Source organism: Erwinia psidii (assembly GCF_003846135.1).
Classification (GTDB): Bacteria; Pseudomonadota; Gammaproteobacteria; order Enterobacterales; family Enterobacteriaceae; genus Erwinia; species Erwinia psidii.
In genome coordinates, this window is sequence record NZ_RHHM01000005.1 from 230686 (window position 1) to 275008 (window position 44323).

43 protein-coding genes and 1 pseudogene (1 of these 44 cut by a window edge) are annotated in these 44323 nt (G+C 52.6%); 22 read left to right on the forward strand and 22 right to left on the reverse strand.

The window, feature by feature from the left end; all coding sequences use genetic code 11:
• Positions 1-140, forward strand: the 3' portion of a protein-coding gene (locus EB241_RS08500) for an FMN-dependent NADH-azoreductase (protein ID WP_124232756.1). 466 nt of this gene lie to the left of the window's left edge; the window shows 140 of its 606 coding nt (coding positions 467-606); the start codon falls outside the window, past its left edge; it ends in the stop codon at positions 138-140.
• 140 nt (positions 141-280) lie between these two features.
• Here the strand turns inward: EB241_RS08500 and EB241_RS08505 are convergent.
• From EB241_RS08505 to EB241_RS08515, 3 genes and pseudogenes are all read right to left on the reverse strand, one after another.
• Positions 281-418, reverse strand: a pseudogene (locus tag EB241_RS08505) (recombinase family protein); the annotation flags it as partial.
• 159 nt (positions 419-577) lie between these two features.
• The gene (locus EB241_RS08510; protein WP_124232757.1) at positions 578-1024 is read right to left on the reverse strand and encodes a DUF441 domain-containing protein; all 447 of its coding nucleotides are present in this window, start codon (positions 1022-1024) and stop codon (positions 578-580) included.
• A gap of 48 nt (positions 1025-1072) precedes the next feature.
• Positions 1073-1723 (reverse strand): hypothetical protein, encoded by a 651-nt coding sequence (locus EB241_RS08515; RefSeq protein WP_124232758.1) that lies wholly within the window; start codon positions 1721-1723, stop codon positions 1073-1075.
• Between the two features lie 245 nt (positions 1724-1968).
• Here EB241_RS08515 and hpxO point away from each other — a divergent pair, with 245 nt between their 5' ends.
• Positions 1969-3126: an FAD-dependent urate hydroxylase HpxO gene (hpxO, locus tag EB241_RS08520; protein WP_124232759.1), complete on the forward strand. Its 1158-nt coding sequence runs from the start codon at positions 1969-1971 to the stop codon at positions 3124-3126.
• Between the two features lie 220 nt (positions 3127-3346).
• On the opposite strand, the gene guaD is transcribed toward hpxO, so the two are convergent.
• Entirely contained in the window at positions 3347-4660 is a 1314-nt protein-coding gene (gene guaD, locus EB241_RS08525) for a guanine deaminase (RefSeq protein ID WP_124232760.1), read from the reverse strand.
• A gap of 370 nt (positions 4661-5030) precedes the next feature.
• Here guaD and ydfG point away from each other — a divergent pair, with 370 nt between their 5' ends.
• The gene (gene ydfG, locus EB241_RS08530; protein WP_124232761.1) at positions 5031-5777 is read left to right on the forward strand and encodes a bifunctional NADP-dependent 3-hydroxy acid dehydrogenase/3-hydroxypropionate dehydrogenase YdfG; all 747 of its coding nucleotides are present in this window, start codon (positions 5031-5033) and stop codon (positions 5775-5777) included.
• A 66-nt stretch (positions 5778-5843) separates the two neighbouring features.
• Here ydfG and EB241_RS08535 read toward each other — a convergent pair whose 3' ends face one another.
• From EB241_RS08535 to EB241_RS08540, 3 genes are all read right to left on the reverse strand, one after another.
• Positions 5844-6560 (reverse strand): SMP-30/gluconolactonase/LRE family protein, encoded by a 717-nt coding sequence (locus EB241_RS08535; RefSeq protein WP_199737335.1) that lies wholly within the window; start codon positions 6558-6560, stop codon positions 5844-5846.
• Positions 6561-6688: 128 nt separating this feature from the next.
• Positions 6689-6871, reverse strand: coding sequence for a hypothetical protein (locus EB241_RS21090; RefSeq protein WP_199737336.1), 183 nt, complete (start codon positions 6869-6871; stop codon positions 6689-6691).
• Positions 6872-6884: 13 nt separating this feature from the next.
• The gene (locus EB241_RS08540) at positions 6885-7457 is read right to left on the reverse strand and encodes a cupin domain-containing protein (protein WP_124232762.1); all 573 of its coding nucleotides are present in this window, start codon (positions 7455-7457) and stop codon (positions 6885-6887) included.
• 212 nt (positions 7458-7669) lie between these two features.
• On the opposite strand from EB241_RS08540, the gene EB241_RS08545 reads away from it, so the two are divergent.
• Positions 7670-7999 (forward strand): hypothetical protein, encoded by a 330-nt coding sequence (locus tag EB241_RS08545; protein ID WP_124232763.1) that lies wholly within the window; start codon positions 7670-7672, stop codon positions 7997-7999.
• Here EB241_RS08545 and EB241_RS08550 read toward each other — a convergent pair.
• Together EB241_RS08550 and EB241_RS08560 are read right to left on the reverse strand one after the other, a co-directional pair.
• Positions 7977-8795 carry a DUF4225 domain-containing protein gene (locus EB241_RS08550; protein ID WP_124232764.1) on the reverse strand — a complete coding sequence of 273 codons (819 nt, stop codon included), beginning with the start codon at positions 8793-8795 and terminating at the stop codon, positions 7977-7979. The two genes, EB241_RS08545 and EB241_RS08550, sit on opposite strands and share 23 nt — an antisense overlap.
• 258 nt (positions 8796-9053) lie before the next feature.
• Positions 9054-9380: a YnfA family protein gene (locus tag EB241_RS08560; protein WP_124232800.1), complete on the reverse strand. Its 327-nt coding sequence runs from the start codon at positions 9378-9380 to the stop codon at positions 9054-9056.
• 130 nt (positions 9381-9510) lie between these two features.
• On the opposite strand from EB241_RS08560, the gene EB241_RS08565 reads away from it, so the two are divergent.
• From EB241_RS08565 to osmV, 6 genes are all read left to right on the forward strand, one after another.
• On the forward strand, positions 9511-9858 hold the full coding sequence (locus tag EB241_RS08565; protein WP_124232801.1) for a DUF1283 family protein: 348 nt from the start codon (positions 9511-9513) through the stop codon (positions 9856-9858).
• Positions 9859-9906: 48 nt separating this feature from the next.
• Complete coding sequence (locus EB241_RS08570; protein WP_124232765.1) at positions 9907-10200, forward strand: DUF1161 domain-containing protein; 294 nt, start codon at positions 9907-9909, stop codon at positions 10198-10200.
• 787 nt (positions 10201-10987) lie between these two features.
• On the forward strand, positions 10988-11686 hold the full coding sequence (locus EB241_RS08575) for an ABC transporter permease (protein WP_407644264.1): 699 nt from the start codon (positions 10988-10990) through the stop codon (positions 11684-11686).
• A gap of 81 nt (positions 11687-11767) precedes the next feature.
• The gene (locus EB241_RS08580; protein ID WP_233592572.1) at positions 11768-12631 is read left to right on the forward strand and encodes a glycine betaine ABC transporter substrate-binding protein; all 864 of its coding nucleotides are present in this window, start codon (positions 11768-11770) and stop codon (positions 12629-12631) included.
• A 9-nt stretch (positions 12632-12640) separates the two neighbouring features.
• On the forward strand, positions 12641-13288 hold the full coding sequence (osmW, locus tag EB241_RS08585; RefSeq protein ID WP_124232768.1) for an osmoprotectant ABC transporter permease OsmW: 648 nt from the start codon (positions 12641-12643) through the stop codon (positions 13286-13288).
• Positions 13288-14427: an osmoprotectant ABC transporter ATP-binding protein OsmV gene (gene osmV, locus EB241_RS08590; RefSeq protein ID WP_124232769.1), complete on the forward strand. Its 1140-nt coding sequence runs from the start codon at positions 13288-13290 to the stop codon at positions 14425-14427. Before osmW ends, osmV begins: the two co-directional genes overlap by 1 nt.
• 48 nt (positions 14428-14475) lie before the next feature.
• On the opposite strand, the gene bioD is transcribed toward osmV, so the two are convergent.
• The 3 genes from bioD to msrA all read right to left on the reverse strand — a co-directional run bounded on the left by bioD (position 14476) and on the right by msrA (position 17482).
• Positions 14476-15147 (reverse strand): dethiobiotin synthase, encoded by a 672-nt coding sequence (gene bioD, locus EB241_RS08595; RefSeq protein ID WP_124232802.1) that lies wholly within the window; start codon positions 15145-15147, stop codon positions 14476-14478.
• A 213-nt stretch (positions 15148-15360) separates the two neighbouring features.
• Positions 15361-16578, reverse strand: a complete 1218-nt coding sequence (mlc, locus tag EB241_RS08600; RefSeq protein ID WP_124232770.1) for a sugar metabolism global transcriptional regulator Mlc — start codon at positions 16576-16578, stop codon at positions 15361-15363.
• Positions 16579-16954: 376 nt separating this feature from the next.
• Entirely contained in the window at positions 16955-17482 is a 528-nt protein-coding gene (gene msrA, locus EB241_RS08605; RefSeq protein ID WP_124232771.1) for a peptide-methionine (S)-S-oxide reductase MsrA, read from the reverse strand.
• A gap of 1622 nt (positions 17483-19104) precedes the next feature.
• Here msrA and EB241_RS08610 point away from each other — a divergent pair.
• Together EB241_RS08610 and tus are read left to right on the forward strand one after the other, a co-directional pair.
• The gene (locus tag EB241_RS08610) at positions 19105-19506 is read left to right on the forward strand and encodes an H-NS family histone-like protein (protein ID WP_124232772.1); all 402 of its coding nucleotides are present in this window, start codon (positions 19105-19107) and stop codon (positions 19504-19506) included.
• A gap of 152 nt (positions 19507-19658) precedes the next feature.
• A complete protein-coding gene (gene tus / locus EB241_RS08615; RefSeq protein WP_124232773.1) occupies positions 19659-20582 on the forward strand; it encodes a DNA replication terminus site-binding protein in 924 nt (307 codons plus the stop codon).
• Between the two features lie 78 nt (positions 20583-20660).
• Here tus and fumC read toward each other — a convergent pair whose 3' ends face one another.
• Positions 20661-22058 carry a class II fumarate hydratase gene (gene fumC / locus EB241_RS08620; RefSeq protein ID WP_124232803.1) on the reverse strand — a complete coding sequence of 466 codons (1398 nt, stop codon included), beginning with the start codon at positions 22056-22058 and terminating at the stop codon, positions 20661-20663.
• 201 nt (positions 22059-22259) lie between these two features.
• Here fumC and manA point away from each other — a divergent pair, with 201 nt between their 5' ends.
• Together manA and EB241_RS08630 are read left to right on the forward strand one after the other, a co-directional pair.
• Positions 22260-23444, forward strand: a complete 1185-nt coding sequence (gene manA / locus EB241_RS08625; RefSeq protein WP_124232774.1) for a mannose-6-phosphate isomerase — start codon at positions 22260-22262, stop codon at positions 23442-23444.
• A 170-nt stretch (positions 23445-23614) separates the two neighbouring features.
• Positions 23615-25117, forward strand: a complete 1503-nt coding sequence (locus EB241_RS08630; RefSeq protein ID WP_124232775.1) for a YdgA family protein — start codon at positions 23615-23617, stop codon at positions 25115-25117.
• Between the two features lie 61 nt (positions 25118-25178).
• Here the strand turns inward: EB241_RS08630 and EB241_RS08635 are convergent, their stop codons facing one another.
• Positions 25179-25808, reverse strand: a complete 630-nt coding sequence (locus EB241_RS08635) for an HAD hydrolase-like protein (protein ID WP_124232776.1) — start codon at positions 25806-25808, stop codon at positions 25179-25181.
• 344 nt (positions 25809-26152) lie between these two features.
• Here EB241_RS08635 and EB241_RS08640 point away from each other — a divergent pair, with 344 nt between their 5' ends.
• A complete protein-coding gene (locus EB241_RS08640; RefSeq protein WP_233592567.1) occupies positions 26153-26890 on the forward strand; it encodes a metallophosphoesterase family protein in 738 nt (245 codons plus the stop codon).
• Positions 26891-27263: 373 nt separating this feature from the next.
• The gene (add, locus tag EB241_RS08645) at positions 27264-28262 is read left to right on the forward strand and encodes an adenosine deaminase (protein WP_124232777.1); all 999 of its coding nucleotides are present in this window, start codon (positions 27264-27266) and stop codon (positions 28260-28262) included.
• A gap of 55 nt (positions 28263-28317) precedes the next feature.
• Here the strand turns inward: add and EB241_RS08650 are convergent, their stop codons facing one another.
• The 5 genes from EB241_RS08650 to EB241_RS08670 form a co-directional block, all read right to left on the reverse strand.
• On the reverse strand, positions 28318-29361 hold the full coding sequence (locus EB241_RS08650) for an oxidoreductase (protein ID WP_124232778.1): 1044 nt from the start codon (positions 29359-29361) through the stop codon (positions 28318-28320).
• Between the two features lie 84 nt (positions 29362-29445).
• Positions 29446-30363: an arabinose operon transcriptional regulator AraC gene (gene araC, locus EB241_RS08655; RefSeq protein WP_124232779.1), complete on the reverse strand. Its 918-nt coding sequence runs from the start codon at positions 30361-30363 to the stop codon at positions 29446-29448.
• A gap of 9 nt (positions 30364-30372) precedes the next feature.
• Complete coding sequence (gene araH, locus EB241_RS08660; RefSeq protein WP_199737337.1) at positions 30373-31362, reverse strand: L-arabinose ABC transporter permease AraH; 990 nt, start codon at positions 31360-31362, stop codon at positions 30373-30375.
• A 17-nt stretch (positions 31363-31379) separates the two neighbouring features.
• Positions 31380-32903: an L-arabinose ABC transporter ATP-binding protein AraG gene (gene araG, locus EB241_RS08665; RefSeq protein WP_124232780.1), complete on the reverse strand. Its 1524-nt coding sequence runs from the start codon at positions 32901-32903 to the stop codon at positions 31380-31382.
• A gap of 50 nt (positions 32904-32953) precedes the next feature.
• Entirely contained in the window at positions 32954-33937 is a 984-nt protein-coding gene (locus EB241_RS08670; protein WP_124232781.1) for an arabinose ABC transporter substrate-binding protein, read from the reverse strand.
• Positions 33938-34301: 364 nt separating this feature from the next.
• Between EB241_RS08670 and EB241_RS08675 the strand changes: the two genes are divergently transcribed.
• Together EB241_RS08675 and araA are read left to right on the forward strand one after the other, a co-directional pair.
• Positions 34302-35999 carry a ribulokinase gene (locus EB241_RS08675; RefSeq protein ID WP_124232806.1) on the forward strand — a complete coding sequence of 566 codons (1698 nt, stop codon included), beginning with the start codon at positions 34302-34304 and terminating at the stop codon, positions 35997-35999.
• Positions 35996-37492 (forward strand): L-arabinose isomerase, encoded by a 1497-nt coding sequence (araA, locus tag EB241_RS08680; protein WP_124232782.1) that lies wholly within the window; start codon positions 35996-35998, stop codon positions 37490-37492. Before EB241_RS08675 ends, araA begins: the two co-directional genes overlap by 4 nt.
• 124 nt (positions 37493-37616) lie before the next feature.
• On the opposite strand, the gene ytfQ is transcribed toward araA, so the two are convergent.
• Together ytfQ and EB241_RS08690 are read right to left on the reverse strand one after the other, a co-directional pair.
• Positions 37617-38573 carry a galactofuranose ABC transporter, galactofuranose-binding protein YtfQ gene (gene ytfQ / locus EB241_RS08685; protein WP_124232807.1) on the reverse strand — a complete coding sequence of 319 codons (957 nt, stop codon included), beginning with the start codon at positions 38571-38573 and terminating at the stop codon, positions 37617-37619.
• A 448-nt stretch (positions 38574-39021) separates the two neighbouring features.
• Entirely contained in the window at positions 39022-39435 is a 414-nt protein-coding gene (locus tag EB241_RS08690) for a cupin domain-containing protein (protein WP_124232783.1), read from the reverse strand.
• Between the two features lie 208 nt (positions 39436-39643).
• Between EB241_RS08690 and EB241_RS08695 the strand changes: the two genes are divergently transcribed.
• Positions 39644-40084: a DUF2569 domain-containing protein gene (locus EB241_RS08695; RefSeq protein ID WP_124232784.1), complete on the forward strand. Its 441-nt coding sequence runs from the start codon at positions 39644-39646 to the stop codon at positions 40082-40084.
• Positions 40085-40147: 63 nt separating this feature from the next.
• Here EB241_RS08695 and EB241_RS08700 read toward each other — a convergent pair whose 3' ends face one another.
• A complete protein-coding gene (locus EB241_RS08700; RefSeq protein WP_124232785.1) occupies positions 40148-41068 on the reverse strand; it encodes an omptin family outer membrane protease in 921 nt (306 codons plus the stop codon).
• 219 nt (positions 41069-41287) lie between these two features.
• On the opposite strand from EB241_RS08700, the gene rsxA reads away from it, so the two are divergent.
• From rsxA to rsxC, 3 genes are all read left to right on the forward strand, one after another.
• A complete protein-coding gene (gene rsxA / locus EB241_RS08705; protein ID WP_034914646.1) occupies positions 41288-41869 on the forward strand; it encodes an electron transport complex subunit RsxA in 582 nt (193 codons plus the stop codon).
• Positions 41869-42444, forward strand: a complete 576-nt coding sequence (gene rsxB / locus EB241_RS08710; RefSeq protein ID WP_124232786.1) for an electron transport complex subunit RsxB — start codon at positions 41869-41871, stop codon at positions 42442-42444. The genes rsxA and rsxB overlap by 1 nt, the downstream gene beginning before the upstream one ends.
• Positions 42437-44323 (forward strand): electron transport complex subunit RsxC (rsxC, locus tag EB241_RS08715; RefSeq protein WP_124232787.1); only part of this gene is annotated, 1887 nt, incomplete at its 3' end. The genes rsxB and rsxC, both read left to right, overlap by 8 nt.

A 44323-nucleotide genomic window follows, 5' to 3' on the forward strand; every position in this document is an offset into this window, starting at 1 on the left:
ATCTCAGGCTTTTCCTCGGCTTCCTGGGCATGTCAGATGTGACATTTGTTTTCGCTGAAGGTATTGCTTACGGACCTGAAGTGGCTGGCAAAGCAACTGATGAAGCGAAAGCGCTGCTCAGGCAGATCGCCACGGCGTAACGGCAGGCCAGCTTCAGCTGGCACGCTGAGCGCATCATGAAAATTGAACCCGCTGAACCGAACCTGCCCCTGAAATTACACTGATGTATGGCGGGCAGGTCGGTAAAGTTCAGCTGGAAAACTCAAGGTTTCGCAGCCGGGAGTCGGTCGCATTCGAACTCCGCTATCGCCGAAATTACCTGGATAGTCATCTTTCCTGCCGGACTGGTGAGGTCAACGCCTGCCAGCGCGAGACAGTGAACACGAATATCTGATGTTGCCAGCTGCTCAACTGTCTTTTCCTGAGGCGACGCTCACAGGCAGGGCTAAATAAAGGTGAGATCCGCAATCGCTACGCTCAGTAACGAGCCGTCGGTGTAAAAAACAGGTCTGGGGTAGATTTCCAGACGGCCCCTGGTCAGCATAATTTCATCTGGCAAGAGCGGAAAAATAATCTGCTAGATCTTACCGATAAATAATGAGACTAACCCGGCTGCAATCAGTGGACCGACCGGAACACCGCGAAACAGCGAGACGCCAATAATGGTACCAATCAGCAGGCCGCCCACCACAGAAGGTTGTGAACTCATCAGCGCCACGCCGCGTCCCCCAACCCAGGAAACAAAAATGCCGATGGCAATGGCAAGCAGTGATTTCCAGTGCAAAAAAGAGTGCATCAGCGTGTTAGTGGGAATACTGCCACTGGCAATGGGTGCCATCACGCCGACAGTCAGAATAATAATGCCCACGGTAACGCCCTGCTTTTCTATCCAGGGAAAGAAGGTGTTCAGCGGTGTCATCCTTAACACAATCAACACCAGCAAAGCGATGGCGACCGTCAGGTTGTGACTGAAATAGCTGAGCGCTGTGAGCAACAGCAATATCACGAGGGTAACATCAAACATAATTTTTCCGGCATGGCAGGGAACGGATTGAGCCAGGAGCTTATTCCTTCACTCTGTTTTTTTCAACGCGCTGGCAGCAATTGCCGCCAGCAGGCTCGCCCTTGGGACGGTCAGCACAGGTACTTCTGCGTCAACCTGCCGGGCCGCTTCCGTCATCGAACTTTGTGCCAGAACAATACAGCCCGGAGAAGTGTGCATGTACTGCCGGGCATAAGCAGCAATTTTCCGATGATATCCGGCAATGTCCTGCTGCATAAAAAAATCCCATGCCTTGGGTATAAGGGCAACGGAAAGACGATCGTCGGCAACAAACGTGCTGAACAGTTCCCGGGTTGAGGCCAATGTGGCAGGCGCTGAGCACAGTACCACAATATTACCCTCATAACGCGAGGCCGCTTCAGCCAGCACAGCATCAACCCGCAGCACCGGTTTACTGAACAGACATGCGTCCTTCGCCACCACACCCAGCGTGGTGCAGGTGATCAGCACCGCATCCGCCTGCCCGCACAACTCCTGCACGATACGGCGTACTGCGTCGGCAATCATACCCGTTACTTTCCCGACGGCGATGGCGCTGGCCAGCAGTTCACTTTCCACCCGATGTATCAGACGGGTCTGACTGTCAGCAAGTGCAGACAGGGCTTCTTCAAATACCGCGATATTACTTTCTGCCCCATGCAGACAGGCAATAGTGGCCATCCCGAGTGCTCCATGAATACTGAGGGAAACACTCTGGCAAATTTTGCGACCTTTGCCAACCTCAGCGCATTGCAAGGCAGGAAGAATGTTTCACATCCATATCACCAAAATGGTGCATCCCTCTTTGATTGTGCGGTCAGATGATAAAACGAAATTTTCATCACCGCGGTTTTCCACGCCTGTGCGCCTTGCGAGAAATGGTACAAAAATTGCTTTATTCCATCGATGCCCCACAGGAGAAGCGGATGAAAGCAATAGTAATTGGAGCCGGGATCGGTGGAATGTCTGTCGCGATCGCCCTGAAGCGTTTCGGCATCGACACCGAGGTATTTGAGGCGGTGAAAGAAATTAAACCGGTAGGCGCGGCCATCTCTATCTGGCCAAACGGCGTAAAATGCCTCAATTTTCTTGGTATGAAAGAACCACTTCGCGCGCTGGGCGGAATGATGCGCACCATGGCCTATTACGACTTTCAGCAGGGAACGCCCCTTACCTGCTTTAGCCTCGACCCACTGGTGGCAGCATGCGGGGAGCGTCCGTACCCGGTTGCCCGTGCCGAGTTACAGGCTATGCTGCTGGATGCCTATGGTCGTCAACAGGTGCAGTTTGGTAAACGCGTTACCCGTGTCGAACAGGATGATCACGGAGTGACCGCGTGGTTTGAAGACGGCAGCGAGATACATGGCGATCTGCTGATTGCATGCGACGGTACCCATTCGGTGGTGCGGGAATATGTGCTGGGCCGACGCGTGGAACGTCGCTATGCCGGTTATGTTAACTGGAATGGTCTGGTGCATAACGATCCCTCCCTCGCCCCGACAGATCAGTGGACGACATTTGTCGGGGAAGGCAAACGTGTTTCCCTGATGCCCGTTGCCAACGACCGGTTCTATTTCTTTTTTGATGTACCATTGCCTGCCGGACTGGCGGAAGATCGCAGCACGCTGCGTGACGATCTGAAACGCTACTTTCATCACTGGGCAACGCCGGTGCAGAAGCTGATTGACTGTATCGATCCACAAACCACCAACCGGGTGGAAATTCACGATATTGACCCTTTTCCTCAGCTGGTGAAAGGACGAGTGGCTCTGCTGGGGGATGCCGCGCACAGCACCACACCGGATATTGGCCAGGGAGGATGCGCGGCAATGGAGGACGCCGTAGTGCTGGCGAACATGTTGCAAACCAACGCTTTGGGGATTGAAGATGCGCTGTTGCGCTATCAGGACAAACGGGCCGAACGGGTGAAGGAGCTGGTTTTAAAAGCGCGTAAACGCTGTGACGTCACCCACGCCAAAGAGATGGCGGTAACCAGACAATGGTACGAAGAACTTAAAAGCGAGACGGGCGAACGTATCATCAGTGGAATGTGCGAAACCATCCAGGCAGGTCCACTGGCCTGAGCAACCTGAACCCGCGATGCACCGAGCTGGTGTCAACGGCCAGGGGAGATGCTGTCGGACGCTGACTGGTCGTGGCAGGTTGGCGATGCTTTCGATGCTCTCCCGGTTCTGTTTTAACTCTTTTGCGGAGTTAGTGCCTGTCCTGCCTGTTTAATGCCAGCGCGGTATTCCGCGCTGGCAATACTTATACAGGTTACTGCAAACAGACCTGAACTGCTGGCTATTCGGCTGTCCAGGCGCACTGTCCGTTGATCCAGGTACAGGCAATATTACGGTCATCACCCAGCGTCATCAGTACAAAAAGTTTCTCCCAGATATCAGCACTGTTAGCGAAGCGCAGCTTCTGCAGCGCCGAGACAGCCGGGTCAAGCACCACGAAATCGGCCTCTTTGCCCGGCATAAAGTTGCCAATACAGTGATGGAGATCGAGCGCATGTGCCCCCCCCAGCGTGGCATGATAGAAAGCTTCACAGGCGGCCAGTCTGTACTGTTTTAACTGGCCTACCTTGTAAGCCTCACCAAGCGTTTGCAGCATATTAAAGGTGGTTCCTGCTCCGACATCGGTGCCGATCCCCAGTTTTACGCCCTTTTTCCAACAGGTTTGCAAATCGAACAGGCCGCTGCCAAGAAACAGATTCGATGTCGGACAAAACGCGACGGCTGATTTGGTGTCGTGCAGACAATCCCACTCCTGATCTTCCAGATGCAGACAATGTGCGAACACGCTGCGCCGCCCGGTTAGCTGGTGCTGATGATAGACATCAAGGTAGCCGTCATTAGCGGGAAACAGCGCCTTAACCCACTCGATCTCCTGCACATTTTCGCTCAGATGCGTGTGCATCCAGGTATCGGGGTATGTTTCTTTCAGCTCGCGCACTTTTTCCAGTAGCGCGGGTGAAGAGGTCGGTGCAAAACGCGGTGTCAGGGCATAGCCAAGGCGGCCACGGTTGTGCCAGCGGTTAATCAGTTCACGGGTTTGCTGCCAGCTCTGCTGCGGGGTTTCAATCAGCTCATCCGGCGCATTGCGGTCCATCATCACCTTCCCCGCAATCAGCCGCATCCCCAGTGCCTCTGCCGCCGTAAACAGTGCGTCAACCGACTGCGGATGTACTGTGCCAAACACCAGTGCGGTGGTGGTGCCATTGCTCAGTAACTGATGCAGAAAGAAAGCGGACATTTTTGCCGCATGCTCCGCGCAGTGATACTGGCTCTCCACCGGAAAGGTATATTGTTCCAGCCACTGCAACAATTGCTCGCCATAAGCACCTATCATTTCCGTCTGTGGGTAATGGATATGCGTATCAACAAATCCGGGCACAATCACTTTGCCGCGATAGTCAGCAAGCGGAATGGCAGGGTCAAGCTGATGTTTTCCCTCCTGCCAGCTCTGCAATGAAACGATCTCCCCGCCGTTGAGCAGTAAAAGACCATCTGCAATGTAGCGGGAATAATGTGGTAGCCATGCAGGATCGGAGACAGTCTGGGTAATATCAAAAAAACTGCCGCGAACAGCCTGAGTGACGGAAAGTGACATAGCGATTCCTTGTGAGCGCCGGGCCGGCTGCAGTATGGTGCGGGTGACCATTAAAAAACAAAGCAATTGTTATGCCAGCGAACTGTCTGGAATTTAGTTGTTTTTTATCATGACGTTAATTTATTCTGGACCAGATGGCTGTTTATTCCTGTCTGAGGGTTGCAGAGAACAGCAAACGATTGCTGCCGGTCATTATCAGCCAGCCTCCTTCGCATAAGGCTGTCATAGCACCATTATCGGGCAAAATTGCAATACAATGCACTGCTGTTGTGCTCGCGCTTCTCTGAAGAAACGCAATATCCGTCTGACTTATCATGCTGACGGCAAAGTGATATGGTGAAAAGCCGGGAATGTGTTGAGGAACAATGAGATGATTGTTTTTGTTACAGGTGCCACCGCCGGCTTCGGTAGGAGCATTACGCGCCGTTTTGTTACTCAGGGTCACAAAGTTATCGCCACAGGTCGCCGCAGGGAACGTTTACAGGCGCTGAAGGACGAGTTGGGCAACAATGTTTTTACACTTGAACTCGATGTCAGAGACCGTGCCGGCATTGCCAGCGCGTTGGACAGCCTGCCAGCCAGCTGGCGCGATATTGATGTGCTGGTCAACAACGCCGGGCTGGCTCTCGGCATGGCTCCCGCTCATCTGGCAGATGTGGAAGACTGGGAGTTGATGATTGATACCAATAATAAGGGACTGGTCTATATGACCCGCGCCGTGTTACCCGCGATGGTTGAACGTAATAACGGACATATTATCAATATTGGCTCTACGGCGGGCAACTGGCCCTACGCTGGCGGCAACGTTTATGGCGCAACCAAGGCTTTCGTTCGCCAGTTCAGCCTTAATCTGCGTACCGATCTTCACGGAACGGCACTGCGGGTGACCGATATTGAGCCAGGACTGGTCGGTGGCACCGAATTCTCCAACGTGCGCTTTAAGGGGGATGATGCTAAAGCAAACAATGTCTATGTCGGCGTTGAACCTTTAACCGCAGAGGACGTCACGGAAGCCGTGTTCTGGGTGGCTACGCTGCCAAAACATGTGAACATCAATACGCTTGAGATGATGCCAGTGAGCCAGACGCTGGCGGGTCTGAAGGTACATAAAACCTGACCTGCCAGCGGAGTTCTCCTGTTTCTCCTCAAAACAACGGCACCAGAATGCTGATGCCGCTTTTCTTTACCGGCTGGCGGCAAAGTTTTGTAATGTCGAGGCGTTATTAACCAGCACCGGCATACGCATCACCAGATGGGCAGCGGTAACGTAAAGCCATTGATGGTTGCTCTTATCCGTACACAGCGCCAGATTTCCGGTGACTGTTGACGGTATCAGGATTTTACCTGGCGGCGTACCTTCCGCAGAATAGATCCGCACCCCTTCTTTATAGCTGCTCCAGACGTTGCCCTTCTCGTCCACTTTAATACCGTCCGGGATGCCGGCTGTAATTTCCGCGAAAGTCTGCCCATCCTGCAGGGTATTGTTACTCACGCGATAAGCGATGATCCGCTTTGCAAGCGCGGGATTACTGAAATCATGAGCCTGTTCAGAATCAGCAACATAGAAGCATTTACCGTCCGGTGAAAAAGCAAGCCCGTTTGGTGAGTGAACTTCCGGCTCGTTCATCCGTTTCAGGATTTTTGAGGTCGGATCATAGCGATAAATATATTCGCCACCCTGTTCGGGCGTACCGCCATAGCTTTCTTTTTTATTCAGCACGCCAAAGGTAGGATCGCTAAACCAGATTGCGCCATCTGGCGCAACCACTTCGTCATTCGGGCTGTTAAGCCGCTTACCTTGCCACGAATCGGCCAGTACCACCCAGTGTCCGTCGTGCTCCTGACGCAAAATAGCGCGTTTGCCGTGTGACGCTGCAATAATTCGGCCTTCGGCATCCACCGCATGGACGTTCTGATAATCGGAGGGAGAAAGCCATACCTTCAGGCCCTGCTTCCCGACCAGCTCATGACTTTATTTTGCTTATCGTCACTGAATATGAGCGAGCCATCTGACATGCAGGCTGGTCCTTATGACCATACCGCTTTATTGGTGATCTGTTCAGCATGACTGTGGCTGTCCACCAGACCGGAAAACGCAGGCTGTTCCACAACAAAACGAACGCCCGCCACCTCCGTTTCGGCATGTGCCGCCCCTGACAAAATCATTCCCAGCAGCAGGCCGGTGACAGGCTTATTTGTACTAAAAAACATGATTTATTCCTCTTCAGCTGGCGCAAACGCCTTTTATTCTGGTGATATTGGCACCGGGTTTCAGTTTGATAACCAGCTGAACATTCGGCTCATTTCCCACCGTTCGTGTTACATGACCAATACGTGGATCGTTGGGGCGCGCCCGCGAGGTACTGTCGGCGTTGAACTGTATTTCACCAGGCCCCTGAACCAGGGTGCTTCCGTCCGTCGTTTCAACTGACCATTTTCCTGACAGGGTGATCACCCACTGAGGCCCCGGAGCATGATGCCAGTTACCAACGTATCCCGGTGGCAGTACGGCCCAGGCCGTGCTTTCCACTTCATCGGGGGAGATACCAATCCACTGTGGGGCCGAGGGTGGCGCATAACTTTTGTACTCCAGCCCTTCCATCCGGCAACGGCCAATATGCGTTGCCCCCTGCTCATCAGCCCAGACGGTGGCATATTTCACCTCAGGCTGTTTTTTTCCATTGCTGACTGTCTGAGTGGCACTGTTTGCCGGTACGGGCTCCAGGTTACTACCGGAAAATGACAGAGTGGATACGCCATAAAGCGCCATAAAAATTAGTAATTTGCTGTTACTCATGCAGTTTCTCGTCATTGGCTAATTCGCGATATAAGCGTAGTTGGGGTTTGAGGTCCAATCGTGTAAAAAACCACGTTAAGGAAATAACCTTTTGTTTTATTTATAAAAAAATCAACCATCTGATGGTTATGATGATCCAGCTTTACCCAGGATTTTTGTGTATACTTGCTGCTGAGAGGTATCTACATTTTAAGGATGGAAGGTAGAACGTTATGAAAGTAAGTGATGTTGCGCTACTTAAGTCAGGGTTTAGTCATGCAGATCTACAAAAACTGAAAAACAATATTGCTAATTATGGCGGATCGCTGGATTCCGTGATTCATGATCTTGCCAACCGCTTCAACGCCTCAAAGTGGATTACTATCGCTGCTTTTACCATACTTACTCTCACACTAATGCTGGCATCTATAGATACCAGCATCACGCTTGCGGCAACGCTTGCGATTTTATTATCTTTTATATGGTATTTAACGCCAGCGAAGCTGGCATACAAGTCATGGCGCTATCGCAGATTAACGACTAATTCTGAACCACGTCAGTAACAGACATAAGGTCAAATATAACCTTAGCTTTAACACCATAACCGACAATTTTCATTGCGAGCTTTGGACGGCTCATGGTGCTGACTTTCCGGTAATCATCGGCGGGCAGATATCGAAATAAACGCCATGTTCCAGGGCGTCTGAACAAACCGAATATGCTATATGCATTCGCAACAAGCGAGACTGATTTATAGATCCCCAGCCCGCTTTTACGGCTGAACCCCATGAATTCAGTTGTGGACATAGCTGCATCAGCAACCAAACCTTCCGAGGTTTTGTTATCCATTGCGTAGTGCGCAATTTCTTTGCTTATGCCGTTCGCACCATCAGTAACCAAAACTGCACCAGCCAGAACACCCAAGGGCGTCACAGAACCTATTAGAGTCAGACCAACAGCTATTTCAACGCCGGACAAAACCACATTTACAGCAGAAATCACATACCCCACAATTTTGTTATTTTCCCGGACGAACTCCACTTTGGCATAAAGTTTCGCCACTTTCGTGCGCAGCATTCGACCCTGCTCTTCATGATTTTCGGTCTCTGCCCTGAGGTTTTTTACGCAGGCCATGCATTCTTCATCAGACTTTGCGCGTCGTGCGGTTGCAAACTGCTGCTCAATAACCTCTTTTATTTCCTGAACAAAATTCATACGTGTGAAACCATCTCTGAGATGAAAAGCAGACTGCGTATTAGCTGTATTGATAAGCTTTCTGGCCTCAAGATTAACCATTGTTTCAGCCCAGGCTTTATTTCTCCCGTCTGAGCGCATCATATCGAGTAATGCCGCGTCCATTCTGTTCTTCCTGTATATTATTTCACCGATGATACCCCGTTATTATCAGCTGTAAACTGTCTTTTCAGACGGAAATATGTTGGTCTCGATATGCCTGTTTTCCCCGATACAGCCTTAAATGAAGCACCCTGTTTAATCAGAGTCAGAGCTGAAGCTGTCGCCAGAGGGGGCTTCCTTCCGAACCGAACAATTTCAGGAATGCTGCGGACGTTTATTCGTCGTTTTGGCTCTGATGTTTGCCAGAGTGATCAGGGAGCGTCAGGCCCGTCCCCATCCTGAGATAATGATCAACATGCCGCACAATGCCACCGCGGCGCCCAGCCAGTCATAGAGACTGAGACGAACACCATCCACCAGACGTAACCACAACAGTGCCGTTAAGACATACACGCCGCCATACGCGGCATAAACGCGTCCGCTGGCCTCAGGATGGAGTGTCAGCAGCCAGACAAACAGTGCCAGGCTGAGTGTGCCAGGCAGCAACAGCAGTACCGAGCCGCCTTTTTTAAGCCACAACCACGGCAAAAAACAGCCAGTAATTTCCGCCAGCGCGGTGATAAAAAACAGCAGGGTCGTCTTTAACAAAATTTCTATTTCTCCCGGACGTAAACGAAATCCCGACGCCTGGTAGGTGCCGGAACGGCCTGATGATATAATCATTCCCTTAATCTCATACAAGCTGACCGTTTGGGGATCAACTCTTAAGGAATCGATGATGAAAATGACGATGAAAACCTGGCAGAAAGTTGTTCTGCCTCTGATGCTGTTTGTTGCGGTGCCTGTGTTCCAACAACATGTTCAGGCGAAAACAGATACGCTGATCATTCAAAATGGCAACCCTGCCCTGAGCAACGAACAGGCCCGTCAGCAGAGGCAGCAATGGGAACAAACGCAGCGCCTGCGTAGCAAAGAAAATTTACGTGATGAAAAAAATTTTGATAAAAGCGACCGGGCTATTGACAACCGCGATACCTGTGAGCAAAGCCTGAATGTTAACGCCTACTGGGAACCCAACACCCTGCGCTGCCTCGATCGCCGTACGGGCCATCCTGTCGCTCCGTAACAGAATAATGCTGCTATAGTTACTGCTGAATTCATGCAAAAGGAAATGATGATGAAACATATCACGTGGATGTTCAGCGCACTAATTATTGCTTCCCCGCTGGTGGTACAGGCCTCCTGCGAAACGGTAAAAGCAGATATCAATCAGAAAATTATCAACAATGGTGTGTCTGCCGGCAGCTTCTCACTGGAGATTGTGCCGAATGATCGGGTCGATCGGGCGGATGGTCAGGTGGTGGGACACTGTGATAATGATAGGCAGAAAATTGTTTATAAGCGCAACCCGAATGAGGACGATGCCCCCGCAGGCACGGGGTCTTCGCAAGATGCGCCGTCATCCTGACGTTTCGAGGCACCTGCACTCAGGCCAACGGGATGAGATGTTAGATTGCGGCCAAACGCGTCGCGTGATCTGCTGAGATCCCCTCCTTTATCATGGGCTGCCCTGGCAGCCTGCTTTACTTTGCAGCACCCGATCACGGGTTCTGACGCTCAATGGAAAGACAATTCACCTCAAACAATATTCTCCCCCTCTGACGCCTCTTTTAATGGCCTCATATGTCCTTATGTCACCTGTTCTGCCAGCGTAAGGGATAATGGCCGGGCATATTGATATGCCCGTAACTGCGCTGGTTACCAGTCGTACGTCTGTTTCCTGCCATTTACCCATTTAATACATCCACTGATACCATAAGCTGATTAGCGCCCAGTAGCGATTCTTCTGACATGCACACAACAGATAATTTTGTAAGCACTGTATTAACTGACTAAAGCCTCAAGCGTCCGGCCTCCTCGCCGGTGTTGACGACCGTGGCCTGGCTTCTGCTCTGACCTCAACATTCACTCTGGTCCCCGGCAGCCAGGACAGGTGGCTTTGGACAACAGAATAATTGTTACAGTGTCACAATTGTGACGATAAATATTGTTTATCAAGCTGAGGCCAGAGTTTATCTGGGCTGGCACGGAATATGCGTGATTTCTATCTTTCTGATTTTTGGTCTTAAACTGGCAACAGCGCCAGAGAACTGCTATAGCTTTTAATGCTCTTTTTACCTTTAAATAACAAAAGTGCCATAAGTTGTATTAATTGACCGTCAGGGAGAATGAATTACATGCAAAATGCATCGCTTATGCGGCGAACTTTGCTTGCCGTTTTTTTTATTGTTGTCGCGATAGCCCTGCTGATCTATGGGTTGGGGCCGGACATCATCAAAGCTCGCCAGGTTGATCTTATCTACCTTGGACAAAAACATATGTTCCTGGTTTTCTGGTCGATGCTGGCGGCACTTCTCGTCGGCATCCCCAGCGGGATCATACTCAGTCGCCCTTTCGCCCGTCGCTGGGCAGAATTTGTTATGCAAATTTTCAACATCGGCAACACCCTTCCGCCACTGGCGGTGCTGGCGATGGCGATGGTGATTATCGGCATCGGCGAACGCCCGGCGATCATTACGCTGTTCCTCGCTTCACTGCTGCCGATTGTGCGTAACACCTATTCCGGGTTGTGTGCTGTTCCCTCTTCGTTGCTTGAAGCGGCAAACGGTATTGGCATGACCAAAGGGCAACGCCTGCGTCAGGTCGAATTGCCGAACGCTTCGCCAGTGATTATGTCCGGGATCCGTATAGCCACCGCGATCAATGTCGGTACGGCGCCGTTAGCTTTTCTGATTGGCGCCAGTAACTATGGTGAACTGATCTTCCCAGGTATCTATCTCAATGATTTTCCCACGTTGATACTGGGCGCAGCAGCCACCGCTCTGTTTGCGCTGATCCTTGACATGTTGCTGGCTGGTCTGGGCCGTTTACTCAGTCCACACGTCGCCGTATAGAATAATAAGGAGTTGATTATGGCGCAGGCCATTTATCTGACCCGCTGGGTTCGCAATACTGTACTGGCGCTCAGCGCCCTGATGACGACCACTGCCACCGTCAGTGCAGCCACTCCCATTGTGATGGCGACACAGAGCTACACAGAGCAGCACGTTCTTTCAGCCATCACCACTCTGTATCTCGGCAAAAAAGGTTTTCAGGTAGAGCCAAAAACCAATATCGCCACCACCATCAGCCGTAATGCAATGATCAACCGACAGATCGATATGACCTGGGAATATACCGGCACCTCGCTGATTATTTTCAACCATATCACCAAACCCATGTCTGCTCAGGAAGGTTACGAGACGGTTAAAAGGCTTGATGCCCGACTGGGCTTGATCTGGCTTAACCCGGCCCCGATGAATGATACCTATGCCTTTGCCATGCAGCGTAAACGTGCAGATCAAGAGCAGATTGATACCATGTCTCAACTGGCGGCAAAAATTGAACAGGTTCGCTCGCAGGACCCTGAAAATAACTGGACGCTGGGTCTGGACCTTGAATTTGCCGGCCGTGCCGATGGTCTGAAACCTTTACAGAAAGCCTACAATATGCCGCTGGATCGCCCCCAGATCCGTCAGATGGACCCCGGTCTTGTTTATAACGCGACCCGCGATGGCTTTGTTGATGCCGGCCTGGTTTATACCACCGATGGCCGTGTCAAAGGGTTCGATCTGAAAGTACTGAAAGACGACAAAGGGTTCTTCCCCAGCTACGCGGTAACGCCCGTTCTGACCAAAGAGACACTGGATTCACATCCGGGTCTGGCAGAGGCGTTGAATGCGCTGTCACCCCTAATCACTAATGAAGCAATCACGGAAATGAACAAGCGTGTGGATATTGACCACCAGTCGCCGCAACAGGTGGCCAGCGATTTCCTGAAATCTAAAGGCTTAATCTGAGGAGAACGCATGGAAACCATCCACTATTTCATTGATAACTGGAGTTATCTCGCCACTCTTACTTTCCAGCACCTGTGGCTGGTCGGCCTTGCCGTCGGTATGGCAATTATTATTGGTGTGCCGGTAGGGATTATGATTGTTCGCTACAAATGGCTGGAAGCCCCGGTGCTTGGACTGGCCACCATTGTGCTGACCATTCCTGCCATCGCATTATTCGGCATGATGATCCCACTATTTTCGCTAATCGGCCAGGGTATTGGCGTATTGCCAGCCGTAACGGCGGTGTTTCTCTACTCGTTACTGCCTATCGTGCGTAACACCCATACCGCGCTTGAAAATCTGCCAGACGGACTGCGTGAAGCAGGACGGGGCATCGGGATGACATTCTGGCAGCGCCTGCGTTGGGTCGAAATCCCAATGGCGTTGCCGGTTATTTTTGGCGGTATCCGCACCGCAGTCGTGATGAATGTTGGCGTCATGGCAATTGCCGCAGTGATTGGTGCGGGTGGCCTTGGTTTGCTGCTGCTGGATGGCATCAGCGGTAGTGATATTCGTTTGTTAATTGCCGGTTCGGTAATGATTTGCCTGATGGCGATAGTTCTCGATTGGCTGCTGCACCGTTTGCAGCTGGCTATGACACCTAAGGGGATTCGATAATGATAAAACTGGAAAACCTCACCAAGACGTTTACCCAGAAAAACGGAACAACTATTAATGCTGTGGACAACGTGAGCCTTAACGTACCGGAAGGTGAAATGTGCGTGCTGCTTGGCCCTTCCGGCTGTGGTAAATCCACCACGTTGAAAATGATCAACCGACTGATCCCATCCACCAGTGGCAAAATACTGATCAATGGTGAAGATACCAGCGGACTCGATACGGTAACGTTGCGACGTAATATTGGCTATGTTATTCAGCAAATCGGTCTGTTCCCAAATATGACCATTGAAGAAAATATCACCGTGGTGCCCAAAATGCTGGGCTGGGATAAAAAGCGCTGTCACGAGCGCGCCAGCGAACTGATGAGTATGGTTGCGCTGGATCCGAAAAGCTTTCTGCACCGCTATCCGCGTGAGATGTCAGGTGGACAACAGCAGCGTATTGGTGTGATCCGCGCCCTGGCTGCTGATCCACCGGTCCTGCTAATGGATGAACCTTTCGGTGCCGTTGACCCGATCAACCGTGAAGCTATCCAGAATGAATTTCTTGACATGCAGCGGCAGCTGAAGAAAACGGTAATGCTGGTGAGTCATGACATTGATGAAGCACTGAAACTGGGTGACCGCATTGCGGTGTTTGGTCAGGGCAAAATCGTGCAGTGCGCCAGCCCGGATGAGTTGCTGGCAACGCCCCGCAATGATTTTGTCGGTTCTTTTGTTGGCCAGGATCGAACGCTGAAGCGCCTGCTGCTGGTATCCGCAGGTGATGTCACCGATCAGCAACCGACCATCACGGTGCAGCTATCAACGCCGTTGTCAGAAGCGTTTGCCATGATGGATGATAACGATATGCGTTCCATCACCGTCGTCGACCAGCAGCAGCGTCCGCTTGGCTTCGTAAAACGTCGTGAGGCGCGGGCGGGTAGCGGCAGCTGTGCAGACATCCTGCATACCTTTAAGGTGACCGGGCGCGCGGAGGAGAACCTGCGTGTGGTGCTGTCGAAATTATATGAGCACGACACCACCTGGATGCCGATTGTGGATGAAGATGGTCGCTACAGCGGAGAAATTTCGCAGGACTATATTGCCAGTTATCTCAGCTCAGGACGCACCCGTCGTGCGCTGAATCTGGCTTAATCAGTAAAAGCGGCAAGGAAGCCGCTTTATCCCGGAAGGCGTTGCCGGTCAGTTGTGCAGCAGCTCGCTCAGGTCGAAATAGTCAGCCAGTTCCCGGGTTTCAATTTTTGGTAAGTAAGGCAGCTCAGCCAGTAACGGCGATGAAATACTGTTGCTCAGTACTTCAATAATCTCCGCATAGTGGGCCAGCCCAGGATTGATCCTGTTCGCCACCCAACCCAACAGCGGTAGCCCGTCGTTGATTACCGCCTCTGCCGTGAGCAATGCATGGCTGATACAACCCAGTTTGATGCCTACCACCATCACCACCGGCAACCTTTCAGCCACTACCCAGTCTGATAAAGGCCGCGTGTCATTCATCATGTTGCGCCAGCCCCCGGTGCCTTCCACCACGACATGGTCGGTCTGCTCACTCAACGCATGCAGACTTTCACTTAATATTTTGTAATCAATCAGGGTTTTCTGGTTGGTGCTGATTTCGTCATCAGGAAGGGTAATGGGGTTAATCGCAGAATAGGGAAACGTCAGTGAAGAAGCAGACTGCAAAATCAGTGCATCATTGTTACGCAGGCCCTTTTCGGTATGTTGACTACTTTTTGCTACCGGTTTAAAACCTGTGACACATTTATTTCCAGCGGACAGCTTTTGTATCAGCGCACGGCTGACCACGGTTTTACCCACGCCAGTATCGGTCCCGGTAACAAAAAAACGCTTTAACATGCTGCTTTTCAAAGTCAGATCCTCAACGGGAATGATAAGAATAATTGAACATAAAAGATGAGGTATCTTAAGAGATGTAATGGAAAAGCAGCTTGCGTTAGCGCAAGATTTTTGTTGATAACACGCAGGGTTCTGGCGCGATTTCAGCACGGTAAAAACCGACTCAGGCAGCGTACTTATCAATGAGAAAGGAGATGGCGTCCCGGCTGGCGGTCAGCCCTGCAACAGCCGGACCAACAGCGTACCATTATAGAGTGCGTCTTTGATTAACGCCCCACCCGGCAAAGTACCCTGATTACAGAACTGTGTTTCCTGTATCTCAATCCCGTTGCTGTAAGCCGGAAATGCCTGACGCCGGATACAGTCAGTAATGGCCGGATGAAGGACACTACTCGCACGATTGAACGGCGAACCAATCAGGATTTTTTGGGGGTGAAACAGGTTAACCATAATGGACAGAATGCGCCCGACGCTATGACCCACATCAGTAATAATATCTTTTGCCAGCCGGTCGCCAGCAAGAGCGGCTTCACATAACGTTTCTGTAGTCAGCGCTTTCTGGTGCAGGATGCTGTTTTGTGCTGTCTGCATTCTGGATAACGCCAACGCAAGCACGCTTTCACAACTGGCAACCGTTTCCAGACAGCCATGATTGCCGCAGTAGCACCGTTTACCATAAGGATCGACCTGAGTGTGACCAATCTCTGCTACTGTTCTGCCACCGGCGTGCAGCAGGCGTCCGCCACTGATCACCCCAGCGCCAACGTGATGATCAATCACAACCTGAATCACGTCGCTGTCGTCTCTGGCAGCCCCGAACAGCGACTCGGCCAGCAGCCACGCATAAATCTCGTGCTGTATGTACACCGGAAGCCCGGTGCATTTTTCCAGTTCCGCTCCCAGTGGCATATCGCTGACCTGGTAAAACGGCAAGTGATGAACAATACCGCGATCTTTATCCGGTGCGCCTGGCAGGGTAATAGCAATAGCAGTAAGCCGCTCCAGCCTGTTCTGATGGCGCTCAAAAAAGTGGTTAATCTCAGAAATAATACGTTCAGAAAGCGGTTTGGCAGCATTGACCGGCAACGGCAACGTATCCTCAACCACCAGTGAAGTGCTCAAATCCCGCAGCGCCAGGGTTATCTCACCACGACCAATGCGCACCGAAAGAAAATGCCATGCCACGGTATCAAGGATCAAACCAATGGCGGGCCGTCCCCGGCTGCCAGGGTCCTGGAATTCTGTTTCCTGTACCAGATGGGCTTCAAGCATTTCCCGCACAATTTTGGTGATACTGGCCGGTGCCAGCTGCGATCTTCGGGCCAGTTCAATACGGGAAATAGGGCCATACCGGTCTATTAGCCGGTACACCACCCCCGCATTAGTTTGTTTGATCTGGTCGATGTGGCCAGGTTGAGTGTCCATTATCACGCCCTGCCCTCATTTATTTTCGTGCTGCTAAATAAACCCAGCGGCCATGGTGGAACACTTCCCGTACTGCGTCAACTATTTGGCCAGCAATGTGATTTATCACACACAAAAGCCATCTGTTTTTTTCTTGCGAAGGGGAAGCAGCTGGTTTTTCATCTTTCTCTGACGCGTTAACCATTCGCTGGCTGGCCCAGCGCAGCAACGGTACGCCTTGCTGAAAGAACACCACAATGCAGCAGCCTCATTTCTGTTGTCATACCGCTACTGGCACTACCAGCGGCTGTAACGTTAAGAAATAGAAAATGCCGGGAGGGGTATTATGCCATATCCGCCACTTCCAGGCGCGGACAGGGTATGGCTTTAACCGGAGACTGACTTATGTGGTACGATCGGCATAATGCTTTTGCAGCTTTTGTAATTTAGGTGGGATCACCGCGAGACAATAACGGTTCTCCTGGCCTTCACCTTCCCAGTAGTTCTGATGGTAATCCTCAGCAGGAAACCACTCTCCCCTTTCAATCGTGGTCACAACCGGCTCGCTGTGCTCACTCTGAGCACGGGCAATCGCCGCTTTGGCTTCAACAGCCTGATGTTCATCCAGCGGAAAAATAGCGGAACGATACTGTGTGCCCGTATCGTTCCCTTGCCGGTTCAGCTGAGTAGGATCATGAGTGGCGAAGCTGATATTCAGCAACTCTCCATAGCTGATTTGTTGCGGATCAAAACGAAGGCGAATCGCTTCCGCGTGGCCGGTTTCACCGCTACATACCTGGCGATAAGTGGGATTGGGCAGATGGCCACCAATATAGCCACTCTCCACAGATTCCACTCCGTTAATCTGCCTGAACACGGCTTCAGTGCACCAGAAACATCCTCCGGCAATAATGGCATACTCAACGGTCATGCTGTTCTCCTCATTAATCTGTTCATCTGCCAGCAGAATAATCAAGTGGCTTTAATAGTGTTATTGCAGCACAGGCATATTAATAATGCCATGCAAAGCGCACAACTCATTCATTTATGCACAGAAACCGACAACCTTTGATGGTTTAACATCGCCATTGAAACACCACTGTCAGGCAAAACAGTCTGGCGTTATGTGCCGGAAACGGCGAAATTTCCGTTATCACGATCGCTCGGGGCCAGAATGCCCGCAAGCATCATGCAACTGACGAATGCCAAACTAACGGCTATATCCGGGGCAGTCCACCATGGAGATGCGTATTAGCCTGATTAATCATTGTCTCAACCCGCGCTTTGATGTTGTATGTCGGCAACGGTGTTCAGACAAATATTTCATGCGCAAAGGAAAATGGTGAAATGGTTATTCATTGCCCGGCATTGCCTGCTTCATGATGCATTCTCCCTTAAACGTCTGATGAGCGACATAAAAAACTGAATACCTGCTGTCTCTGTTGAACAGTTTCGCCTGATGTAGAATCTCCGGTGTAATTCCTTATTACTTTAGTTGGCTAAGCATTATTCACCATTTACTTACCGCGATGCCTGCAGACATAAATTACTGTGCTCACCGCTATGGTTCTGTTTTAACAAATTGCATGTTGTAACTAAAATAGCATATCCAACACCCGCATTAAAACTGATACGCCCGTCGCTACCGGAGAGTTTCGTTGCCTGGCGCCTGGCCCATCTGCGGCAGATGCAGATAGTGCTGTACAAATGTTGCATTCAGTGAACTGACATACTGCCGGGTAGTCGATGAACATAAGACGGTTTACCTGTAAACCTAACAGGCTCTATTTACAACGCGTCGTACATACCTGAAACTTATGCCTTGCCGATTACTCAGGTTTGTCACTGAGCTACACGGTAAAAACTATAAATGCTTCGCCATGACCGATAGCGCTGTATACTTGCGCCGACGAAAAAATCCGGGACTCTGGCATTGAAGGCATTGAACCACAATAGCTGAACTTTTTCGCTGTCGCTTCCGGTTGTTAATTTGCTCCCCCCTCACTGTTTTAATGCAGCAGCAGTCCTGATGTCATTTGAACAGGAGGTGACAAATTTTCACGAACGGCTAAACTGATGCACGAATAAAGTTCACTTCTGGCAATCCTTTCCGGGGCAATACATTGGACATTTTCGTCGTCAGATAACATCACGGCCTGACGAGACGGCGGCTGTTCAGGTTCAGGGAATGTCTGCAATGGCATTAAGCGTGCCGCTCAGAGATAACTATTCACTCAGTATCCTGAGTGAACATAACCGCTACTCTTAATTGAATATAAACGCCGTTTCGAATCGCTATAATTATACTTCCCTGCTCATTTGTTTCAGCTCATTGATTCGTTCATGACTGCCAATGTCACTTAAGACTAATCCCAATATTGTAAATATCCTCTGTCATTCTCCCGCAATTCAGAAAAAAAAATGAAAAAATCGGGTAAATAAAAAAATATTTTCTTGTCTGGGTATTTTTAACTGCCGAATTTATCTGTACACTGCTTATCGTTCCATACACTGATTAGTTTTAAACCATCCACAACGCTACGGACTCCTTTTATGAGCGAAACACTGAAAGTATTAAATAACATTCGAACTCTTCGTGCTCAGGCTCGGGAGGTTTCTTTATCTGAACTTGAAGATATGCTTGAGAAACTCGAAGCGATTGTTAAAGAACGCCGGGAAGCTGAAGCGGCTATTGCCTCAGAAATCAAGGAAAAAGAAGAAAAACTGGCAAAATATCGTCAGATGTTGTTGGACGATGGTATTGATTTGAGTGAGCTTACTGCATCTGAAAATACATCCGGTAAACCACGTACAAAACGCGCGCCGCGTCCGGCTAAATATCAGTACACCGATGAAAACGGTGAAATCAAATCATGGACCGGACAGGGCCGTACTCCTGCGGTAATTAAGCAGGCACTGGACCAGGGTAAACCACTCGACGATTTCCTGATTTAACGCCTGAATCTCCTGCCACGCTAAAAACACTCGGCGTGGCAACTTTAATCTCCCGTTTCCTCTTTACGACTTATTCGTATCTGAAAGTAATAATCCGTCATTTAATCAAACATAACTAACAGATAAGTATGTTGTAACTAAGGGCCAATACCATGAGCAGATATGATGCCGTTGAAAACCTTCGCCTCTGCGTGGCAGAACTCGAGAATGCACTGAGTTTATTCACTGTACAGGTACAGCAACAACGCCTGCTTTTCGCCAGAGTATTTGAATTACCGCCAGTTAAAAAAGGAGAAGATCACCGGAAGGTAACCGAAATTAACGTGGTTCAGCACCTGGCTCAGCCTGCCTTGCAAATGGCCCTGACACATTATTGCCGGCTGTTTATGCAACATCAGTCTGAAACACTCAGTACAAAATCAGCCGTGCGTCTCCCCGGTGCTATTTGTATAGAAGCCAACTCGCAACATGCCGCTCTTATCAGATATCAGGTCCAAAGCATCAATAACCTCAAGGCGAAGCTTGAAAAGATAATTACGGTAGATTCTGGCGTCTCCAGCGAAGAAAGATTTGAGTTTGTTCACCAACAACTGCGCGGCCTGATTACCCTGAATGCCTACCGCACAATAACCGTGCTGGATAACGTTGATTCCGTCCGGTTTGGCTGGGCTAATAAGCATATTATAAAAAATGTTTCACGCCAGTCGATGCTCGACAAACTAAATAAAAGCATTCTGTCTGGCAGGAGTTCAACTCCATGGACCCGGGAACAGTGGGCCGAAAAATTGCAGGAAGAGATAGCGATGATTAATTCGTTGCCAGAAAAAGCTCGGCTTAAAATTAAGCGACCGGTAAAGGTACAGCCCATTGCAAGAGTATGGAATAAGCAACAACAGAAACAAACACAGCTGGCCTGCCCTTCTCCCCTGCTGATCCTTTGTGCTGATACCAGCGCAATACCTAAAACGGGAGAGTTATTAAATTACGATGCGAAGCGTATCGTTCACCGCTTTAAGCCTGAAGCCGAAACGCTCTATCCGGTGATCCCGCGCTTGCATCTTTACAGCGATCGGTGACGCTAACTTCTTAATCTGTCAAGGTTCCTGAGAAAAAACCAGCGGAATATTTTCCGCGCTGGTTTTATCAAAAAAAAATCACATTTTCATGCTACCAACCATATCTTTCGGACGAACCCAGGCATCAAATTCTTTTTCAGAAAGATAACCCAGTTTCAGTGCCGATGCTTTCAACGTCAGACCTTCTTTATGCGCTTTCTTGGCAATTTCCGCCGCTTTATCGTAGCCAATATGAGTATTTAATGCGGTAACCAGCATCAGGGACTCATTCAGCAATTGCGAAATACGGGCGTGTACCGGTTCAATTCCCACGGCGCAGTGATGATTAAAACTTGCAATACCGTCAGCAAGCATTCGTACCGACTGTAAGAAGTTATGAATAATCATTGGACGATAGACATTCAGTTCGAAATTACCGGAAGCCCCCCCCAGATTAATCGCGACGTCATTCCCCATCACCTGGCAACAGAGCATGGTCATCGCCTCACACTGCGTCGGGTTAACTTTACCCGGCATGATTGAGCTTCCCGGCTCATTTTCCGGTATGGCTATTTCACCGATACCGCATCGTGGCCCTGATGACAGCCAGCGGACATCATTGGCTATCTTCATCAGCGAGGCGGCGAGGCCTTTGAGTGAACCATGGGCGTGCACCAGCGCATCACAGGTGGCCAGCGCTTCAAATTTATTCGGCGCGGTGACAAAGGGCTGCGCGCTGATTTCCGCCAGCTCTTTTGCCACCCTGACAGCATATTCCGGGTGGGTGTTGAGTCCGGTACCCACCGCCGTGCCACCCAGTGCCAGCTCGGCAAGGTGAGGAATCGTATGCTCAATGTGCCTGAGATTATAGCGAAGCATCGCTACCCAGCCAGAGATTTCCTGGCCCAGCGTCAGTGGCGTGGCATCCTGGAGATGAGTACGGCCAATTTTGACGATATCTTTAAAGGCTTCTGCTTTGGCATTAAGGGTTTCATCAAGCTCGCTGAGCGCAGGCAGCAACTGTTCCTTAAGAGCAATAACAGCAGCAACGTGCATTGCGGTCGGAAAGACATCGTTAGAACTCTGGCTTTTGTTGACGTCATCATTGGGATGCACCAGCCGGGACATACCACGTTCGCCGCCAAGCAGTTCACTGGCCCGGTTGGCAAGCACTTCATTCATATTCATATTGCTTTGCGTGCCGGAACCGGTTTGCCAGACTGCGAGCGGAAACTCGCCGTTATGTTTTTCTGCCAGCACTTCATCGGCAGCGGCGATAATCGCCCCGGCACGATCGTCCGGTAACAGACCTAAATCCTGATTTACCTTCGCGGCAGCACGCTTAGTCAGCGCCAGCGCGTGGATCAGTCCGGCAGGCATTTTTTCCGTGGAGATACGAAAATGTTCCAGTGAGCGCTGCGTCTGGGCGCCCCAAAGCTTTTCTGCCGGTACGTCAATCGGACCCATTGAATCTTTTTCAATGCGATTACTCGCCATCATTCTCTCCTCTGGTTGATTGGCAGGAACGGCTGCCTGTATTCTATTCTGTTCCCACCGGATTTCAGCGCGGGCAGTAGTTTTGCATACAATGATTTAACATTATGCGACCCATCCGTCTTTTCTGCACCGCAGGTTCTCTTCGGGACGCTGTTTTCTGCTTTAATAATCGTAGCGAACGCCAGACATTGATGAGTTAATATGCACAAATTAATCAATTCATTACAGAACTATGCCTGGGGCAGTCGTCATGCCCTGGCTGATTTATATGGCATTGTCGATCCTCAACAGCGGCCTGTGGCTGAGATGTGGATGGGCGCGCATCCGAAAAGCCCTTCTTTTATTGTCACCGCAGAAAGTGAAACATGTTCACTTCGTGAAGTTATCGCCAAAGATAGCAAGCGCCTTCTGGGTCATGAAGTGGCAGCCCGGTTTGGTGAATTACCGTTTTTATTCAAAGTAATTTGCGCCGATCAGCCACTTTCCATCCAGGTGCATCCCAGTAAGGCTGCGGCAGAAGCAGGTTTTGCCCGTGAAAATGGTGCCGGAATACCACTCTCTGCCCCTGAGCGCAATTACAAAGACGCTAACCACAAGCCAGAGCTGGTTTTTGCCCTGACGCCCTTCCTCGCCATGAATGGCTTTCGGGAACGACATGAAATCGTTTCACTGCTGCAGCCCATCGCTGGTGCCCACCCGGCTATCGGCCATTTTTTGCAGTCAACCACCTGTGGCCTTGCTGAGCTGTTTTCCGCACTGCTTTCCATGCAGGGAGATGAAAAGCAACGGGCATTGGATGTGCTGAAAGCCAGACTTTGTGGCCAGAATGACCAACCCTGGCGCACGGTAAAAAAAATAGCGGAATACTATCCTGATGACAGCGGCCTGTTTTCACCACTGCTGTTGAATGTGATTGAATTGCAGCCCGGTGAGGCGATGTTTCTGTTTGCAGGCACTCCCCATGCCTATCTGGAAGGGGTCGCACTGGAAGTGATGGCCAACTCTGACAACGTCCTGCGGGCGGGGCTGACGCCAAAGCATATCGATATCCGGGAGCTGATGGCCAACCTGACATTTGCAGCAAAACCCTTCACCAATCTGCTCACTCAGCCAGTACGGGAAGGACATTCGCTTTTTTTCCCGGTTCCGGTGGCAGATTTTGCCTTCTCATTGCACCAGCTCAGCGAGACGCCGCTTACGCTCGCGCAGCAAAGCGCCGCCATTCTCTTTTGCGTTGATGGCCAGACGCAAATCAACGATGGTCACAGCCGTCTGACCCTGGAACCGGGGGAATCCTGCTTTATCCCCGCAAACAGATCGCCCGTCACCCTTTGCGGCAAGGGACGTACTGCCAGAGTTTACAACCAGCCAGGAGATTACGGCTGACGTAAATAACCACAATTGCTATTATCAACCAGGTTAATAAACTTTCTGTTCTGCCTGTGACCTGGCTGGGCAGCCGGAACAGGGATGAGATTATGACGTATTTTACTTCGTGGGACGTTACCGGCTAGGCTTTGCCAGGCAAGCGACTTAAATAAAGGACAATGTTACAGATGAAGAAAACAAAAATAGCAGTGAGTGTGGTAGTTGCGCTTGGTGCGATCTGGACCGCAGCAGCGTGGCAGACCGGCAAACAGCTGGAAAAAAACCTCGATCAGGTGGTACAGAATGCCAATGCACGTATTAACGAAATATCGCCGGAAAGCCGCCTGCATCTGAGCGTTCAGGATTACCAGCGAGGCATATTCAGCAGTCGCGTTCGCGCGGTGATACAGTCCAGTTCGCAAACTGAAGATAACGCGCTGATCAAACCGGGACAAAGTATTGTTTTGGATGAAAGAATTGATCACGGCCCTTTCCCGTTTGCCCAGTTAAAAAAGGGTAATCTGCTGCCCAGTATGGCATCCGTTCACAGTCAGTTAGAAAACACCGATGCAGTGAAGAAGCTTTTCGAAATAACCAAAGGGCAATCCATTGTCCAGATAGAAACGCGGGTGGGTTATGGTGGTAACACCGTCTCCGATATCATGCTGCTGCCGGTGGATTACAGCAATCAGCAGACCAGCGAACATTTTGCCTCCAGCGGAGGAACCCTGCGTATCAGTGCTGACAGTAAAGGGGATAAAGTTGACTTCAGCGGTAAGGTGGACAGCCTGACACTTACCGCTAAAAACCAGCTGAATATGCCAGTGGTATTCACCGGCAACGGCCTTGACATGAGTGGCGAGACGCAGCTTAGCCCGGAAGGAATGCGCATTGGCGATCAGAGCATCAGCCTGAAAAACCTTACGGCGGCGGTCGATGGGCAGCCCGCTTTCAACGCTGAGGGCATGAACGGAAAATCGTCATTCAGCACTGATAACAGCCTGGTTTCCGGCAATATCGACTATACGCTTGACTCCCTTAAGATACAGGACCAGCCGTTTGGTCAGGGGAAACTGGCGATTAAACTGTCGAAGTTTGATGCCAACGGCATGAAAGCCTTCTCAGAAAACTACAATCGTCAGGCCCAGGCGCTGGCCAACGATCCCAGCCTCAGCAACAATCCTGAGCTGTACCAGCAGCGCCTCAGTCAGGTGCTGAGTACCAACCTCCCCTTATTGCTCAAAGGCAATCCGCAGCTGGATATTGCACCTCTCAGCTGGAAAAATGCCCGCGGTGAGAGCAGCCTTAATCTTGCCGTGCAGTTTAAGGATCCGGCCTCCGGTGCAGCACAGCCGCAAAATGTCACCGAGGCGGTGGATAAGATACTGAAAACGCTGGATGGCAAACTGTCGATATCCATGGAGATGGCAACTGAGCTGATGACTCATGTGGCAATGGCTGAGGGACACAAGCAGGATGAGGCCGCCAAACTGGCAGAACAGCAGGTGAAAGGCATGGCGGCAATGGGGCAGATCTTCCATCTCACCACTCAGAAAGACAACAATATCATCAGCACGCTGCAATACGCTGACGGTCAGGTGACGATGAACGGTGAGAAAATGACGCCAGACCAGTTCTTCTCACGCTATATGCTGGGCGGCGCTGCACCAGCGCAGGTTCCCGCACCATAAGTCGTGTGAAAGGCAATGGACAACGACCTTCAGGGCGCGAATTCAGCGCCCTTTTTACTCCTTAAAGCCTGTTGAGATTAAGCATATCGGCCGGTGTCTGAAATAGACTGTAAGGATTTGTTCGCCGGAGTACTTCAGCCTCAGTGTATCCCCAGGCGACCGCGCCAAACGACATACCCAGACGACCGGCAGCCTCAGCGTCCCTGATTTCATCACCAATATAAATCGCCTGCGTCCGATCAACGTGTGTTTTCTTCAGGATACGCCGGATACGATGGGCCTTTCCGAAAAGCGAGGAGCCACACTCCACCGTACTGAAATGCCTCACCAAATCCCTGCCCAACACTGCTTCAACGTTTTCAAATGAGTTCGATGTTGCAATGGCCAGTTCAACGGGCTGCTGCAATAGCGCGTGCAGGACAGCGGCCATATTCGGAAACGGTTCTATTTCGCTGATGCGCTGACGCATGATTTTGCGAAAATCCGACAGTACCGCAGGGACTTTCCACAGCGGCAGCTGCAGTTCCCGAAGCACCTCGGTTGCGCTCTTACTTCGCAGCGCGTCTAACCCCTCCGGGTTAACCTGACGAAAACCATGCCTGGCCGCGAGTCCGTTAAGCGAATCGGTAAAAACCGGCCAGCTATCGGCGAGTGTGCCGTCAAAATCAAAAATCACCAGCTTTATTGTCATGGATTTCATCATGTTTATGTGCGATACGCCCAATGTTGCAATAGTGCTCAGGGGGGTGCAAGTATTTTTCTGTGGCCGTGACGGGGGGTTATATCTGTCACCGGATTGCACTAAGATTTGACTGTGTGGCAACTTGATGTGCTGACAGTATTTCGCCAGTTCGGGGATACAGTCGCTCCTCAATATCAGGTAACCTGAGGTTTGCCGCCGCGGTATGTCCGCGCTGTATGCCGGTTTCGAATTTGCCAAACGCCGGGAGAGTGATGAATTACCGGCCTTGCCTGATTCACTGATTCAGACAGCAGAGCCACTATATGCTGTCGTCCAATTCCCTGAAGGGCTGAATGATAAAACTTGCCGTCATTTCCGATATACATGGAAACGTTACCGCTCTCGATGCGGTACTTGCTGATATTCAGAAAAAAAATGTCGATACGATCGTTAATCTGGGTGACATTTGTTCAGGTCCTCTTTTTCCCTCTGAAACCCTTGACAGAGTAATGGCGTTGAATATCCCAACAATAAGGGGAAATCATGAGCGTCAGTTGCTTGAACTGACTTATGCACAAATGAGTCTTTCGGATAAGTATGCCGCCGGCCAACTCAAAGACCACCATTGGGCATGGTTAAAATCCCTGCCTGTGGCTCTGCGGCTCCATCAGGATCTACTACTTGTACATGGCACACCTGAAAACGACATGACGTATTTTCTGCATACGGTGACGGCTGTGGGAGTGAGAGAAGCAACACCTGAAGAGATTACTCACCGTGCAGGAGCATCAGATGCGAAAGTCATCCTGTGTGGGCATACCCATCTGCCGCGCAGGGTCAGACTGGATAATGGCTGTTTGCTTCTCAATCCGGGCAGTGTTGGTCTGCCGGCATACGCTGATGATAATCCTTATCCACACCTTATTGAAAATGGCACTCCGCACGCACGATATGCAATCATCACAAAAACAGATAACGGATGGGAGATGGAATTTGTCGCCGTGGAATATGACTGGGCTTTCGCGTCTCAGGCGGCTGCCTGCCATGGCCGTGACGACTGGGCAAAATGTATCCTGACAGGCTATTGCTGAAAAAGATGTCAAACCGCAGGCAACGTAACGTATTGTGCAATCAGCCACTGAAGCCGGGTATTTAGTGAGAAACGCCAGGCTCACCACAGGTGCGCCATCTTCTTCTGATGATGGTTATCAGGGTAAGTCCTGCCCACCCTGAAACGTTTAAACAGCGTTAGGGGGCAATCAGCCGGAAATATACGCAACGGGATATAATCTGCCATCCTTATCAAATATCAATCCGCCTGCCGCGAAAGTTGCAGTTCCGTATGACTCGCCCCAGCTCAAATAATCCACTTTTAACCAGTGAATGACGCAATTTTCTGGTAAATGAGACTCAGATGTTTTTATACTGTTGCGCACTTGAACGCAAAAAACAGAGTGCATCAGCATGATCGACAGCCAGCTCCCCCTTACCGATATTCACCGTCATCTTGATGGCAATATCCGTGCGCAAACCATCCTCGATTTAGGACGTCAGCACAACCTTACCCTGCCTGCCTCAACGCTTGAGGCGTTGCGTCCGCATGTGCAGGTAACGCAGAACGAGCCGGACCTGCTCAGCTTCCTGCATAAACTGGACTGGGGTGTTAAAGTGCTGGCCTCACTGGATGACTGCCGCCGCGTGGCGCTGGAAAACGTTGAGGATGCAGCCCTTGCCGGGATCCATTATGCAGAGCTGCGGTTTTCTCCCGGTTATATGGCGATGACACATCAGCTGCCAGTGGCAGGCGTGGTGGAAGCGGTGATTGACGGGATCCGCGCCGGGTGCCAGCAACAGGATATTGACGTGCGTCTGATTGGCATTATGAGTCGCACCTTCGGTGAAGAAGCCTGCCGGCGTGAACTGGAAGGATTACTGGCTCACCGTGACGGTATTACCGCGCTGGATCTGGCCGGTGATGAACTGGGTTTCCCCGGCAGCCAGTTTATCAGCCACTTCCACCGGGCGCGTGATGCCGGTTTGCGCATCACCGTTCATGCCGGGGAAGCCGCCGGCCCGGAAAGTATCTGGCAGGCAATACGTGAACTGGGTGCCGAGCGTATCGGTCACGGGGTAAAAGCGGTTGAGGATCCGGCACTGATGGATTTTATGGCGGAACATCAGATTGGGCTGGAATCCTGCCTGACCTCAAATATCCAGACCAGCACGGTTGCATCCCTTGCACGTCATCCGCTGGCGACGTTCCTCAATCACGGTATCCTGGCCACCATTAACACCGACGATCCGGCGGTTCAGGGTATTGAACTGGCCCATGAATATCAGGTCGCCGCGCCGGCGGCGGGACTGAGTAAGGCGCAAATCCGCACCGCCCAGGATAATGGCCTGAAAATTGCGTTTCTCAGTGAAAGAGAAAGAGAGGCTATACGATCCAGGGTGACTGGCTGATTTCAGCACGCGACGGATATCTAACGGTGTCGGGACCTGCTCCCGACCACCATGTTTACTTCAGTGACATCGTCTGACGCTTCTCCGCCGATTGCAGTCCAAGCTCAATCAACTCCATAACCTGAATCGCTTCTTCGGCGGTCACCGGATTGTTGCCATTACCGAGAATGGCATCCCGCATCCCGGCGTAATAAGCCGGATAGTTACCGGGAATGGTCAGCAGCGTTTCTTCCACCAACATTCCATTATCACTGACTGACGTCACCACGCCATCACGCATATCGTAACCCCACGCTTCCTTTGGCAAACGGGCACCGGACTTCAGACAGTCCTCCTGCGGATCGAGTCCCCACTTGACATAGCTGCCTTTGGTTCCATGCACCTGATAGCGTGGTGATTCCGCTGCCACCAGCATACTGGCATGAAGCACGACCCGGCGCTGAGGCCAGGTCAGCACGGCATGAAAATAGTCGGTGGTTTGCGCACCGGGACGCAGATCGGTCATATCAACATTGATGGCGACCGGTGAGCCAAACAGTTGTAGTGCCTGGTCAATCAAGTGGGGGGCCAGATCGTACCACAGGCCACTACCCACGCCCTTCTGTTCACGCCAGCGGTCACGCACTTCCGGCCGGAAACGGTCAAAATGCGACTCGAAATAGCGCACGTCGCCCAGTGTACCTTGTGCCAACAGGTTTTTGAGGGTCAGAAAATCACTGTCCCAACGGCGATTGTGAAACACCGACAACATCAGCCCTTTGGCTTTCGCCAGCATACCAAGTTCGCGCGCTTGTGACAGTGTAACGGTAAAAGGCTTGTCCACCACCACGTGTTTCCCGGCGTTAAGTGCCGCTCTGGCCAGCGGAAAATGAGTGTCATTGGGGGTGGGGATAACAACCAGCTGTAGCGAGGGATCCTCAAACAGCGCCTGCGGATCGGCAACCACGCGGGCGGCGGGCCAGTCGGCGTGAACTTTAGTGGCATTGCTGCTGGAAACGACGCTCAGTTCCAGTCCGGCCGTGCCCACAATTAACGGCGCATGAAAAGTCTTGCTGGCAAAACCGTAACCGACCAGCCCTACACGAATTTTTTCGCTCATTTGCACTCCTTTTGTCTGTCACCATGATGATTTAAGACCATTAACCGGCTAAGGACAAGCAGGAATACCCCTGAACTGCACGGTTCAGCGAGCGGCACCGATCGTTACACCCCAGGTTTCCTCTGCCACCAGCGCATCATGAGCATCGTGCATCCGGCGGCGAAAATCACTGGGGCTGACCCCCACCCGCTTACGGAAAACCCTGGAAAAATAGAGCTGATCGTCATACCCCACCAGGCGGCCAACGGTGGCTATCGGCTGCCGGGTAGTTTGCAACAGCAGCCGGGCACGGATCACCCGCTGATCCTCACGCCAGCGTAACAAATTAACCCCCATCTGTTCGCGGAACAGATGAGCCAGCCGGGATGGTGACAGACAGACATGATTCGCCACATCATCAATCTTCAGCTCGCCCGCCAGATTGCTGGTGACGAACTGACAGGCTTCGATCACACGTGGATCACGGATTTGCTGACGGCGCATGGGATCTTCTTCCACCGCGCGCAGCAACAGTTTCTCCAGCAGGTTCATCGCCAGTTCTTCCGCCAGGCGTCGCCCGGAAGTATGCGTCTGCTCAATGCTGATAAACAGCTGTTCAAACTCTTCCCGCTGCCGCTCCGGTAGCCGTAGACGCCCAACCCCCAGGCACTGTTCCTGCCATACCAGCCAGTCGCTCCAGTAGGCGCGGGGACGGAAATAGATCCAGCGGTGATGCCAGCTGTCGCTCTGTGCAGAACGCCCGTAGTAATGGGGCGTTTGGGGCTGAAACAGCAACAGATCCCCCGCTTCGCATCCGAACGCATCCGTCCCGCTGAATACCTGACCACGCCCGCTGATGGTCAGGTTGATGATATAGCCCTTCATGCCGTGAGGCCGGTCGATAAAAAAATCGAGCGCGTCCCCGGCATTGATTGGCGTAAGCCCGGCCACCAACCAGGCATTAAAAGGATATCCCGGCAGCAACGGATTGGACTGTGCCACCGGCGCTAAATGATGACCCATAATGCCACCTCAGGCTGATTTGGCTTTCTGTTTATAACGGTCAAAAATCACGGCCATTAGCAGTATCAGACCGCGCACCACATACTGAGAAAAGGGTGAAATATTAAGCAGGTTCATCGCATTTTCCACCGTCCCAAGGATTAACACCCCTGCCACGACGTAGGAAATTTTGCCTATCCCCCCCTTCAGCGACACGCCACCCAGCACACAGGCTGAAATGACAATCAGTTCATAGCCCAGTGAGGTCATCGGCTGGCCGCTGGTCATCCTTGAGGCAAGGATAATACCGGCTGCCGCCGAAACCAGCCCGGAGAGAATGAAGATAATGATACGGGTTCGCACAACCGGAACACCCGCCAGCCTGGCCGCTTCTTCATTACCACCAATGGCCAGCGTGTTACGTCCAAAGGTGGTCCTGTTAAGCAGGAAACCAAAAATTACCATAGTGATGATCGTCAGCCAGACCGGTGCGGGTATCCCCAGCCAGTTGGTGTAACCCAGTGCGAAAAAGCGCTCATCCTCAATGCCTACCGCCTTACCGTCAGAAAAGATATAAGCCAGTCCGCGTACAATCTGCATGGTGGCAAGGGTGGTGATCAGCGCGTTGATCTTCAGCTTCGCAATAACAAAACCATTAATAAAACCGCAGGCAACCCCCAACAACAGACCGGAAAACACCCCTACCCACAGGCTTTCAGTGAGATTGATAACCACTGCGGTAGTCACGCCAGCACAGGCGATCACTGACGCAACCGAGAGGTCAAAATCACCCGAAGCCAGGCAGAACAGCATGCCGCAGGCCACCATGCCGGACATCGACATCGCCAGCCCAAGGCCCTTCATATTGATTAGTGTGGCAAAATTCGGCACAAACAGGCTACAACCGATAAACAGCACGGCGAATACCACCAGCATACCGAAATTATCCCAGATACGGCTCAGGTTGATACGCGATGACGTCGGGTGCGACGTCACAGGCGTCGTGGAGGAAGATGACATCAGAGCTCTCCTTCAGTTCAGGCCACAGCGGCGGTTTGTTGAGTGGTTTTAGGCATAGCAAGGCTCAGGGTCAGGGCTTCGGTGGCCTCCTGATGCTTCAGCTCACCGGCAATTTCTCCTTCCCGCATCACCACGATGCGATCGGCCAGCCCCATCACTTCTGGCAGGTCGCTGGAGGCAAACAGCACCGCAACGCCCTTTTCAGCCAGCGCATAAATCACATTATAAATTTCGTGCTTCGCGCCCACGTCGATACCCCTGGTTGGCTCATCCAGCAGGACAACATTCATCTCCTCCGACAGCCAGCGTCCGAGGATCGCCTTCTGCTGATTACCGCCGGAAAGATGCATGATGGCCTGGTCGGCTGAAGGGGTTTTAATCTTCAGCGCACGGATGTGCGCGGCGGCATTTTCGCGCTCCCACTGATGATTGATCAGGCACCCGGCGGTCAGATTATTGCGCCGTGCGCTGATATTGATATTGTCGCGCACCGAATGTACCGGGATAATACCGTCTGCCTTGCGGTCTTCCGGGCACAGCAGAATGCCAGCGCGAATGGCATCAGCCGGTTCACGGACCGTCAGCTTTGCGCCATCCAGCCACAGCTCACCGCCGCTCAGTCGCGTGGCGCCAAACAGGCCTTTCATCAGCTCGCTACGGCCGGCACCGACCAGACCAAACAGACCGACAATTTCCCCGGCACAAACGCTGAGAGAAATGGGCGTCCGCACCCCTTTTGCCTGCACCCGGTCCAGCTGAAGCCTGACCCGGCCGATCGGGCGTGGTCTGTAACCATAGATATCGCCAATGTCGCGTCCCACCATCGCCTGTACCAGCTGGTCATGGCTGGTATTTGCCACATCGGTAAAGGTGCGCACGTAGCGCCCGTCCTTGAATACGGTGATGGCATCGCTGAGAGCAAAAATTTCCTCCATGCGATGGGAAACATACAGTACCACCCTGCCCAGATCGCGTAGCTTGCGGATCACCCGAAACAGATGCTCAGTTTCCCGCACCGAGAGTGAACTGGTCGGTTCATCAAAGGCGATCACTTTGGCATTTCGCGCCAACGCCTTGGCAATCTCCACCATTTGCCACTGCCCCAACGAGAGGGCTTTCAGCGGGGTGTCCGGGTCGATATCCATCCCCAGATTGGCTAACTGCTGGCTCGCCTCGTAACGCAGCAGTGAACGATTCACCATGCCAGCCCGGTGGGGTAACTGCCCCAGGTAGATATTCTCAGCGACCGACATTTCCGGTACCAGATGCAGTTCCTGATAAATAATGGCGATCCCGGCATCCAGCGCGTCGGTGGTATGAGCAAAGTTGACCGGTTGGCCTCTGAGGCGAATTTCCCCACGGTCGGGCCGGTAGCTGCCACTGAGGATCTTCAGTAGCGTCGATTTACCGGCACCGTTTTCGCCCATCAGGGCATGAACCTGGCCGGCCGCGCACTCAAAACCGATCTCCTGCAACGCTTTGACGCCCGGAAAGTCCTTGCCGATACCGTGAAAGCTCAGATAAGGGGGTTGCGTGCTCATAACTTCTCCTGCAAGGGTTGTGGCCACAGGTGATGCGGCCCTTTTCACGGCTACATCAGGCCTTTTTTCGCCAGCTCGGTTTTGAAATTTTCACGGGTGATCAGCACCACGTCGGTCACTTCGGTAAATTTCGCCGGTTCGGCATCTTTTGTTACCCAGTTAAACAGCATCTGGATGCTCCTGTAACCATGCACATCCGGGCTGGGCAGCAGCGAGCCAAAAAAGCCTGTCGGCTGGCCTTTTGACAGCTCGCTGATGGCGTCCACGCCGTTAATACCAATGCCAATAACATCCGGTGCCTTAAAGCCCTGTCCTTCGGTGGCCCGGACGCCGCCCAGCACGGTGTTGTCATTCATGCCGACGATCAGCCAGTGCTTAACCTGAGGGTGCTGCACCAGCAGAGCGTTACCGGCATCAAATGCACCAGGAATATCGTTGGATTTGGTCGGGACCTTATAGATTTGCGCCGCCGGGAAACCGGCCGCTTTCAGTGCATCCATTGCGCCGCTGGTGCGGCGGCGGGCGGTATCCAGCTCATCGGCGGTAATCGCCATTACCCCGGTATCTTTGACATTCCAGGCGCGTTTCTGCATCTCTTTGTACAACTCCTGCCCCTGACGCTCGCCGATTTTAGTGGCCGCCATCATCACCAGCGGCACGGTATCCATTGGTTTGCCTTTGGCGGTAACAAACTGATCGTCAACAGCTATCACTTTCAGATCATAGCTGCGGGCCTTTGCCACAATCGCCGATCCGAGTTTGGGATCGGGTGTGCAGATCACAAAACCTTTCGCCCCACTGGCAGCGAGACTGTCAATAGCATTAAGGGTTTTTTCACCGTCAGGAACAGCGATTTTAATCACCTCAAAGCCCATCTCTTTTCCGGCTTTGTCGGCAAATTTCCATTCGGTCTGAAACCAGGGTTCTTCGGGCTGTTTAACCAGGAAACCCAGCTTTATGGCATCAGCCATAGCTGAATGTGACATAACGGCAGCAAGGCCAATGGCGGCCAGCGCATGAGTGATTTTGTGCATAAAGCTCTCCAGTTCAGTACCCGCTTTTTGCGGCGTGATGTAAACGGTAACAATCGCAATGCTGAGAACTTAACTAACTGTAATTACATCATATCCAGCTTTTCTCCGGGAAAAAGATACCGGCAGACAGTAGTTTTAGCGCTTACCTGACGTCGAAAGAGAGAGCGCTATCACACAGTGAGATAACAGTCAGATTATCCATATATTCAGCCAAATTAACCTTTGGTTAACATTTTGACTGCCATCACAAATGCACTCGCAACGGCAGAAAAATACATATATCCAGCGTCCGTTTCCTAACCTCTCCGGCTGCCACTTCATAGGGTAGGAACACAGCAGATAATTAGCGGCGGGAGATAACATGATGCAAAGGGAAGCCATTACTATTGGGCTGGATTTCGGCAGTGATTCGGTACGGGCGCTGGCGGTGGACTGTGCCAGCGGTAAGGAACTGCACAGCCAGGTGGTTCTCTATGCCCGATGGCAGAAAGGCCTGTATTGTCAGAGTCGCAGCAATCAGTTCCGGCACCATCCACAGGACTATATTGACGCATTTGAACAGGCCGTCTGTGACGTTGTCACTAAACTTACACCTACCCAGAGACAACATGTAGTGGGCATTGGGGTCGATTCCACCGGCTCCACACCTGCGCCTGTCGATCGCCAGGGCACGGTGCTGGCGCTGCGCCCGGAGTTCGCAGAAAACCCCAACGCAATGTTCGTGCTGTGGAAAGATCACACCGCCCTTAAAGAAGCTGAAGAAATCACCGCGCTCTGCCACAGCGGCCAGTTTGAAGATTATTCACGCTTTATTGGCGGTACCTACTCTTCAGAATGGTTCTGGGCCAAAATCCTGCATATCAGCCGCCAGGACAGCGCCGTGTGCGAGGCCGCCGTTTCCTGGGTGGAGCTTTGCGACTGGGTGCCGGCGCTTCTCAGTGGTACCACCGCCCCGGCAGACATTCGCCGCAGCCGCTGCGCTGCCGGACATAAATCCCTCTGGCATCCTGACTGGCACGGGCTGCCCCCGGCGGCATTTCTTGACGCGCTGGATCCCCTGCTCACCCGTCATCTTGATGTTCCGCTGTTCAGTGAAACCTGGACCGCCGATCTGCCGGTCGGCAACCTTACTGCAGAATGGGCCAGGCGCTTTGGTCTGACCGGGAAGGTAAGCGTTTCTGGCGGGGCTTTCGATTGCCATATGGGTGCGGTCGGTGCAGGCGCCGGACCGCACACGCTGGTGAAGGTGATTGGCACCTCCACCTGCGACATTCTGATGGCCAGTGAACAGCAGGTGGCTGGTCGCGCCATTAAAGGGATTTGTGGCCAGGTGGACGGCAGCGTGATCCCCGGCACGATCGGGCTGGAAGCGGGCCAGTCTGCCTTTGGCGATATGTATGCCTGGTTCAGTCGACTGCTGAGCTGGCCTCTGTTACAGGCTCAGACGCGTTATCCGCAGCTCAAGACCGAGCTGGCGACCATTCAGCAAAACCTGCTTAACGATCTTACCGAAGCCTGGGCTGGCGACCCGCAGCTGGATCACCTGCCGGTGGTGTTGGACTGGTTCAACGGACGCCGCACCCCTTTTGCCAACCAGCGTTTACAGGGGGTGATTGGCGGGCTCAATCTCGGCACCGATGCGCCGGCACTGTTCGGTGGCTTTATAGCCGCCACGGCCTTTGGCGCACGGGCGATCATGGAATGTTTTGAGCAGCAGGATATCCCGGTGGAAAGTCTGCTGACCCTGGGCGGGATCGCCCGCAAGTCACCGGCCATTATGCAGGTGTGCTGCGATGTAATGAACCGGCCACTGGATATTGTGGCTTCGGATGAGTGCTGTGCGCTGGGCGCGGCGATTTTTGCCGCCGTGGCCGCCGGCGTTTATGCCGATGTGCCGGCCGCACAACAGAAGATGGCCAGTCCCGTCGCCACTACCCTACAGCCGGATGCCAGCCGCGTCCCTGTCTGGCAACAACGCTACCAGCAATACCTCCAGTGGTGTAACGCGTCAGAACCGCTGTTCGCCGCCATCCCGTCAACAAGTATAAGGAGAATGATATGACCCAGCTTAACGTCTGGTTTGTGATTGGCACGCAGCATCTGTACGGCGAGGAGACCTTACGGCAGGTTGCACACCATGCCCGGCAGGTGGTGGACGGGCTTAACCAGCAGGGAAATTTGCCGTTTACCCTGACCCTTAAACCGTTGGTAAAAAGCCCTGATGACGCGCTGTACCTGTGCCGCGAAGCCAGTCACGATCGGCACTGTCTGGGGGTTATCACCTGGCTGCATACCTTCTCCCCGGCGAAGATGTGGATTGGCGGACTGTCTGTCCTTAATAAACCGCTGTTGCAGTTTCACACCCAGTTCAATGCTGAAATCCCCTGGGAGAGCATGGATATGGACTTTATGAATCTCAACCAGACCGCGCACGGCGGTCGTGAATTTGGCTTTATTGGCGCCCGGATGCACAAGGCGCACAGCGTGATAACCGGTCACTGGCAGGATAAAACCACCCAGCACCGTCTGGGCAATTGGATGCGGGCCGCCTCGGCAAAACACGCCAGCCAGACGCTTAAAGTGGCACGTTTTGGTGACAACATGCGCGAAGTGGCGGTCACCGAAGGCGATAAAGTCGCCGCGCAAATCCAGTTTGGCTATGCGGTGAATGGCTGGGGCGTGGGCGATTTGGTTGAGGTGGTCAACGGCATCAGCGATGGCGATGTCAGCACCCTGGTGGATGAGTATGAAACGCTGTATGACTTTACGCCCGTCGCCGCCGTTAACGGTGAGAAACGGCAGAACGTGCTGGATGCGGCGAGGATCGAGCTGGGCCTGAAACGTTTTTTACAGGATGAAGGCTGTATGGCCTTTACCACCAATTTTCAGACGCTGCATGGCCTGACACAGCTGCCGGGCCTCGCGGTACAGCGACTGATGTCGCAGGGCTACGGTTTCGCCGGTGAGGGCGACTGGAAAACCGCCGCCCTGCTGCGCATTTTTAAAGTGATGGCAACCGGTCTGCCGGGCGGCACCTCGTTTATGGAAGATTATACCTACCACTTTTCTCACGGTAACGAACTGGTGTTGGGATCGCACATGCTGGAAGTCTGCCCCTCCATTGCGCTGCAATCCCGTCCGCTGATTGACGTGCAGTATCTGGGCATTGGCGGCAAAGCAGATCCGGCGCGGCTGATCTTCTCCACTCCAGCGGGTCGGGCGGTCAACGCCAGCGTGATCGATATGGGCGACCGGTTCCGTCTGCTGGTTAACGTGGTGGATGCGGTTGAACAACCGCAGGCATTACCTAAACTGCCGGTGGCCCGCGCACTGTGGCAAGCACAGCCCTCGCTGACCATCGCCTCAGAAAGTTGGATACTCGGTGGTGGCGCACATCATACGGTATTCAGCCAGGCGCTGACCGTGGACGATATGCGCCTTTACGGTGAGATGCACGGGATTGAGGTGTTGGTGATCGACGAAGAAACCACGCTGCACGGCTTTAAAGATGCGCTACGCTGGAACGAGGTATATTACCGGCTGAATCAGCGCTAAAGCGTGAGCCGCGCCCCGGGGTAAGGGGCCGCGGTTCGTTTAAAAAAACACCGGCGCGGTTCTCCGGCAGCCTGACAGCCACTTTATATCCACAGTGTATGTTTCCCGATGAGCGAGGCCGCGATCAGTACCCCATCCCCGATCGCCGGTTTAACTGAAACTGTGCGTCAGCAGGCAGGTCAAGGCGCGAATCGGTCTGGATAATTTTGGCCGGTTGCGTACCGTCTTTTTTGTATTTTTCCAGCGCATCAAACGCCGGGCCGGCCATATTTGTCGTCAGCTCAACGGTGGCATTGGCTTCACCCGCCAGCATCGCCCTGTAGATATCCGGCACGCCGTCAATGGAGCCAATGAGAATATCTTTACCCGGTTTCAGCCCGGCGTCCTTTATCGCCTGAATCGCGCCTGTGGCCATATCATCGTTATGAGCAAAAACCATGCAGATATTCCTGCCGTTATTTTCCTCGCGGATAAACTGCGCCATCACCTGCTGGCCTTTACGTCGGGTAAAATCGCCCGACGCCGAACGAATAATGTTAATCCCCGGTGCGGCATCAATCGCGTCGGCAAAGCCTTTGTGCCGGTCAGTCACCGTACTGGCTCCCGCCGTTCCCTCTAACTCAACCACATTACAGGGTTTGCCAGCACGTTCTTTTACCAGCCAGTCGCCAATCAGTTTGCCTTCGTACACATTATCGGCGGTGACATGTGCCATATAGAGCGAGCGGTCTTTCACCACTATTGCCCTGTCGAGCAAAAACACCGGGATTCTGGCCTTTTTGGCCTGTTCCAGCACCGCTTCCCAACCGCCCTCCACGACCGGCGCGATAAAGATGGCATCCACATGCTGAGCAATAAACAAACGCACCGCTTTTATCTGGTTCTCCTGCTGCTGCTGTCCGTCGGCAATTTTCAGTGTGATACCTCGCCTGATGGCCTGGGCGATGGTTTCACGGCTCTCTGCCGCACGCCAGCCCGATTCAGAGCCACTCTGCGAAAAACCAACCGTCATTGATGCTGCCCAGGCGCTACTGGCAAGGCCTGCGCCAGCAAGAAGGGTCAACAGTGAACGCTTCCACATGGATCGTATTCCTCTGATGGGATTCAGTTCAGGCAGGATCGCCCCTCTCCAGCTCCGCCTCTCAAATTCTCCACGGTTAGCGGTGAAGGTACTCATCAGTTACACCGGGTGATGAAGAGACAGGGATAAATCAGCTGAAATATTAGCAGGGGACGTTAAAAAAATGTAAACAAAACACGCGTTTTATGCGGATAAGCAACCGCCCGACACGCTGTGGAATTCTTGGCCATGATCGGCTGTAGCCAGACAGAAACAAACGCGGCGAATTTTCGCCGCGCTTATTTCTGCTCAACCCACCTTTTTTCACGCGTTGACTGTGTGCCGGGACCACAACGGCAGCCTGATGGCTCTTTCTGGTATCCCAATAACGGCAATCACTTTTATCGTCCTGCTGCCTGTCAACGAAGGGCAGAGCCAGATCAACGTCGGAAACATTCGCGGGCGCTGATTATCCACACAGTACATCCCTGTCCAGCATCGGCAGCATTACCACACCTTCAGGATCGCAGGCATCCGTTCTGGAGATCACCACCGTTGCCTGACTGTCGCTGGCATTGTATGGAAGATGTGGCATATCAGCCGGGATATATAAAAAGCTGCCCTCAGGCACTTCCAGATCGTGTTGCAGATTTTCACCAAAACGCACACGGGTTGTGCCTTTAAGAGCATAGATGGCTGTTTCATGATGTTCATGCTTATGCGCCCGCCCCTGAGAATGCGGAGGAATGAAGGCAAGCTGCATGTGGATCCCCTGCGCACCTGCGCTCTGGCGTGAAATTCCCTGCTGATAAATCAGCCCCTGCACCCCTTCTTCAACAGGCTGAGGGGTGATCAAACGGCATCTGGCTTCTGTGCTATCCACGTGATCTGCTCCTGTATTAGCTATTTTTACAACTCTTAACGCAAATCAAACAAAAAAGTAATGAAGATGTCAATGCCCGGATACAAACGGCTGTCAGCAGAAAGGCGAGCGGGATGATCTCTTTCCCATTTTGCGTATAATTCCCTGCCGTTTCCTGTTTAACTGGCGGGATAATCAGCGGTCAACTTTCCCCTTTCAGTAAGGACTTATTGTGGCAGATTCAAAACCGCGTATTGCCGGATGGTTACTGGTTCCCCTGGCCTGGCTACTGATGACGTTGTTAACCAGCGCTCTGGTGGTCGCAATGTATCTGAGTGCACTGGTGAAACCCGAACTGCGTGACGCGTTGTTTAACAACACCCAGGCATTTACCTTGCAGTGGAGCGTTTCACTGCTCACCGCTCTGCTGGTGTGGTGCTACAGCCTGTGGGTGACGTGGATATTCTGTAAGCGCTCCCGCCGTCTGCCTAAACAGTACATTATCTGGCTGTTGCTTACCGTCGTGCTGGCACTTAAAACTTTTGCGTTCTCCCCGGTCAGCGACGCAGCCGCCATCCGTACCCTGCTGATTGCCCTGCTCGCTGCCGCCGTGCTGGTGCCCTACTTCAAACGCTCACAGCGGGTAAAAGAGACCTTTGTTGCCCCCTGAGAGAGTCACAAGCGTGCTTAGGTCAAATATCCTGAGCACGCTTACGGCAAGGGGCCAGGCAGATCAGAACTGATATTGCAGACCAGTGGTTAACGAATAACTTTTATTAGAAAGGCCGGCAACATCACCGCTCAGATGCTGCTGATCTTCCATCATCCGATCAATAATGGTCATATCAGCACTGGCTGTTTTGTACTGCGAATAGTTAAATTCCATGTAGATTTTCGCTGACGGGTTCAGGTAGTAACCCGCAGCGAGGGTTGCCGAGTAGTAATCTGAATTGATGCCCTTCTCATGGAAGGTGACCGCGCGTTGATAATGTTCGTCATTGTCTCTTGCCCTGACCCAGGGACTGAATTTGAACATCGCGCTCAGTTCAACATCACCAAAGCGGGAAACACCGGCCAGGCCCAGGTAAGGTACGCTGAACTGCTGTTTATAGCCGCCAACCGCTTCGCCGGGTACAAACGCCCCCACGTCCTGACCGTTATCATAGCGGTAAGTACCGCCATAAGCCGTCCAGCTATAGCGGGTCTGTTGATAACCCAGCATGGCAGCCAGACCATATTCCGGCGTCTTAACCAGCCAGCCCTTCACATAAGCGTCAAATTCGTTGGCATGATTCAGCTGGGTATCCGGGTGCGTTGACCAGTCGGACCAGCCGGACTGGCCCGGCGTTAACCAGTCGTAATCATCCATCTGTGAGTCGCTGGAGGTAAGCGTTACCCAGCCGCGCGCGCCCAGGGTCAGCCAGTGGGTAGCATCCCAGGAGAGATCGCCTTTAATAATAGGCGCATTTTTTATTTTCCATGTTAACGCGCTGGTTTTACTGCCGTCATCCGCATAAACATACTCGCCAGACTCCCCACCTAACCAGCCCAGGCTGGTGCTCAGTGTTATGGCGTCAAACTCTGTCTTATCCGCAGCGAAGGCCGACGAGGCCAGTAATGTGGTGGCTGAAGCCACAATCAGATTGATTTTCATGGTGTTACCTCCCAGATACGTTTTTTTTTGTGGCTTAACCCTAAACCACATCAAATGGAGCCAATCGCCTGAATAAAGCGGTGTTGAATACAAAACGGTCAAAAAAACAACATAAATTTAATCCCCAGTGCGCTCTTAACCTGTCCGTCGCGTTCAAATGTTGTCGTCAGGCAGCGGATCCCCGATAATAGGTTGCTTTCATTTTTATCAGGCGAAATAATGACCGATTACCTGCTTCTTTTTATTGGCACAGTGCTGGTGAACAACTTCGTTTTGGTGAAGTTCCTCGGCCTCTGTCCCTTTATGGGCGTTTCCAAAAAACTGGAAACGGCGATTGGCATGGGACTCGCCACCACCTTCGTTATTACGCTGGCCTCCATCTGCGCATGGCTGGTGAATCATCTGATCCTGCTGCCGCTGGATCTGGTCTACCTGCGCACCATGGCTTATATCCTGGTGATCGCCGTGGTTGTGCAGTTCACTGAAATGGTGGTGCGCAAAACCAGCCCGGATCTCTACCGCCTGCTGGGCATTTTTCTGCCGCTGATCACCACCAACTGCGCGGTACTGGGTGTCCCACTGTTGAGCGTCAATCTCAACCATACTTTTTTACAGGCCGCGCTCTATGGTTTCAGCGCGTCCATTGGCTTCTCGCTGGTGATGGTGCTGTTTGCCGGGATCCGTGAACGGCTGGTGCTGGCTGATGTGCCCGCGCCTTTTAAAGGATCGTCAATTGCGCTGGTCACTGCGGGCCTGATGGCGCTGGCGTTTATGGGCTTCAGTGGACTGGTGAAATTCTGATGAGTGCGGTCTGGATTGCCATTGCAGTACTGAGTGCACTGGGTCTGCTGTTTGGCGGCCTGCTGGGTTATGCATCACGTCGTTTCAAGGTTGAAGACGATCCGATCGTTGAGCAGATTGACGCTATCCTGCCACAAAGTCAGTGCGGACAGTGCGGCTATCCCGGCTGTCGCCCCTATGCTGATGCGGTAGGTAATAATGGTGAAATGATCAATAAATGCGCGCCGGGTGGAGAGCAAACCATGCTCAAACTGGCCGCACTGCTTAACGTCGAGCCACAACCGCTGGGTGATGAAGCCGCCCGTGAACCGGAGCGCAAAGTCGCCTGGATCGATGAAGCAAACTGTATCGGCTGCACCAAATGCATTCAGGCCTGCCCGGTTGATGCCATTGTCGGCGCAACCCGCGCCATGCACACCGTAATGAGCGATATCTGTACGGGCTGCGATCTGTGCGTTGCCCCCTGCCCGACTGACTGCATTGAAATGCGTCCGGTCGCCACCACCACCGAAAACTGGAAGTGGGACCTGCATACCATCCCGGTCAGAGTTATTCCTGTGGAACACCATGCGTAATCTGTTCAGGCTGTTTAAAAAAGATCCCTTATGGGATTTCGACGGTGGCATTCATCCGCCGGAAATGAAAACCCAGTCCAACGGCACGCCGCTGCGTCAGCTGCCACTGCCCACGCACTTTATTATTCCGGTAAAACAGCATATCGGCCAGGAAGGCGAACTGCTGGTCAGCCCTGGCGATAAGGTACTGCGGGGTCAGCCACTGACCTTTGGCCGTGGCCGGATGCTGCCGGTACATGCGCCAACTTCCGGCACGATTGAGCGTATTGCGCCACACACTGTCGCGCATCCTTCCGCGCTGGCTGAGATGTGCGTGTTTATTACCCCGGATGGCGAGGACCGCTGGTGTGAACGCCAGCCGCTGCCGGACTATCAGCAGCGGGAACGCAGCGAGATTATCACACTTATCCACCGGTCAGGCGTCGCCGGTCTGGGTGGTGCTGGCTTTCCTACCGCAACCAAGCTGAGAGGCGGCATTCGTGGTGTGAAAACGCTGATTATCAACGCCGCCGAGTGTGAACCTTACATCACCGCCGATGACCGTCTGATGCAGGACTGTGCACAGGAGGTACTGGAAGGGAGCCGTATCCTTGCCTGGGTATTACAGTCAGAGCAGGTGCTGATTGGCATTGAAGATAACAAACCACAGGCCATCGCCGCGCTGAAAAAGGCGCTGGGCAACGCAACAGATCTACAGATCCGCGTGATCCCAACCAAATACCCGTCAGGCGGTGCCAAACAGCTGACCAAAATTCTCACCGGGCTGGAAGTGCCACACGGTGGGCGCTCGACGGATATTGGCGTGCTAATGCAAAACGTCGGCACGGCTTATGCGGTCAAACGCGCCATCATCAACGGTGAGCCGCTGACAGAACGGGTGGTCACGCTCACCGGGGAAGCCGTCGGTCAGCCGGGCAATGTATGGGGCCGCATCGGTACTCCGGTCAGCCATCTGCTCCGCAATGCGAATTTCACCCCAACCAGCGGTCAGATGGTGGTGATGGGTGGCCCGCTGATGGGCTTCACCCTGCCGACGCTGGATGTCCCGGTGGTAAAGATCACTAACTGTATTCTGGCCCCTTCTGCCAGCGAGACAGGCGAACCGCAGACCGAAAAATCCTGTATCCGCTGTAGCGCCTGTGCCGATGCCTGTCCGGCAGCGCTGCTGCCCCAGCAACTCTACTGGTACAGCCGGGGCGGCGACCACGACAAGGCGCGGGAACATAATATCGCTGACTGCATTGAATGCGGTGCCTGTGCCTGGGTGTGCCCTAGCAACATTCCGCTGGTGCAATACTACCGTCAGGAGAAAGCCGAGCTTCGTGCCATCGATCTGGAAGCAGAGCGCACAGCGCAGGCGAAAGCGCGTTTTGAGGCGCGTCAGCAACGTCTGGAGCGTGAAAAAGCCGCCCGTGAAGCCCGTCATCAGCAGGCCAAACGCAGCGTCAGCCAGAATGAGAGCGGTGAGATTAGCGCCGCCCTGACACGGGTGAAGGCAAAGACACAGCAAAATACCCGCGACGCTGAAGACGGCGTGCCGCCGCCGGAAAACGCCGCTTCTGAGGCACGGTATGCCCAGGCACGGGCGCAGAGCGCGCTCAGGCAGTCAGAGACTGAACCCGCCACCCGCCAGGCCGACGACCCGCGCAAGGCCGCGGTGGCAGCCGCCATCGCACGTGCCAGGGCAAAAAAAGAAGCCCAGGCCACCCCTGACGCACCGGCGAAAACAGATACCGACGCGACCACACCGGCTACTGACGATCCGCGCAAGGCCGCGGTGGCAGCCGCCATCGAACGCGCACGGGCAAAAAAAGCCGCTCAGGCCACCCCTGACGCACCGGCGAAAACGGATACCAACGCGACCACACCGGCCACCGAC

What these genes read in the sequence shown, in the direction of transcription:
- EB241_RS08510 (WP_124232757.1), bottom strand. Translation starts at nt 1,024, where the DNA reads ATGTTTGATGTTACCCTCGTGATATTGCTGTTGCTCACAGCGCTCAGC.
- EB241_RS08515 (WP_124232758.1), bottom strand. Translation starts at nt 1,723, where the DNA reads ATGGCCACTATTGCCTGTCTGCATGGGGCAGAAAGTAATATCGCGGTA.
- hpxO (WP_124232759.1), top strand. Translation starts at nt 1,969, where the DNA reads ATGAAAGCAATAGTAATTGGAGCCGGGATCGGTGGAATGTCTGTCGCG.
- guaD (WP_124232760.1), bottom strand. Translation starts at nt 4,660, where the DNA reads ATGTCACTTTCCGTCACTCAGGCTGTTCGCGGCAGTTTTTTTGATATT.
- ydfG (WP_124232761.1), top strand. Translation starts at nt 5,031, where the DNA reads ATGATTGTTTTTGTTACAGGTGCCACCGCCGGCTTCGGTAGGAGCATT.
- EB241_RS21090 (WP_199737336.1), bottom strand. Translation starts at nt 6,871, where the DNA reads ATGTTTTTTAGTACAAATAAGCCTGTCACCGGCCTGCTGCTGGGAATG.
- EB241_RS08540 (WP_124232762.1), bottom strand. Translation starts at nt 7,457, where the DNA reads ATGAGTAACAGCAAATTACTAATTTTTATGGCGCTTTATGGCGTATCC.
- EB241_RS08545 (WP_124232763.1), top strand. Translation starts at nt 7,670, where the DNA reads ATGAAAGTAAGTGATGTTGCGCTACTTAAGTCAGGGTTTAGTCATGCA.
- EB241_RS08550 (WP_124232764.1), bottom strand. Translation starts at nt 8,795, where the DNA reads ATGGACGCGGCATTACTCGATATGATGCGCTCAGACGGGAGAAATAAA.
- EB241_RS08565 (WP_124232801.1), top strand. Translation starts at nt 9,511, where the DNA reads ATGAAAATGACGATGAAAACCTGGCAGAAAGTTGTTCTGCCTCTGATG.
- EB241_RS08570 (WP_124232765.1), top strand. Translation starts at nt 9,907, where the DNA reads ATGATGAAACATATCACGTGGATGTTCAGCGCACTAATTATTGCTTCC.
- EB241_RS08575 (WP_407644264.1), top strand. Translation starts at nt 10,988, where the DNA reads ATGCGGCGAACTTTGCTTGCCGTTTTTTTTATTGTTGTCGCGATAGCC.
- EB241_RS08580 (WP_233592572.1), top strand. Translation starts at nt 11,768, where the DNA reads ATGACGACCACTGCCACCGTCAGTGCAGCCACTCCCATTGTGATGGCG.
- osmW (WP_124232768.1), top strand. Translation starts at nt 12,641, where the DNA reads ATGGAAACCATCCACTATTTCATTGATAACTGGAGTTATCTCGCCACT.
- osmV (WP_124232769.1), top strand. Translation starts at nt 13,288, where the DNA reads ATGATAAAACTGGAAAACCTCACCAAGACGTTTACCCAGAAAAACGGA.
- bioD (WP_124232802.1), bottom strand. Translation starts at nt 15,147, where the DNA reads ATGTTAAAGCGTTTTTTTGTTACCGGGACCGATACTGGCGTGGGTAAA.
- msrA (WP_124232771.1), bottom strand. Translation starts at nt 17,482, where the DNA reads ATGACCGTTGAGTATGCCATTATTGCCGGAGGATGTTTCTGGTGCACT.
- EB241_RS08610 (WP_124232772.1), top strand. Translation starts at nt 19,105, where the DNA reads ATGAGCGAAACACTGAAAGTATTAAATAACATTCGAACTCTTCGTGCT.
- tus (WP_124232773.1), top strand. Translation starts at nt 19,659, where the DNA reads ATGAGCAGATATGATGCCGTTGAAAACCTTCGCCTCTGCGTGGCAGAA.
- fumC (WP_124232803.1), bottom strand. Translation starts at nt 22,058, where the DNA reads ATGGCGAGTAATCGCATTGAAAAAGATTCAATGGGTCCGATTGACGTA.
- manA (WP_124232774.1), top strand. Translation starts at nt 22,260, where the DNA reads ATGCACAAATTAATCAATTCATTACAGAACTATGCCTGGGGCAGTCGT.
- EB241_RS08630 (WP_124232775.1), top strand. Translation starts at nt 23,615, where the DNA reads ATGAAGAAAACAAAAATAGCAGTGAGTGTGGTAGTTGCGCTTGGTGCG.
- EB241_RS08635 (WP_124232776.1), bottom strand. Translation starts at nt 25,808, where the DNA reads ATGACAATAAAGCTGGTGATTTTTGATTTTGACGGCACACTCGCCGAT.
- EB241_RS08640 (WP_233592567.1), top strand. Translation starts at nt 26,153, where the DNA reads ATGATAAAACTTGCCGTCATTTCCGATATACATGGAAACGTTACCGCT.
- add (WP_124232777.1), top strand. Translation starts at nt 27,264, where the DNA reads ATGATCGACAGCCAGCTCCCCCTTACCGATATTCACCGTCATCTTGAT.
- EB241_RS08650 (WP_124232778.1), bottom strand. Translation starts at nt 29,361, where the DNA reads ATGAGCGAAAAAATTCGTGTAGGGCTGGTCGGTTACGGTTTTGCCAGC.
- araC (WP_124232779.1), bottom strand. Translation starts at nt 30,363, where the DNA reads ATGGGTCATCATTTAGCGCCGGTGGCACAGTCCAATCCGTTGCTGCCG.
- araH (WP_199737337.1), bottom strand. Translation starts at nt 31,362, where the DNA reads ATGTCATCTTCCTCCACGACGCCTGTGACGTCGCACCCGACGTCATCG.
- araG (WP_124232780.1), bottom strand. Translation starts at nt 32,903, where the DNA reads ATGAGCACGCAACCCCCTTATCTGAGCTTTCACGGTATCGGCAAGGAC.
- EB241_RS08670 (WP_124232781.1), bottom strand. Translation starts at nt 33,937, where the DNA reads ATGCACAAAATCACTCATGCGCTGGCCGCCATTGGCCTTGCTGCCGTT.
- EB241_RS08675 (WP_124232806.1), top strand. Translation starts at nt 34,302, where the DNA reads ATGCAAAGGGAAGCCATTACTATTGGGCTGGATTTCGGCAGTGATTCG.
- araA (WP_124232782.1), top strand. Translation starts at nt 35,996, where the DNA reads ATGACCCAGCTTAACGTCTGGTTTGTGATTGGCACGCAGCATCTGTAC.
- ytfQ (WP_124232807.1), bottom strand. Translation starts at nt 38,573, where the DNA reads ATGTGGAAGCGTTCACTGTTGACCCTTCTTGCTGGCGCAGGCCTTGCC.
- EB241_RS08700 (WP_124232785.1), bottom strand. Translation starts at nt 41,068, where the DNA reads ATGAAAATCAATCTGATTGTGGCTTCAGCCACCACATTACTGGCCTCG.
- rsxA (WP_034914646.1), top strand. Translation starts at nt 41,288, where the DNA reads ATGACCGATTACCTGCTTCTTTTTATTGGCACAGTGCTGGTGAACAAC.
- rsxB (WP_124232786.1), top strand. Translation starts at nt 41,869, where the DNA reads ATGAGTGCGGTCTGGATTGCCATTGCAGTACTGAGTGCACTGGGTCTG.